We start from the raw sequence: 55593 nt of genomic DNA on the forward strand, positions 1-55593 counted from the left end.
GGCGTGCTCTTCCTCAGCTACTCGGGCGGCTCCTACCAGGGGGCCGGGTACCGGACCGCGTGGGCGTGGGCCCGCCATCCCACCGGCCCATGGCACCGGCCGACCGACGGCGAGGACATCCTGCTGGCGACCGACGAGGCCACAGGGCTCATCGGGCCCGGGCACAACTCGTTCACCACAGGTCCCGACGGGGAGGACGTGATCGCCTTCCACGCCTGGGACCCCGAGCACACGGGGCGGTACATGCACCTGCGGCGCCTCGAGGTCGATCCGCGGGCGCCGAGCCTGCGCGTCGTGGGCTGAGCGCCGCGCGGTCGGGCGGGCCGTCGGGCGTCGGCCCGCCCGCCGGGCGTCACCCGGCCCGACCGTGTCAGTCGGCGTCGCCGGTCGACGCGCCGTGCCGCGCCCGGAGCGCTCCGGCGAGACCCATCGCCACGCCGATCAGGAGCCAGATCCCGAGCACCGACAGGTCCTGGACCGGATTGACCCAGCCGCCGCCGATCACGCCCCGGAAGGCGTCGATCGCGTGGGTCATCGGCAGGTACGGGTGGAAGAACCGCAGGAACGCGGGGATCGTCTGCACGGGGTAGGTGCCCCCGCCGGCGGCGATCTGCAGAGCGATGAGGATGAGCCCCACGAACTTGCCGATCGGCCCGAACACAGCGCCGAAGCCGTGGTTCAGGGCGACGAACACCAGGGAGGTGAACGCCGCCAGCAGGTACATCCACCCCAGGTGCATGACCTCGATGCCGACGGCCAGGTGGAGGACCGCCACGGCCATCGCCGACTCGACGATGCCCAGGACGAACGCCGGCAGCAGACCGCCCACCAGCAGCTTGACGGCCCCGACGCCGCGGCGCGCGGCGCGCGCGGAGAACGGCGGCATCATGAGGAACATCGACATGCCGCCGACCCACAGGCCGATGCACAGGAACAGCGGCGTGAGGCCCTCGCCGAAGCGGCCCACGTCGTTCGAGCGCTCGAAGTTCATGCCCACCGGGTCGCTCGCGACGTCGTCGAGGTTCTCGCGCTCGGCGTCGCTGTAGTCCGGCACCTGGTCCTGGGCGTCGACGAGCCCGCTGTGGAGCTGGTCCGCGCCGTCGACGAGCTGCACGGCGCCGTCGTCGAGCCGGTGCGCGCCGTCGGCGAGCTGCGCGGAGCCGTCGGCCGCCTGCTGCGCGCCGTCGTCGAGCTGGACGGAGGAGGAGGCCAGCTGCTGCGCGCCGTCGTCGACGCGCGTCGCTCCGTCATGCAGGTCCGACGCGCCCTGCGCCGCGGAGCCGGACGCATCGGCGAGCTGCGAGGAGCCGCTGGTGAGCGCCGAGCTGCCCGCGGCGAGCCGGTCGGCGCCCGAGCGGGCGCTGGAGACGCCGTCGGTATAGCGGCCGAGCCCCGAGTCGAGCGACTGCGCGCCGCTGTTCAGGGTGCCCGTGGACCCGGCGAGCTGGTCGGCGCCGTCGGCGACCTGCTGGGCGCCGTCGTTCAGGCGGTGCACGTCGGCCGCGCCGGACTGCAGCTGGTCGTAGGCGCCGGGGAGAGCGTCGGCAGCCTGCCGGGCCTGGTCGGCGAGGGCGTCGATGCGCTTCTTCGCATCCTCTGCATCGGTGCCTTGGGCGGCCGTGCGTGCATCGTCGATCGCATCGGCGATGTCCGTGATGTCCTGAGCCTGCTCCTCGGCCGGTGTGCGCAGGGCGTCCATGGCGTCGCTGGCCGTCGCGGCCCGGGTCTGGATGCTGTCCAGGCGGGTCGCGAGGTCGTCGGCCGCCGAGGTGACGTCGCTCCCGAGGGAGTCGAGGTTCGCCGCGGCATCCTTCGCATCGGCCGTGGCCGTCGCGGTGGTCGCGGCGTCATCCGAGGCGGTGCTCGCGGAGTCCCGCAGGCCGTCCGAGTCCTCGGAGAGCTCCGCGAGCTGCGCGCAGACCTGCGAGTCGGCGGCGGGCGTCGCTTCGTCCCCGCCGCCGTCCGAGGCGTCGTCGGAGCCGCTGCCCGCGCCGCCGTCGGAGGTGCTGCACGTCGCCGCGATCTCGTCGAGCCGCTTCGTGTAGTCGTCCACCGTTGAGGCGACATCGCTCGAGGAGGTCTTCGAGGCCTGCGCGGCGGCGTCGGCATCGGCCGTGTCGCCCTTCAGGCCCGATGCGCCCTGCACGCCGTCGAGTGCGTCGCGCACCGTGGACAGGTCCTCGCTCGCGGCCGAGACGTCGTCGCCGAGATCGGTGACCGCTGTGTCCGCGGTCTTCGCCTTCTCCGCGAGGTCGGCGGCCTTCTTCTGCAGGGCGCCGACGTCGTGGGAGGGATCGTCGAGCGCGTCGACGAGGTCGTCGGCAGCGGTGGAGAGGTCGTCGACGGCCTTGTTCGCGTCCTTGGACGCCCTGTCGACGGAATCGGAGTCGATGCCCAGGTCATCGGCCTTCTTCTGCGCGTCGGTGACGGCCTTGTCGAGAGCGGCCGTGCCGTCGGCGACCTGCCGGGCCCCGTCGGCCAGATCCGAGGCGCCGCCGTCGAGCCGCGAGGTGCCGTCGGCGAGCTTCGAGGAGCCGTCGCGCAGGGTCGAGCTGCTGCCGTCGAGCGTGGTGAGGCCCTGATCCAGGGAGTTCGCACCGCTGCTGAGGCTGACGGTACCGTCGTGCAGCTCGACCGCGCCGCTGCGCAGCTGGGAGAGGCCGACCGCGAGGGTGCCGCTGCCGTCGACGAGCTGCCCGGTGCCGTCGGCCAGCTGCGAGGTGCCGTCCACGAGCCGGCCGGTGCCGTCCGCGAGCTGCGAGGTGCCGTCCTCGAGGTCGTCGGCCCCGTCGGAGAGGTCCGAGATGCCGTCCTCGAGGTCTCCCGCTCCGTCCTTCAGGTCGCCCGAGCCGTCGACCGCATCGCCCAGTCCGTCGTGGATCGAGGAGAAGCCCACGTAGATCTGGTCGAGGTACTCGCTGGACAGGGAACTGCGCAGGGAGTCGGTGAGGGCGGTGCCGATCGACTTCGTGAAGTTGCCGCTCACGTAGTTGATCGTGTCGTTCGTGCGCACGTCGATGAGGGTCTGCGCGGCGTTCCCGGGATCGTCCGAGAGCTTGGAGACGTTGGAGGAGAAGTCCTTCGGGATCACGACGGTCGCCCCGTAGGTGCCGTCGGCCAGTCCCTTCTCCGCCGTCTCGGCGTCGACCTCGACGAAGCGGTAGGCGGTGGGCTTGTCGAGATCGGTGAGGGTGTCGGCGAACTCGTCGCCCGCGTCGATGTGCTTCGAGTCGCCCGATGGAGTGGTCAGGTCGGAGCCTGTGTCCTCGTTCACCACGGCCGCGGTGATGCGGTCCAGGTGGTTGTTGGGGTCGGCGAAGGACCAGGTCAGGTTGCCGGCGTAGATGATCGGTACGAGCGAGAGCCCGGTGATGAACAGGGCGGCGATGGGCTTCGCCCACTCATCGGGCAGCACGCTGCGCAGGGAGTTGAGGAGACGCGCGGGAGCACTGTTGTGAGGCACGGGCACGACGATACGTCGGCCAACTCAATACGTCGATGTATCGAGTCGAGGTGTGGCGGAGCGAATAGCTGAGATGCAGTGCGCGGGAGAGGGCGAGCGGGAGCCGGCGGAGAACCGGTGGGAGATCCGTGGGGCGATGCGACGGAAGGCGGTGCGGAGTCAGGCTGCGGAGCCGGACCCGGCGCGGGCCTCGGCCTGCTCCTCGCCGATCTCCTCGGCGGGGGTCAGAGGGCGGCCATTGCGCGGGACGGGGCGCAGGCCCCCGCGTGCCGAGGCGACCAGCAGCACGATCACGCCGAGGGCGAAGAGGACGCCCATCGAGGCGAAGGCGAGCCGGAAGTCGTCCAGGCCCGGGTTCCCCGCGGGAGCGAGCAGGTCCAGGACCAGACCCACCAGGAACACGGAGACCAGCCCCGCGCCGAATCCGCCGATGTTCACGAAGCCCACGGCGGTGCCCACGGACATCGGCTGCACGCCCGTGCGAGCGACGTCGAACCCGAGACCGCTGAGCGCCGCCCCGAGCGCGAGCGCGCAGGCCAGCGGCAGCAGGGCGAGCATCGAGTGCTCACCGGGCACCGCGAGGGTCGCCGTCCACAGCAGGGCCATGAGCGTCACGCCCACGGCCAGCACGCGCCCGCGGCGCAGTGGGAAGCGCCCCGAGAGCGTCCCGATCGCGGGTCCCAGCGCCATGCCGATGAGGACCTGGATCGTCAGCAGCGTGGAGACCTGGTTCATCGGCAGCCGGTGCCCCGAGGACAGGAAGGGCACGCCCCACATGACCACGTACGTGTTCACGGCGAACAGGGTGATCCAGTGCGCGGCGAGTCCGGCCCACGCGCCGGGCGAGGCGAGAACATCCTTCAGCACCAGCCAGGGCGAGGAGGCGAGCACGGGGATCGCGCCGGTGGGCAGACCGTCCTGCGGCTCATCGCGCACCAGCAGCAGGCACCCCAGACCCGCCGCGAACACGAGGGCTGCCAGCAGCGAGAAGGCCGGCGACCAGCCCACGTGGACGAGGATCGCGAAGAACGGGATCGCCGAGATCACCTGGCCGGACTGGCCGAGGACGCCTGTGAGCTGGGTGATCAGCGGGACGCGGCGCGCGGGGAACCAGGCGGCGGCCAGGCGGATCACGGAGATGAAGACGGTGGCGTCGCCCGCGCCGATGAGGACGCGGGCGGCGACGGCGAGGCCGAAGACGGTGCAGAACGCCATCCCGATCTGCCCGACGAGCATGAGCACGCTGCCGGCGACCAGCATCCGTCGCGCCCCGAAGCGGTCCAGCAGCAGACCGGCGGGGAACTGCGCGGCCGCGTACGTGCCCAGCTGCACCATGCCGAACAGGGACAGAGCGGCCGAGCCGACGGAGAAGCGGTCGGCGGCCTGGACGCTCGCGACGCCGAAGCTCGTGCGGCCGGCGACGGTGACGATGTACGCGAACATCGCGATGCCCCACAGCAGCAGGGCGCGCCGGCCGCGGCGGGCGGCCTGGACGCGGGGGTCGATCGCGGCGCGGCGGACGCGGGCGGCACGGGCGCGCTCACGCGCCGTCCGCTCGGGAGCGCAGCACTCGAGCGAGGAGGCGGACTCGGGGGTGCGGGCGCCTGGGGACGTCCGCGCGCTCTGCGAGTCGGTGGCGGTGGACGGAGCCGGGCCGGACATGGAGGAGCACCTGTTCTGCATGTTCTGCATGGGGGTCTGCGTGGGGAGGCCGGCGTCCTTGCCGAGGGGACTCCTTCAGGCTACGCCGGGCCCGCCGGGGCGCATCGCGCGATGAGACGGGGCCGACGGCGGGCGGCCGCGGTGATTCGTCACAATCGCCCGGAGCTCGCCCATGACGCCGGGATTCTCACAACGGCCGCGGCCCGCGCCGACGGTACCCTGAGGGGATCAGACCCGGCCCGTGCCTCGTGCCGCCCGTCCTCCCACCCGAAGCCGCATCGGCATCGCACGGGGTGCCGGGCCACGGCGGAACCGCGCGAGACGCCTCGCGCCGTCGGCCCGGGTCGCTCCGTCCCCGCACCGCTTCCGAGAGGGTCCCCTCGCATGGGTGAGCTGTCCATGACCTTCGAGATCACCTCCCTGGTGGTCCTCATCGCCATCATCGTGGGCGACCTGATCCTCGTCTCGCGCCGTCCGCACGTGCCCTCCATGAAGGAGTGCCTGGCGTGGGTGGGCTTCTACGTGGCGCTCGCGCTGGTCTTCGCGCTGATCCTGTACTTCGTGGGCGACACGCACCACGTCTCGGTCGAGTTCCTCACCGGCTGGCTCACGGAGTACTCGCTGAGCGTGGACAACCTCTTCGTGTTCATCCTGATCATGGGCAAGTTCGCGGTGCCCAAGAAGTACCAGCAGGAAGTGCTGATGGTGGGCATCATCATCGCGCTGATCGCCCGCGCGATCTTCATCCTGGTGGGCTCGGTCGCGATCTCCCACCTGTCCTGGATCTTCTACATCTTCGGCATCTTCCTGCTCTACACCGCGATCAAGCAGGTCAAGGGCGATGACGACGAGGACGACGGCGAGGACAGCGCGGTCCAGAAGTTCGTGGGCCGCTTCATCCACGTCCACGACGAGTACGACGGCAACAGGATCCGCACCGTCCTGGACGGCAAGAAGGTCTTCACGCCGATGCTCATGGTGTTCGTGGTCATCGGGCTCACGGACGTCATGTTCGCGATCGACTCGATCCCCGCGATCTTCGGCATCACCCAGAACCCGTTCATCGTGTTCACCGCGAACCTGTTCGCGCTCATGGGTCTGCGCCAGCTGTACTTCCTGCTGGGCGGGCTGGTCGACCGCCTCGCGTACCTGCACTACGGGATCGCGGCGATCCTCGCGTTCATCGGCGTGAAGCTGCTGATCCACGCCATCCACGAGGCCCCGCTCGAGTTCATCCCCGGCTTCGAGGCCCTCGAGAAGCTGCCGGAGATCGGCACCGCGGCCTCGCTCATCGTGATCATCGGCGCCATGGCCATCGCGACCGTCGCCTCCCTGCTCTGGGGCCCCAAGAGCGAGCCCGAGGAGGTCGCCTCCGGCTCCGGGGACGACCAGCAGCAGGGCTGACCGCGGGTTGCTCCCGAACCGGGGGCGGCTGCTCGCCTGGGCGTGATGGCGCGTTGGCTCCTCGCCCGTCCGCGGTCGCCCGGGGGAGGTATCCGGTACCTCCGTGCGCTACGCGTAGTCATGCGTCGGGTGACGTGCCATATATGCGGTCACCCGACCTCTGACTACGCGTAGTGCACGGGGCTGCGTGAGACCCCGCCCGCGGGCTCTCGCGTGAGCGCCCTCCGCGTCGTCTCAGGCCGGCAGGTCCACGACCCACGGCTCGCTCGGCAGCGTCGCGGGATCCCAGCGTTCGAGCACGTCCGGTGCGCTGCGGCATCCTTCCAGCCCGAGCGAGGCGCCGATCCGGCCCACCACGTCACCGACGTCCTCGCCGCGCTCGAGCCGATCGCGCAGGGTCACCGCGCCGTCGCGCTTTGCCAGGCGCGCGCCGCTCGGGGAGACGGCGAGCGGGACGTGCGCGTACTCCATCGGAGCGGTCGGATCCGGCGCGGCCGCCCGGGTCCGGTCGGCGCTGGTCGCTGGACCGGCGCTGGTCGCCGGATCGGTGCCGCTCGCCAGGTCGGCGCCGCCCAGCAGATGAGCCAGATACGCCTGACGAGGGGCGGAGCTCAGCAGGTCGTCGGCCCGCACCACCTGGTCCACGCCCTGCGCGGCGTCGTCGACGACGACCGCGAGGTTGTAGGCGACCACGCCGTCGCCGCGGCGCAGCACCAGGTCGTCGACCGTGCCGGTGACCTCGCCCGCGAACATGTCGTGGACCGCCCACTCGGCGACTCCCGCGCGCAGCCGCAGGGCCGGCTCGCGCCGCAGCTCGCGCATCCTCGCGCGTCCGCGCTCGCGGGCGTTCCCGTCCAGATCCCGGCATGTGCCCGGGTAGGCGCCGGGCGGGGCATGCGGGGCCGATGGCGCCTCGAGGATCTCCCGCCGTGTGCAGTAGCACTCGTAGACCAGCCCCGCATCGGCGAGCCGGCCGATGGCGGCGTCGTAGGCCTCGGCGCGCCGAGACTGGTGCATGACCTCTCCGTCCCAGTCCAGGCCGATCGCCTCGAGGTCCTCGAGCTGGCGCTCCTCGGCGCCCTCGCGCACCCGATCCAGGTCCTCGACGCGCAGCCGGAACGCGCGGCCGCTGCGGCGCGCGAGCACCCAGGCCAGGATCGCCGTGCGCAGGTTCCCCAGGTGCAGGTCGCCGCTCGGGGAGGGGGCGTAGCGGCCTGCGGGGGAGTCGACGTCGGGCATGGCCCCAGTCTGGCATCGTGGGCCGTCGACCGACGCGAGAGTGCCGACGGAAGGGGAACCATGAGCGCCGCATCGAAGCCCGCCCGGCCTGCGGGCGGCGAGACCGTGCTGATCCTGCGGATCGCCCTGTGGGTGTGCGCGGTCGTCGCCCTGATCGGGATCGTCCTCGCGGGCCTCGGAGAGGTCTGGAGTCTGGCGACGGCCGATGACCCGGAGGGTGCGAACATCGGCGCCGGCCTCGTGATCATCGCCGGGGGTCTTCTGGCCGTGCTGGGTCTGGCGGGCTGCGCCGTCGCCCTGGTGGGCCGGTCGGTGGTGCGGCGCCGGGCCCGGGCCGACCGGGCGCGCTGAACCGGAGACCGCTGCAGCGGCCGTCGAGGACCGCGACGCCGGCGACGGCGGAGCAGCCGACGCCGACATCGCGGAGCACCGCGACAGCGCCGACCCTCACGCCGACGCCGACAGCGGGCTCAGGCCTGCGGCTCGAGCTGCGTGGGGATCGCCAGACGGTTCCACACGTTGATCGTGGCGATCGCGAAGAGGAGGTCCCCCAGCAGGGCCTCGTCGAACTGCGCGGCCGCCTCGTCCCAGACGTCGTCGGGGACGCCCTCGGAACCCAGCTTCGTCACCGTGTCGGTGACGCGCAGTGCGGCGCGCTCGCGGTCGTCGAAGTGCGGGGAGTCGTGCCACGCCGCCACTGCGAACAGCTTCGGGGTGGGGATGCCGGCCTTGATGCCGTCGCGCGAGTGCATGTCCGTGCAGAACGAGCAGCCGTTGAGGATCGAGGCGCGCAGCTTCACGATCTCGTACAGCTCGCGCGGGATCCGCCGGCTGCAGTAGGACTCGAGGCCCATCACGGCCTTGTAGGCCTCGGGGTGCGTCTCGAACAGCTTCATCCTAGTCATCGGTCGTTCTCCGTTCTGGACTCCGGGTGTCCTGGCGGAACGTGGGTCCCGGGCGTCTCGCCATGATGACCGACGAGGGCCCGGAGATGTGAGGCGGACCCCGGGATCCCGCCGGCCCTGCACTGTGAGCGCGCCTGCGCTGCACCGCGAGCGCGCCCGCGGCGAGCGGCAGCACCCGGACGCGACGCGGCCCCCGGTGCGAGTGCACCGGGGGCCGCGAGATCCGATGGTCATGGTCGCCGAGGCGACCCATCGGGTGGTGTCAGACGTCGATCAGGCGTCGCCGCGGTGGTTGCCGCGCTTCTCCGGATCCGCGGGGTTGTCCGCCGGGTCGATGGCGGGGTCGATCACGTGACCCTGCTCGACCTCGTCGTCGGCCGAGCCCTTGGCGGCTCCGCCCTTCGCGTCGGCGCTCTTCGCGCCGGCGGCCTTGGCATCGGAGCCCTTGGCCTCCGAGCCCTTGCCGTCGGTCTTCTTCGCCTCGGCCGAGTCGACCTTGACCTCCGACGGAGCGGTGTCCGAGGTGCGGTCGGCGGTGTTCGGGGTCGAGGCGGCGTGGGAGCCGCCCTTGAGCGAGGAGGCGACGTCCCCCGCCTCGGCGCCGGCGACGGCGTCCGAGACCTGGGTGGAGTCGGACTCGCTCGAGCCCGAGGCCGGGTAGTGGGCGCGGGCGAAGTCGGCCGGCGGGGCCCAGGGGTCCTCGACCGGACGGGTCTTCTTCCACACCAGGTAACCGGCGGCTGCGCCGACGGCCGCGAGGCCCAGGACCAGCAGCACCTTGCCGGCGCGGCCGCTCTTCTTCTTGGGCGCGGCCACGGCGGCCTTCTTGATGTCGCCCTGGCCCTTGTCAAACTCGCTGCGTGCGGCATCGACCGCGGCGGCGACGGCCGAGCTCACCACGGAGCCGGTCGCCTCGGCCGTGCGGCGGGCGCGCGGGAGGTAGTCGTCCTGCAGGTCGTTGCGGAGCTTCTCCGCCTGCGGGCCGATCTTCTCGCCGAAGGCGGAGATCTTCTCGCCCTGTGTGCGGAGGCCCTCCTCGACCTGCGGGCGGACCTGGTCGACGAACTGCGAGGCCTTGTCGCCCGCGTTCTCGGCGAGGGACTTCAGCTCCTCGACGGCCTTGCCGGCCTTGTCCTCCGCAGTGCTGCCGAGGTCCGCGGCGGTCTTCTGCGCCTGGTCCTGGACCTTGGACGCGGTCTTGGCCGCGTCCTTCCGGCCCTTCTTCGCTGCCTTCTTGGCACGCTTCGTGCTCAGCGCCATGCGAGTCCCCTTTCGGTCATGTCCGCCGGGCTGTCCCGACGGGGGAGTGCGTGCGGACGAGGGTCGCGTCGCTCAAACGCGACGACACGTCTCGAGTGGTTCCACCCTACCGTGACCCCCGGCACGCGGATCCAGAGTGCTGACAGGTGGGGATGGGGATCCGCGGCCCAGCGGTAGTGTGATCGGCACGACCCCCTCGCATCCCCGCGACGACGCGCCCCGAGCAGGTGATCCCCGATGCCCCGCAATCCCTCCCTCCCACCGCTGCGCGGAGCGACGCCCCTGCAGGCTCTCGGCCGCTTCTTCCGTCTGTACGGGATCTCCAGCGGGCGGGCGAGCCGGAGCGAGTACTGGTGGTGGGTGCTCGTGAACCTCCTGGTCACGGGCGCTCTGCAGATCGCCGGGAACATGCTGGTCACGGGGTGGAAGTGGGACTACACGTTCGTGATCGTCGGCAGCCGATGGCCGATGGGCTCGAGCGGCGCCTCGGTGATCGGGGTCATCGCGACGATCTGGGCGCTGGGCACCCTCATCCCGAGCTTCGCGGTGGTCTGGCGGCGCCTGCACGACGCGGGGCACGGCGGCGGCTGGTTCTTCCTGATCCTCATCCCGATCGTCGGCTGGCTGCTGCTGATCTGGCTGCTCGCCTCGAAGGAGAACCCCGACGGGGCGCGCTTCGACCGGCCGACGGCCACCACCGGCCCGGATGCGCCGCTCGGCCTGCGCAGCGACGCCTGGTCGAGGTCCTGACCCGCGCTTCCGGCCGGGTTCCTGACCCGCGCCTTCGGCCGGGTTCCCGGCCCGCGACCGATGGACCGGCCGGCCGCGCCCGCGACCCCGCCGGCCGTGTGCACGTCGCCGTCGGTCGCGCGCACGCCACGCTCGCGCGCCTGTGCGAGACTGGCGGCATGTTCGCAACACTGCACACGAACCAGGGCGATATCCGCCTCGAGCTGTTCGAGAACGACGCCCCCAAGACCGTCGCCAACTTCGTCGGCCTCGCCGAGGGGACCCGCGAGTTCACCGACCCCGACTCCGGCGAGAAGGTCACCCGTCCGTTCTACGACGGCGTCATCTTCCACCGCGTCATCGACGGCTTCATGGTCCAGGGCGGCGACCCGCTCGGCACCGGCACCGGCGGCCCGGGCTACATGTTCGACGACGAGATCTCCGAGAAGAACTTCGACGAGCCCTACAAGCTCGCGATGGCCAACGCCGGCAAGCGCATGAACGCGATCACCGGCAAGCCCGCGGGCACCAACGGCTCGCAGTTCTTCATCACCGTCGCCCCCACCCAGTACCTGCACGGCAAGCACACCGTGTTCGGCGAGGTGGCCGACGACGAGTCGAAGAAGGTCGTCGACGCGATCGCCACCACCCAGACCGACATGCGCGACCGTCCCGTCGAGGACGTCGTCATCGAGTCCGTCGACATCGAGAAGTGATCCGGCGGCGGGCGCCCACCAGGGCGTCCGCCTTTCGACGGCCCCGCACCGGGCCCGCCGCACCGGTGCCGCCCCGCGAGAAGGACGAAACGGTTGCCATGAGCGCTCATGGCAACCGTTTCGTGCTTCTCGTCGGCGTCGGGGCCGGTAGGCGGCCCGACCGGCCCGATCAGGGACGTGCGGTGACGGTCTCCTGGGTCGTGCGTCGGACGATCGCCCGACGGATCAGGACCATCAGCAGCACGAACCCGACGGTGAGCAGGATGTGCCCGATCCCGGCGATGCCGGAGACCATCGCGTCCATGCTCCCCAGGTCCGCGCCCTGCACGGTGAGCAGGCCGCGCACGAACATCATGGTGGCGCTGACCAGCACACCCGCGTGGTAGACGCCCTGGAACCACGCGAACAGACGCGGGGAGTCGGACAGTCGGAGCACGGCCTCGAGGGCGAGGACCGCGAGCAGGACGATCACGCCCAGGGTCAGCAGGTGCGTGTGCACGACGCCCAGCTGGGTGTGATCGGTGGCCGGCCAGTCGGAGTGCTTGGTGATCTCGCGGAACGCGAGTCCGGAGGCGAGACCGAGGCCGAGGTAGGCGCAGATCGCGGTGAACAGACGGTTCATGGCGCGCATGGGTGTTCCTTTCGAAGGTGGAGCCGAGGGACGGGGAGCTGGGGTCGGGGACCCCAGCGACGGGGGAGCCGAGGGACAGGCTGTGCTGACCTGGGGCCGACCGGGCCGACGGTCACAACTGCTCAGTCGGCGTGGCGATCGGAGCGAGCGCCCAGGCGGCCCGGCCACCACATGCGATCCCCGATCAGGGAGAACAGCGCGGGGACGAGCACCGTGCGCACGAGCACCGTGTCCACGAGGACGCCGAGCCCGACGATCAGGCCCAGCTGGCCGAGGACCACGAGCGGCAGCACGCCGAGCGCGGCGAACACCGCGGCGAGCACGATCCCGGCGCTCGTGATGACCACACCCGTCGAGCCCACGGCGCGGACGGTGCCGTGCACGGTGCCGAAGCGTTCGGCCTCGCGGCGGATCCGGTGGGTGAGGAAGATTGTGTAGTCCACGCCCAGGGCCGCGAGGAACAGGAACGCCAGCAGCGGCACGGTGACGTCGAGCGCGGGGATGTCGAAGAGGGTGCGGCCCACCCACAGGCCCAGCCCGATCGAGGCGAGCGTGCTGACGAGGTTCGCCGCGAGCAGCACGAGCGGGGCCACGAGCGCCCGCAGCAGCACCACGAGCACCACGAGGATCACTCCGAGGATGATCGGCGCGATCAGCAGAAGATCCCGCATCGAGTCGTCGTGGACGTCGAGAGCCTGCGCCGAGGTGCCTCCCACCAGGGCTTCCGGCGTGACGCCGTGGACCGCGTCGCGGAGGGCGAGGACCTCCTGGTCGGCTGCCGGGGACTCGGGCTGGGCGGTGCCCGTGGCCGAGAGGACGGTCTCGCCACCGGGCGTGGTGCCGCTCTCGGTGACGGACTCGACGCCGGGAACGTCCTTGGCTGCGGTCGTCACGGCCTTCGCGTCCGACGTGGGGGCCGTGATCAGGTGCGGGCCGGACTGGCCGGCGCCGTAGTGCTCGGCGATCGCGGTGAAACCGGTCTGGGACTCGTTCGCCGAGGCGAACTGCTCGCTCTGCGAGAGGCCGACGCGCGTGCCCAGCAGACCGGTCGCGCACACGGCCAGCACGGCGAGCGTGCCGATCACGGACAGCACGGGGCGCGCGGTGACGCGCCGGGCGACGGCCGCGAAGACGCCGCGCTCGGCATCATCGGTCCCGGTCCCGCTCGCGGAGGGCGCCTCTCCGGCATCCTCTCCGCTCTGCGCAGGACGCGGGACGAAGGGCCAGAACACCCGGCGCCCGGTGATCGCGAGCAGGGCGGTGAGCGGGAACAGGACCGCGAGCAGGGCGATCACGAGCCCCACGGCCGCGGCGATGCCGAGCCCGCGGGTCGCGGGCATGACGGCCAGCACGAGCGTGAGCAGGGCGAGCACCACCGTGACATTCGAGGCGACTACGGCCGGCGCGGTCTCGCTCCAGGCGCGGCGCAGCGCCGCCCGGTGATCGTCGCTGCGATGCAGCTCCTCGCGGTACCGCGAGATCAGCAGCAGCGCGTAGTTCGCGCCCGCGCCGAACACGAGCACGCTGATCACGCCCGCATCGAAGGCCAGCGAGAAGGTCTCGCCCATGCGCGAGGTGACGGCACTCGCGACGCCGTCGGCCGCGCCGACCACCGCGAGGGGCAGCAGCCACAGGACCGGGGAGCGGTAGGTGAGCAGCAGGAGCACGCCGACCACCGCGATCGTCACGATCAGCAGGCGGAAGTCGGCGCCGGCGAAGGCGCCGCGGATGTCGGAGCCGACGGCGGGGCCGCCGGTGAGCTGCACCTGGAGGTCGCCGGAGACGGCGGCATGGGCGAGCTCGCGCAGATCAGCGACCTTCGCGTCCACCGCATCGTCGCCCGCGCCCGTGTCGATCGGCGCGAGCACGAGATCGGCGCGCCCGTCCTCGGAGGGCATCGGAGGCAGCTCGTCGCCGTCGGTCGCGTCCGCGAGGGCGGAGCGGAGGTGGGCCACCTGCTGCTCGTCGTCCGCCGTCAGCTTCCCGCCGTCGGTGCGGGTGACCACGGCCATCACGGTCTGCTGGTCCGCGTCGGGCAGCTGGTCGGCGACCGCTGCGGCCCTCGAGGACTCGGCGCTCGCCGGGAGCGCGTCCATCCCCGCGGCGGGTCCGGATCCGCGCAGACCCATCAGCGCGAGCGCGAGGAGCGCGGCGACCACCAGCACGGCCCAGGCGGAGCGCCGTCCGGTCAGGAGCGCGGCGATCCGCGCGAGGGCGCGGGCGGGTCGGGACGGGGGCGACGTGGTGGCGGGCGTCGGCGACAGCGTCGGGGAGCTGGTCGAGGTTCTCATCGTTCTTCCTGGTCGCGCGGGGTTCTGGGGGCCGCGGCGACCTGCGCCGCGGTACGCGATCCACGCTAGGAACGGCCTCGTCGGACGGAATCAACCGTTCGATGTATTCGACCTGTGACCCGCAGCGCCGCCGCGCCTCGGCGTGCTCCCCGGCGCCTCATGTAGGAATGGGGGCATGGAGAACCGACCCACCTACGGCTACGGCGCCGACGACCCGGATCCCGCTGAGCGCCCGCGACCCAGCTACGGCTACTCGGCCGACGACGCCGAACGCGCCGGAGGGGCCGACGGCGCCGCGGCCGGAGTGGGCGGCTCCTCCGCGGGAGCCCCGGGTGATGCCTCCCTGCCCGCGCACCAGATCCCGGGAGGCGACCAGGCGGGAGCGCCCGTGTGCCCCCGCCACCCCGACCGCGTGAGCTACGTGCGCTGCAAGCGCTGCGGCCGGCCCGCGTGCGGCGAGTGCCAGCGCCCCGCGCCGGTGGGGATGCTCTGCGTGGACTGCGAGAAGGAGCTCGCCGCGCAGCAGCGCTCCGCGAGCCCGCGCAACATGGCCGGCGGACGCATGGGCAGCTCCACCCCGTTCCTCACCTACGGCGTGATCGGCCTGTGCGTGGTGCTGTTCCTCGGCCAGACCCTGATCCCCGGGGGCGCCGTCGAGCAGGCCCTCATCTACGCCCCCGTGCGCACCCTCGCGATGCCCTGGACCCTGATCACCACCGGGTTCCTCCACGGCGGCGTGTTCCATCTGCTGCTGAACATGTACGCGATGTACCTGGTGGGCACGCACCTCGAGCGCACGCTCGGGCACTGGCGATTCGGTGCGATCTTCATGCTCTCGCTGTTCGCGGGGCAGGTGGCCGTGCTCCTGTTCGCGGACCCGGCGAACCCCTCCTCGTGGGTCGGGGCGACGCTCGGCGCGAGTGGCGGCATCTTCGGCCTGTTCGGGACGCTGCTCATCGTGAACCGGCGGATGGGCGCAGAGACCACGCAGATCCTCGTGCTGATCGGGCTGAACCTTGTCATCACCTTCACGATCCCCAACATCTCCTGGCAGGGACACCTGGGCGGTCTGGTGATGGGCACGGCGCTGACCGCGGTGATGTTCGCGCTGCGTCCGAAGGCGAGCCCCGGTGCCGACCGCGCGGCGCTCGCGCGCCGTTCCGCGCTCATCCACGGCGGCGTGCTCGCCGCCGGGCTCGTGCTGTGCCTCGTGCTCATCGCGGTGAAGATCGCGACAGTCCCCGCGGGGTACCTGCCGCTGCTCTGAGGCGCGGGGCCGCGGGTCCGACGGCCGACGGGGGACCCCGCCTGTGGAATCACACGCCTGTGATTATCCCCAGTTGTGGATAACTTTGGGGACAACCGCCGATCGCGTGTGGAATCGCGGGGGACGGAGGCCCTGAACCTGTGGACCGGAGGTGTCCGACAGGCATCGGCACGGTGCGACAGCCCCCATGACCTGCGGTACGAAGCGCTCCACCGTGCGGAATCACAAACCTGTCATTCGTCCCCAGGTGTGGAGTTCTCTGTGGAAAACCCTCTCAGGACTCCACACCGCCGGTGATCCGGAGGTCCTGATCCGACCGCAGAGCGGCCTCGACCATCCCCACCAGGGCCCGCGCGGCGTCCTCGGCGCCCACCACGTCGGCCGACGGGAGGTGCACGAACCCGCCGCGGACGGCGACGCCGCGATCACCGGCTTCGCTCGCGTCCGCCTGCAGTGCGTGGCACAGCCGGTAGAACACGTCGTTGCACACGTACGTCCCGGCCGACTGCGAGACCGCGGCCGGCACGTCCAGCTCCCGCGCGGCCTCGACCATCGCCTTGATCGGCAGGGTCGAGAAATAGCCGACGGGTCCGCCGTCCACGCAGGGGGCGTCGATGGGGGAGCGGCCGTCGTTGTCGGCGATGCGCGCGTCCTGCACGTTGATCGCGACCCGCTCGGGGGTGATCGCGCGCCGTCCCGCGGCCAGGCCGGTCGCGATCACGAGTCGCGGCGACCGGGCCGCGACCTGCTCGAGCAGCAGGTCGGCCCCGCGGGAGAACACGACCGGGAGGCGCACCGTCCCCATGCTCACCCCACGGGCCTCCAGCAGCGGCGCGGCCCGCCGCACCGCCTCCCATGACTCGTTCGTCGCGGCCCCCGCGAAGGGCTCGAACCCGCTCAGCTGCACATCGATGCTCATGAGGGCAGGGTAGGCGCCTCTACTCTGGGCGCATGCCCGCCTCGCCGACGCCCGACCAGACCCTGCCCGACCAGACCCTGCCCGACCAGCCCCTGCCCGACCGGTCCTCGCCCGTCGGGCCGCCCCGGGATCTCGAGGCCCTGCACCCGCCCTTCGCCCTGCGGGTGCGCTCCGGCCCTCTCACCCTGCGGGTCCTCGCCGATCGCGACCTCCCGGAGTACGCCGAGCTGCTGCGTCGGCCGATCTTCGCCGACCCCGACGCCCCGCACGTCTTCCCCTGGTACGCGCGGCCGGAGCAGGAGCGGATCCGCGAGGCGGTGCGGTTCCAGTGGCGCCTGCGCAGCGAGCTCTCCCCGGAGAGCTGGTCGCTGACCCTGGGCATCTGGGCCGACGGCCGGCTGATCGGCTGCCAGGACGTCAACGGGAAGCAGTTCGCCGTGCGCCGCACCGTGACCTCGGGGTCCTGGCTCACGCGGGACATGCAGGGCCGCGGCTACGGCGGCCTCATGCGCCGGGCAGTGCTCGTCCTCGCCTTCGACCACCTGGGCGCGGTGCGGGCGGAGTCGGCGGCGGTCGTCGGCAACGAGCGCTCGTACGGCGTCTCCCGCTCCTGCGGCTACGTCGACAACGGCACCGAGATCGTCGAGCAGAACGGCCGAGCCGTCGAGCATCAGCGCTTCCTCGTCACCCCGCAGACCTTCCGGCGCGGTTCCCGGAGCGTCGAGGTCGAGGGGCTCACCCCGGAGCTGCGCGCACTGCTCGGCGCTCCGCCGGCAGGCGCCGCGAGCATCTGAGCGCGTCGTCCTCGGGGCCGCGGAGCGACGCTGCTCCGCGACCCGCCCCACCACCACAGAGGGGTTTTGGGCGCCGGAGCCGTGGTTCCGGCGTGCGTCAGGCCGTGCGCTCCGGCGGACGCTCGCGCGGGTGCCTCGCGCGCAGGACGAAGTAGTTGATCGCGCCCACCAGCGCGAACACGACCACGCCGAAGGCGATGCCGAGCAGGAGCGCGCTGCCCACCGACGCGCCGCCCAGAGCGCCGAATCCGATGATCGCGGCGGCCAGGGCGATCACTCCGGCGACGGCGCCGTTCAGGGCGGCGCGGGTATAGATCTGGTTCGAGCTCATGGGAACCTCCATGCGAGTTCCTGTGCTGCGGTGCCGACCCGTCCGGATGCCGCAGAAGCGCGACATCGTCGCAGACCAGACGTGTTCTCACGGTAGAGTCGGCGGCGAGCCAGGGCCACTTCTGCACGGAACGTGAGGGCAACGGTGACGGATCTGGAACGCTATCGGCGCACCGACCGCGCACAGGACGTCGGCTTCGTCTTCGGTGCGCTCACGGCCGCGAGCCTGCCCGGCCCGGGCCTGCTGCGCCTGCTCGGCCGCCTCCACATGACCGAGTCCGCGGCGCGCAGCACGCTCGCGAAGATGGTGCGGATGGGCCGACTCGACGTCGAGCGGCACGGGCGCGTGGGCCTCTACTCCCTGGGCGCTCCGCTCGCGCGCCGATACCGCCAGATCGAGGGCACCGCGACGCCGGCCACGTGGTCCGGAAGCTTCCACGGCCTCCTCCACCAGGTACCCGAGAGCGCCCGCTGGTTCCGCGACCGCCTCACCTACTACGCCGACTTCCACGGGTTCGGCTCCCTGCGCCCCGGCGTCCTGATCAGCGCCCGGGCCGAGGCGGACACTGTGCTCGGCCAGCTGGGCGAGGTGCCCGAGGGAGCCCTCGTCCATCGCGTGAAGATCACCCCCGAGAGCATCGAGGAGGCGCGGGGCATGGCGGAGGCGACGTGGGATCTCGCCGAGGTCGCCAGCCGCGCCGAGGACCTCACCGCGCGGATCCGCGCGCTACGGGGGAGCGTCGAGCTCGCACGCCGCCCCGCGGACGACGCACCGCTCTGGGACGTGTTCGGACAGTGGAACGCGCTCTACCAGCAGGTCCTGCGCGTCGTCCTCGCCGACCCCCATCTTCCCGCGGAGCTCCTGCCCCCGCGCTGGCCCGTCGGCGCGATGTTCGCCGAGCTGAACCGGCTGAACAGCCGATGGGGGCCGACGCTCCAGCCGTTCCTGCGCGCGCAGGTCGAGCAGGCCGCGCCGGGCCTCGCCCGGTACGAACCCGCCCCGTGGGAGCGCACCCGATAATCGCGCAGTTGCCGCGCAGAGCCCTGCAGAGCCCTGCAGAGCCACGCGGGAGTCACGCCGGGCCGCGCAGGAGCCGGACCCGGCGGGCCCGATCGCCCCCTCAGACCCCGTCGGCCGCGAGGAGCAGCGCCGCGCGGGCGGCGGCGTCGGCTCCGGGCGCCTCCTGGACGCAGCGCGCGAGGAGCCAGCGCGCCGTCCTCTCCGGATCGAGGCCGGTCAGGTGCGCCATGCGGGCGCTGAAGCCCGACGGGTCCTCGACCAGGCGGTCCTCGGCGTTGAACATGTGCTGCAGCAGGTCGTAGTGCGGATCGCCCACGTAGGGCTTCGGGTCGATGACCAGCCAGGAAACGCCGCGGTCCGGTCCCTCGCCGTCCGCAGCGAGCACGTTGTGGTGGTGCAGATCGGTCGCGAGCAGCACCTCCGGGACGCCGCGCTCGCGGGGGAGCGCGCGGAACAGGTCCAGGCCCCGTCGCACCAGCTCGTCCGGCAGACCGCGGGAGTCGCGCGCGAGGCGATCGGCGGCCTCGTCGGCCCACCAGGCGCACATGTGCGCGAGCGGGCGGAAGCCGTGCTGGGGTGCGCCGGGGAGGTCGTCGGCGGGGATCCACAGGCGACGCAGCAGCCCCGCGACCACCTGGTCCTCCTGCTGGGGCGGGAGCCCGCTGCGCGCGAGCGTCGCGCCGGGTCGCACGCGCTCCATGAGCAGCACGCTGAGCGCGCCCTCGCGGCGGGCCTCGAGCACGCGCGGCACGATCGGGCCAGGCGCATCCCGCCCGGAGTCCCTTCCTGCGGACCAGATGCTCATCACGAGCGCCTCGTCCCGGGCCTCCTCGTGCGCCCACGCGACCTTGAGCACCAGGTCCTCGCCGCCGGCGCCCGTCGCCGCGCCCACCCAGCCGGTCGACCCCTCGGGGAACGCCGCGCCCAGCGTCAGGCCCAGGCGCTCGGCCCAGGCGTCCCGGGCGGCCAGGATCTGCGCGTCCGACGGCCGCGGTTCCTGCGTCGGCCCGGTCTCGGGCCCGGTCTCGGGGGTGGGATCGGGCCGATGGTCGCCCTGCGGGCTCATGGCCGGCGCCCGAGGAGGATCAGCTCGGCGGTCGCGTCGGTGATGGGGCCGCCGGACCAGTCGCCGCACACCTGCTCCACGGCGAAGCCCGCGGACTCGAGGTCCGCGCGCAGCACGTCGAGCGGCCGGAAGATGAGCGTCTCCTCGGCGCCGCGTCGCGCGGAGCCCTCGCGCTCCGTGACGCCGCGATGGGTCTCGACGACCCCGTCGGCCCCGCTCTCGTCGACCTCGAGGAGCTCGACCCAGCTGGTGAACTCGCCGCCGTCGGGGTGGGGGAAGGTGCCGCGCGTGCTCTCCGGCGTCCAGCGCTCCCACGCCCGCCGTCGCGGGTCGCGGCTCTCGAAGGCGAGCATCCCGCCCGGCCGCAGCGCTCGATGCGCGTCCCTGAGCAGCGTGCGCCACGCGTCCGCTGGGACGATCTGCTGGGCGGCGTGCCCGGTCATGACCGCGAGGTCCGCCTCGCCCTCCGGCGCGGCGTCGGCGGAGCCGAGGATCCAGGTCACGCGCTCGCCGCCGGGGCGCGTGCGCGCGATCTGAAGCATCGCCTCGGCGGGGTCGACGCCGATCACGCGGTGGCCGTCGGCCGCGAGATCGACGCCGAGCACCACCGTGCCGCAGCCGATGTCCAGGACCGTGAAGGGCGCGCCGGCCCCGCCCGCCGCGGCGTCGCGCAGCTCGCGGGCCAGGCGCCGATAGAACTCGACGTCCTCGCGTCCGGAGTTCTCGGCGTCGTACAGCCGCGCGGACTCGGGATCCTCGTAGGGGTTCGTGGAGGGGAGCGTGCTCACCTCGGCGACGCTAGCGGGGCGCGCCCGAGGATGGCGAGCGAATAGACCGCACGCCGAGGGGCCGCACGCCGCGCCGCGCCGAGATGTGCCGTCTGTCCGTTCCGGGCGGTGCGCCTGAGTGACAATGACCGGGTGAAACCGTTCCTGCTCATCGCGACCCGTCCCGAGGACGAGGTCGCGCAGTCCGAGTACGAGGCCGTGCTGCGCCTGACGGGCCTCGCGCCCGAGCAGCTGCAGCACATCCAGCTCGACCGCACGCCGATGCCGCCCATCGACCTCGAGGCGATCTCGGGGATCATCGTCGGCGGCAGCCCGTACAACACCTCGGACGACGCCGACGAGAAATCCCCCGACCAGGTGCGCGCCGAGCGCGAGCTGGGGGAGCTGCTGGACCGCGTCGTCGAGGCCGACTTCCCCTTCTTCGGCGCCTGCTACGGCGTCGGGACCCTGGGCGTCCACCAGGGCGCGATCGTCGACCGCACCTACGGGGAGCCCGTGAGCGGCATCGACGTCGAGCTCACCGACGCCGGCCGTGAGGACCCGCTGGTCAGGGCCTCCGGCGTCCCCGACAGCTTCCTCGCCTTCGTGGGCCACAAGGAGGCCGTGCACGTGCTGCCCGAGCACGCCGTGCTGCTGGCCACCGGCCAGGGCTGCCCCGTGCAGATGTTCCGCGTGGGCACCTCGCAGTACGCCACCCAGTTCCATCCCGAGCTGGACAACGATGGGCTGGTCTTCCGCATCCGCGCCTACCGCGACAACGGCTACTTCGACCCCGCCGAGGAGGAGGAGCTGATCGAGCGCGTGCGCCCCGTCGACGTCCACCACGCCGCGAAGCTGCTGCGCGCCTTCGTCGAGCTGCACGCCCGCTGACCCCGTCGGCCGGAGCATCGGACCGCCCGTCCGCGCGGACCCCCGCGCCGGACCCCGGCCGCCCGGAGCACCCCGCCACCCGCCCCCACCGGAGGCCCCGAGACCGATGACGTCCTCCCCGCCCCCCGACCGCTCCCCACGACCCGGCGACGCCGTGCGCCCGCGCCCCCGGCCCCGCCGGAAGTTCACCCGTGAGCAGGTGCGACGCCGCCAGATCGTCGCCGGTGGATGCCTCGCGCTCGTGATCCTGCTGGTCGTGATCTCGTGCAGCGCGATTCTGGGCCGCCACGGCGGCGGGGGAGGGGCCGCGCTCGGCGGCGGGGCCGACGACTCCGCGATGAGCGTCCCCGCCACCCCGGCCGACGCCCCGGCGCTCTCCCAGCTGCCGAAGGACGCGAGCCTCGGCGGCGAGGAGGCCCTCGGCATCGACGTCTCCGCCCACCAGGGCGAGATCGACTGGACGAACGTCCGAGGCGACGGCATCTCCTTCGCGTACATCAAGGCCACCGAGGGCACCGGCTTCACCGACCCGCAGCTGAACGCGAACTGGCGCGGCGCGCGCGGGGCCGGCGTGACCCCCGGCGCCTACCACTACTTCACCCTGTGCTCGTCCGGCGCGGACCAGGCGAAGGCGTTCCTCGCGGCCGTGCCGCCGAGCGACGACGCCCTGCCGCCCGCCCTGGACCTCGAGTTCGACGGCGCCTGCGAGAAGCGCCCCGAGGCGAAGCAGGCGAAGGAGGAGGTCGCCGCGTTCATCGACGCCGTGGAGAAGGCCTGGGGTCGCCGCGTGGTGCTCTACTCCTCGCGCGAATGGCGCGACCACTACGGACTCGACGCCACCGAGGACCGGCCCGACTGGCTGTACAACGACGGCTCCCGGCCTGTCCAGGGCGACTGGGCGCTGTGGCAGACCCGCTTCGACGGCTCGGTCGCGGGGGTGAAGGGCGATGTGGACATCGACGTGCTGCGCACCGAGGTGCTCCGCGCGTCGTCCTCGATGAACGACGACGGCTGATCCGCAGGCCAGCGGATCCGCAGGTCGGCAGGTCGTCCCTGATCCGCGGTTGACCTGCTCGAAGAGCAATGCTCGCGTTCTGTACATACTAGTTGTTACACTCCTGGCATGGGAGCGCGAGAGAAGCTGACCGATGCCATGTCCGAGCTGCTGTGGGAGCGCGGCTACGCCGCCACCAGCCCGCGCGACGTGATGTCCAGGGCCGGCGTCGGCCAGGGGAGCATGTACCACCACTTCACCGGCAAGCACGATCTCGCCGTCGCCTCCCTCTCCGCCGTCTCCGGCACCATGGCCGACGAGGCCTCGGTGCTCGAGGACGTCGAGGCGGGCACACCGCTCGAGCGCATGAAGGCCTACCTCCGCCTTCCCCGACCCGGCACGCGCGGCTGCCGCATCGGTCGGATGACCCAGGACCCGCAGTCGGTCACCGATCCCGACCTCGCGCGCATCGTCCAGGGCGCCTTCGCGACCATGCTCGGGCGCTGGGAGGACGCGATCGCCGCCGCCGTCGCCGCCGGCGAGCTGCCCGGGACCGTCGTCCCCGCGGACCTCGCCCGCACGCTCTCGGCCATCATCCAGGGCGGCTACGTGCTCGCCCGCGCCGAGGGCGATCAGGCCCCCATGGACGCCGCGATCCGCGGCGCCGTGTCACTCCTGGACGCGACCAGCGCGTCCGTGGACCCCTCCGCCCGGGCATCCCGGGCGCCCCGGGAACGGGGAGATCAGGAAGAAGGCCGGTCATGACCGTGCGCATCGGGATCAACGGATTCGGCCGCATCGGCCGCACCTACCTGCGGGCGGCGCTCGCCTCCGCGGCGGACGTGGAGGTCGTCGCCGTCAACGACATCGCCGACGCGGCGACGCTCGCGACCCTCCTGGAGTGGGACTCGCTGAACGGCCGTCTCGACGGCGTCGCGGCCGAGGACGGAGCGATCGTGCTGGACGGACGGCGCATCCCCGTCAGCTCCGAGCGCGAGCCCGGGAGCATCCCCTGGGGCGAGCACGGCGTGGACGTCGTCATCGAGTCCACGGGCCGCTTCACCGATGCGGCCTCCGCCCGCGAGCACCTCGTGGCCGGTGCGCGGAAGGTGATCATCTCCGCCCCCGCCGACGGCGACGTGCCCGCGCTCGTGCTCGGCGTCAACGACGCGGACGTGGACTTCACGGGCGACGTGTTCTCGAACGGGTCCTGCACGACCAACTGCCTCGCGCCCCTGGTGAAGGTCCTCGACGACGCCTTCGGCGTCGAGTCCGGGCTCATGACCACCGTCCACGCGTACACGAGCGACCAGCGCCTGCAGGACGCGCCGCACTCCGACCTGCGGCGGGCGCGCGCCGCCGCCCTCTCCACGATCCCCACCTCCTCCGGCGCGGGGAAGACCATCGGCCGGATCATCCCGCGGCTCGACGGGCGCCTCACGGCGGCCTCGCTGCGCGTGCCCGTGCCCATCGGCTCCATCACCGACCTCACCGCGAAGCTCGAGCGGCCCGCGAGCGCCGACGAGGTGAACGAGGCGTTCCGCGCCGCCGCCGGGAGCTCCGGGCTCTCCCGGTACCTCGCCTACTCGGAGGCGCCGATCGTCTCGGCAGACATCGTCGGCGACCCCCGCTCCGCCGTCTTCGACGCTCCGCTCACGCAGGCCGTGGGCGACCAGGTCAAGGTCTTCGCCTGGTACGACAACGAGTGGGGGTTCTCGAACCGGCTCGTCGAGCTCTCCGAGAGGATCGGGGGAGAGCGGGGCTGACCCGCCTGCGCGCGCCTTGACCTGGTGTGACCCATCCCGCATCCGTGCTCGGCGGCATAGTGGCGGCCCTCGCCCACCCTCTAGGGTGAGGGTCGCCGAAGCCTCGGAGAAGTCGACCCTCACCTGCCGTCGGCGGTCACCGCAGACGGCGCCGTCGACCCTCCCGCATGCGGACGCCCCACCGGATGCGCGGCCCGGCTCCATCCCCAGTCACCAGGAACGGAGACCGCACCGCCATGACCCGCCGATCCCTCCCTCACAGCCCCCTCGCGCCCCGGCCCCTGTCCGCCGACGGGGCCCGTCGGCCCGATCCCGCCCGTCGCCCCAGCCGCCGCTCGCTCCTCGCCGGAGCCGCCGCGGCCCCCATCGGCCTCGCGCTCGCCGCCTGCGGCGGAGCCTCCTCCGCGGACGAGACCTCCTCCGACGCCGGCGGCGACTCCGAGGACGGCGCCTTCCCCGTCACCATCGAGCACGCGCTCGGCACCGCCGAGATCCCCGAGAAGCCCCAGCGCATCGTCACCCTGGGCCAGGGATCCACCGAGACCTGCATCGCGCTGGGCACCATCCCCGTGGGCGTCGAGGACTACGCCTGGGGCGCCGACGACTCCGGCCAGCTGCCGTGGGTGCACGAGGCCATCGACGAGAAGAAGGGCGAGCTGCCGGAGCTCATCACGGGCTCCACCGAGCTCGACACCGAGGCGATCCTCGCGCTCACCCCCGATCTGATCCTCGCCCCCTGGTCCGGGATCACCAAGGAGCAGTACGACGTCCTCAAGGACATCGCCCCCACCGTCGCCTACGAGAAGGAGGCGTGGGTGATCACCTGGGAGCAGCAGATCACCACGATCTCCACTGCCCTCGGCCTGCCCTCGAAGGCCGACGAGCTCATCGCGGGCATCAAGGACGAGTTCGCCTCCCGCCGGCAGAAGGAATGGGAGGACGTGACGTTCTCCTTCATCTACAACTCCGGCAAGGGCACGCTGGGCGTGTTCTACCCCGACGAGCAGCGCGTCGCCATGGTCAGCGCGCTGGGCCTCACCGTGGATCCCATCAAGGACGAGATCTCGAAGTACGAGGTCGAGGGCACGGACTCCGCCATGATCGGCCTCGAGAACGCCGACATGCTCGACGACTCCGACCTCATCTTCACGTTCTACTCCGACGAGAAGAACCGCAAGGAGGTCGAGGCGCAGCCGCTGTACGCGGACATCCCCGCGATCAAGGCGGGCGCGATCGTCGCCCCCACCGACCAGGCCTTCGTCACGGGCTCCTCGATGATCAACCCGCTCACCGTCCCCTGGGCGCTCGAGCGCTACGTCCCCCTGATCGAGAAGGCCGTCGCGAAGGTCTGAACGTGAGCACCGCGGTCTCGTCCGATCCGAGCACCCGCCCCGCCGCCGGCGCGGGGCGGGTGCTCCTCGGCGGCAGGCGCCGGATCCCGCCGCTCGCCGCCATCGGGCTCGCCGTGCTGCTCGTGCTCGCGGTGTGCCTGGCCAGCGTGTGCCTCGGCACCCGGGCCGACGACCCCGGTCAGCTGCGCGCCGCCCTGCTGGGGCGCGGCGAGGAGCGGATGGAGCTCATCGTGCACGGCCGCACCGTGCGCACCCTCGTCGGACTCGCCGTGGGCGCGGCGCTCGCGCTCTCCGGCCAGCTCATCCAGGCCCTCACCCGCAACCCCCTCGGCGAGCCGGGGCTGCTGGGCGTCACCTCCGGCGCCTCCTTCGCGATCGTGCTGATCACCGCCGTCCTCGGGACGGTCAGCACGCAGGTCGCGGCGCTCGCCGCGATCCCCGGGGCCCTGCTCGCCGTGCTCGTCGTCCACCTCGTCTCGCGCCCCGCGGGCACCACTTCCGTCGTCCCGCTCGTGCTCGCCGGTGCCGTGGTCAGCGCCGTGCTGGGCGCCATCGTGCAGGGGATCATCCTGCGCATGCCCGCCGTCTTCGACTCCTACCGCTACTGGGTCGTCGGCTCCCTCTCCGGCGCCGATCTCACCACCCTGGCGACCGTCGCGCCCGTCCTGCTGGGCGGGCTGCTCGTGGCGATCCTCGTCGCCCCGGCCCTGAACACCCTCGCACTCGGCGACGACGTCGCGATCTCGCTCGGCTCCCCGGTACGCCTCGTGCGCGGCGCCGGAATCGTCGCCGCCGCTCTGCTGGCCGCGGGCGCGACCGCCGCCGCGGGTCCCATCGCCTTCGTCGGCCTCGCCGTGCCGCACCTCGTGCGCGGGATCGTCGGCGGCGACCATCGCTGGCAGCTCCCGCTCAACCTGCTGCTCGGGGCCGCGCTGCTGGTCGCCTCCGACGTCCTCGCGCGCGTCCTCATCCGACCCGAGGAGCTCATGGTCGGCGTCGTCACCGCCTTCGTGGGCGCCCCGTTCCTGCTGCTGGCCGTGCGCCGCGGGGCGGTGACGGACCGATGAGCACCGTCTCCGCGCCGCCCGCCGAACGCGCCGCCCGCCGCTCGGGCACCCGTCCGTCCAGGGCTCCGCTCCCGCCGGCGCTGCGCACCGCGCTGCTCGCTCTCGTCCTGGCCGCGATCGCCGTCGCGGCCGGCGCCGTCACCCTCGCCCGCGGCGACCTCGGGGTGGGCCCGTCGGACGTCCTGAAGGTGCTCGAGGGCGGGGGCGACCGCCGCGCCGAGATCATCCTGACCCGCATGCGCGGGCCGCGCGTGCTCGTCGGCGCGGGCGCCGGAGCCGCGCTCGGCCTGGCAGGGGCCCTCTTCCAGACCGTCACCCGCAACCCGCTGGGGAGCCCCGACGTGATCGGGCTGGGGGCGGGCGCCGGCGCCGGCATCGCCCTGGTCTCCCTCGTCTCCGACGGGCCCGCCCCCACCTGGATGGGCGCTCTCGCCGGCTCCGCGATCGCGATCGGCCTCGTGCACGCGGCGACCGGACGCGGCTTCGCCTCGCCCTCGCGGCTGATCATCGCCGGGATCGGCGTGGCCGCGATGGCGCTCGCGCTCACCCAGTACGTGGTGGCCGTGGTCCTGCGCGACGCCGGCTCCCAGCTCGCCGGGCAGCTCGTGGGCTCCTTGAACTCCCGCAGCATGCAGCACGCGGCGATGATCGGCATCGTCCTGCTGGTGTGCGCGCCGCTCGCCGGCCTGCTGCGCCACGACCTCACCGTCATGGACATGGGCGACGAGATGGCCGACGCCCTCGGCGCCGGCGCCGTGCGCACCCGCACGAGCGCGATCATCCTGTCGGTGCTGCTGTGCGCGGGGGCCGTCGCGGTCGCCGGGCCCATCGCCTTCGTCGCGCTCGCCGCGCCGCACATCGCCCGCAGCACCCTGCGCCTGCCCGGCCCCCACCTGCTGGTCTCCGCACTCGTGGGTGCAGTGATCCTGCTGGTGTCCGACCTCGCCGTGCAGGCCGTGCCCCTGCTCGACGGGCTTCCCGTGGGCGTGATCACCGCCGCGTTCGGCGGCGTCTACCTGGGCATCCTGCTGATCGGCACCTGGAGGAGGAACAGCGCATGAGCATCGGATCCGAGTCCGTCGGGGCCGAGGGGCGCGCCGCGCCGACGGCGCCCGCCCCGACCCCCGCCTCTGTGCCCGTCCCGGCGCCCGCCCCGACCCCCGCCCCGGCTGTCTCCCTCAAGGGCGTGAGCGTCGGCTACGGGGAGAAGGTGGTCCTCTCCGACCTCGACCTCGAGGTGCCCGCGGGCCGCTTCACCGCGGTGATCGGCCCGAACGGCTGCGGCAAGTCCACGATGCTGAAGGCCATGGCGCGGACGCTGCCCGTGCGCTCCGGACGGATCCTCCTGGACGAGGAGCCGCTGGACGCCCAGCGCTCCCGGGCGGTCGCGAGGCGCCTGGCGATGCTCCCGCAGGAGCCCGTCGTGCCCGACGGCATCACCGTCCGCGGCCTCGTGGACCGCGGGCGCCATCCCTACCGCTCCGCGCTGCGCCGTCGGCTCCCGGGCGACGCCGAGGCCGTGGACGCCGCGATGGCCGCCACCGGCGTGGCCGAGCTCTCGGACGTGCAGGTCACCGACCTCTCCGGCGGGCAGCGCCAGCGCGTGTGGATCGCGCTCGTGCTCGCTCAGCAGACGGCCCACGTGCTGCTCGACGAGCCCACGAGCTTCCTCGACGTGGCGCATCAGATCGAGGTCCTCCACCTGTGCCAGGACATGCGCGCGAGCGGCCGCACCGTCCTCGCCGTCCTCCACGACCTGAACCAGGCCGCCCGCTACGCCGACGAGCTCGTCGTCCTCCACGAGGGCCGGCTCGTGGTCCAGGGGGCCCCGGCCGACGTGCTCGACGAGCAGCTGCTCGCCGACGTCTTCGGCCTCGACGCCCAGGTGGCGGCGGACCCGCAGAGCGGCACGCCGATGGTGGTGCCGCGCCGCAGGGCAGACCGCGCGCGAAGTTCCTGACGTCCGGGACCGCGACTCCTCGTCCCCCGGGGGCCCGTTGCCGGGGCGATGAGACTTGACCCACAGACCGATCAAGTGATCTAGTCACTTCATGACCCCTCGTCTCTCGCTCTCGGAGCAGCTCGCCCAGGAGATCGTCGATCGCATCCGCAGCGAGCGGCTCGGCCCCGGCGACGTCATGCCGGCGACGCGTCGGCTCGCCGAGAGCCTCGAGGTCACCGTTCCCACCCTGCGCGAGGCGCTCCGCCGTCTCGAGGCGTCGAAGGTTGTCGAGCTGCGCCACGGCTCGGGCGTCTACGTGGGCACCGGCATCGAGCGCGCGCTCATCGTGAACCCCCATCGGCCCCCGATCACGCGGGAGTCCGTGCGCGAGCTCGCCGCTGCGCGCCTGGCGATCGAGCCGGGGATCGCGGCCGAGGCCGCCCGTGCCCGCTCGCCGCAGACCCTCGACGCCCTGGAGCGCGCGGCGCGGAACGCGCTGCACGATCCGGATCCCGCCGGACGGCCCGAGCAGCACTTCCACGTGGCGCTCGCGGGGTGCACGGGCAACGCCCTGCTCGTGCAGACCATCGACGCCCTGCTCGAGCGCCGTTCCCAGGAGCAGGTCGAGATCCGCTTCAGCTATGACGACCGCGCCTGGGACCACGCCGAGCACCTCGAGATCCTGCGGGCGGTCCGCGAGGGCGATGCGAATGCCGCCGAGAGCCTCACCAGAGACCACCTGGAGCACATCCGCGACGCGATCGACGCCACCGCCCACCTGGAGGAGCAGTCATGAACCAGCCCCGGAGCGCCGCACCGACCCGGGCCCGCCGGCTCGCCGAGATGACCTCGCAGGAGGCGCGGCGGAGCGCCGGGGCCGGGGACATCGTCCTCGTGCCCGCCGGCGCGCTCGAGCAGCACGGACCCGCGATGCCGCTGGGCACCGACACGATCCGCGCCGAAGCCGTCTGCGAGGACCTGGCGCGCCGACGCCCCGGCGACGTCGTGATCGGCCCCGTCATCCCCGTGGGCGTCTCCCCGCACCACCTCGCTATGGCGGGGACCCTCACCCTGACCACGAGCACCTTCACGGCCCTGGTGCGCGAGATCGCCCTCGGCCTGCGCCGGCAGGGGTGGCGGAAGATCCTCGTGATCACCGGCCACGGGGGGAACAACGCGGCGCTCACCACGGTCGCCCAGGATCTGCTCGCCGTGGATCGCGACCTCGAGTTCGCCTGGTCGCCCCTGACGTCCCTCGCGGGTGACGTGGTCCGCGAGGCCGGCGTGAGCGAGATCCACGGGCACTGCGGCGAGGCGGAGACCTCCCAGATGCTGCACGTCGCCCCCGATCTCGTGCGCGAAGACCTCCTCGAGGCCGGCGTCACCACGATGGCCGACCTCGACCCCACGAGCGCGCTCGCGCGCTCGTTCTCCCAGCCCACCCTCACCCGCCCCTACGACCAGCTCAGCCCCAACGGCGTGCTCGGCGATCCGCGGCGCGCGACCGCAGAGCTCGGCGAGCGGATCCTCGCACGGATCATCGAGCGCCTGGACGCGTTCGTGGAGCACTGGTCCCGCCTCTGAGCAGTCGGCGCGAGGATGCGCGCCGTGCAGCACCACCCATCACGAGCTGACCCCCCGACGAAGCGAGGTCGATCCCATGATCTCACCGTCCGCCCCTCCCGCACCCACGAGCACCACCGATGCCGACACCCGGCTCCCGCGCACGCTGCGGGTGCTCGGCGTCGTCGAGCGCGTCGGCAACGCGCTGCCGCACCCGTTCTGGCTGTTCTGGATCCTCGCCGGGATCCTCGGGATCGCGAGCGCCGTCATGTCGGCCCTCGGCGTCTCCGTGATCAGCCCGGCCGACGACAAGAAGGTGGTCGTCGAGAACCTGCTCAGCGGCGACGGCCTCGCGATGGCGATGTCCACCGCGATCGACAACTTCACGTCCTTCGGCCCGATGGGCACGATCGTCGTGGTGATCATGGGCGTCGCGGTCGCCGAGCACACGGGCTTCCTCTCCGGGCTCATGCGCGTGAGCGTCTCGCGCGTGCCGTCGTGGCTTGTCGTCTTCGCGGTCGCCTTCGCCGGCACCATGTCCCACGTCGCGAGCGCCGCCGCCTACGCGATCCTCGTGCCCCTGGGAGGCGTCGCCTTCCGCGCCGTCGGCCGTTCCCCGATCCTCGGGATCGTGGTCGCGTACACCTCGATCGCCTCGGGCTACGACGCGAGCCCGATCCCCACCCCGAACGACACGATCTTCGCGGGCATCACGACCGCTGCGGCGCGGATCATCGACCCCGACGCGTACGTCTCCCCGCTCAGCAACTGGTTCTTCAACATCGCCTCGTCGCTGCTGCTGGCCGTCGTGATCACCCTGGTGACCAACACGCTGCTGGCCAAGCGCCCCGACCTCGAGGCCGATGAGGACGCCGAGGTCGACGAGGCGTCCCTCGAGATCTCCGCCCGCGAGCGCCGCGCGATGCTGTGGGCGATCATCGCCCTCGTGGTCGTCGCGGTCCTCGTGGCGATCGCGGTGGTGCCCGCGTCGTCCCCGCTCCGCGGCGAGGACGGCACCCTGGACGACTCCCCGTTCCTCAACGGCGTCGCGGTCCTCGTCGGCTTCGCCTTCGCCCTCGCGGGCATCGTCTTCGGCGTCCTCGCGGGGACCGTCACCTCGGCGGCCGACGTCCCCGCGCTGATGGCGCGCGGCGTCAAGCAGATCGCGCCCGTGCTCGTGCTGTTCTTCTCCATCGCGCAGTTCCTGGCCTACTTCGACTGGACCCACATCGGCGACGTCATCGCCGTCGAGTCCGCGCAGGTCCTCAAGACCACGGGCGTGCCGCTGCCGCTCGTGTTCCTCATGGTCCTGGCCCTGCTGTCGGTGGTGAACGTCCTGGTCACCTCGGGTTCGGCCATGTGGTCGATCGCAGCTCCGGTGCTCGTGCCGATGCTGATGCTCGTGGACGTCCCGGCCGAGACCACGCAGGCGCTGTTCCGCATCGCCGACTCCGGCTCCACGGCGATCACGCCGATGAGCCCCTACTTCGTCCTCGCCCTCGGGTTCCTCCAGCAGTACCGGAAGAAGGCGGGCATCGGCACGCTCGCGGCCTTCACGCTGCCCCTCGCCGTGTGCATGACGCTCGCGTGGACCGTCCTGTTCTTCGCCTGGTGGCTGCTGGGGATCCCGCTCGGTCCGGGCGCCCCCGTGCGCTGACGACCGCGCGATCCGGACCCGAGTCCGTCCCCGCCCGTGCTCAGGCCGAGAGCAGCAGGTGGGGGCGACCGGCCGCCCGGTGACGGCCGGCGGCGCGCCGGCGGTCGGAGCGGTGCTGCGCGCGGGCGGCGAGCTCGTGGCGCAGGGCGGCCGCGGCCAGGCGCTGACGCCGCCGATCCTCCGCGCTGCGCTCGGCGCGGATCCGGCGCAGCTCGTCGAGGGCGCCGGGCTCCCCGAGGGCGGCGTCGAGCGGACGGTAGGTGATCAGGTGCGTGCTCATGCCCCGACCCTCCCGCGCCCGGCCCGCGTCCTCCCCGTGATCGGGCTGTGCCGTCCCTGTGGACGACACGCGGTGCCGTGCGGCGGGCCGGCCGGTGCGACTGGTGGGACCGGGGCGATCGGGGCGACCGGTGCGGGAGGTCCCGCTGGTCGCGGGGCGGGGAGCGTGGCCGTCGGGGGAGGGGTCGGAGTGGTGGCGGAGGCGGCGGAGCAGGTCGTCGAAGAACATGCCTCAAGGCTCGCGCCGTGCGGACGCGCGCCGCATCGCTCCGCGGTCGTCTGCGGCTCGGACTGCGGGCGGATCCCGGGGAGGAGCGCGCCATACCGGAGCGTGAGCGCCGGGGCCCGGAGTCCCGGGGCCCCGGGGCCCCGTCGAACCGGTCCCGCGGGACGCCCCCAGGCGGTCAGGGCTGCAGGCGCACCCGCTCCCAAGCCCCATCGGTCGGACCGTCGGTCGCTCCGGCCCCGTCGGCCCGCCGGTAGACGATGCGATCGTGCATGCGGCCGCCGCGGCCCTGCCAGAACTCGATGCGGTCGGGGACGAGGCGGTACCCGCCCCAGTGCGGAGGGCGGGGGACCTGTTCCTCGTCGGAGAAGCGGGCCTCGACCTCGGCGTACTGCGCGTCGAGTTCCTCCCGCGTGCCGATCTCCCGGGACTGGTGGGAGGCCCAGGCGCCCAGCTGGGAGGCACGCGGTCGACGCGCCCAGTAGGCGTCGGACTCGGCGTCGGCCGCGTCCTCGATGCGCCCGTCGACCCGCACCTGCCGCTGCAGCGGGTACCAGGGGAACAGCATGGTCGCCCACGGGTCGGCGGCGATCTGCTCGCCCTTCGCGGAGTCCTTGTTCGTGTAGACCACGAATCCCGCGGCGTCGTGCGCCTTCAGCAGCACGGTGCGCGAGCGCGGGCGGGGGTCCCCGTCCTCGGTGCGGTCGACGGTGGAGAGCACGAGCGCCGTGGGATCCGGCAGGTCGCCGCGCTCCTCGCGGCGCGTGAACGCCTCCTGCATCCAGGCGTCGAACAGCCCCATCGGGTCCGCGGGGGCGGCGTCGGCCAGGGATCCGCCGAGGTAGTCGTTGCGATCGTCCGCGAGATCCGGGACGGGGTGCGAGTCGCTCATGCCCCATGAGTACGCCTGCGGGTCGCCGCGCGCAACACGGTCCGCCGCGCGCGGCGACGCCCGTGCCGCATCATGACGGCGCCGCTGTCCCACGTCACGATTCGGCCACGGGATCGACCCTTCGTCCACAGGACGCGACCCTCGCGCGCACCGGGTGCTAGGTTTCCGTCCACCATGCGCCGTGGGGCACAGGTCACATTCGCGCCCAGCGCCCGCCCCGCCCCCGTCACCCCCCATCGGAGGATCCCCATGTTCGACGCAGCTCTCACTCCTCGCCGCCGCACCGTGCTGCTCGGTCTCGCCGGCGTCCCGGTGCTGCTGACCGCCTGCGCCCAGACCAGCGACGACGGCGGCGACGGCGGTGGCGGGGGTTCGTCGGACTCTCTCACCGTGGGCACCACCGACAAGGTGACCGCGCTCGACCCGGCCGCGGCGTACGACAACGGCTCCTCGACGGTGTGGACCCAGGTCTACGGGTACCTGCTGAACACCAAGATCGGCTCGAAGGACGGCAAGCCCGAGCCTGACCTCGCCGAGTCCGCCGAGTTCTCCTCGGACACCGTGTTCACCGTGAAGCTCCAGGAGGGCCTCACCTTCGCCAACGGCAACGAGCTGACCAGCGAGGACGTGAAGCACACCTTCGACCGGCAGCTCGCGATCGCGGACCCCAACGGCCCCTCGAGCCTGCTCGCGAACCTCGAATCGGTCGAGGCGAAGGACGATCTCACCGTCGAGTTCCACCTCAAGGAGCCCAACGACCAGACCTTCCCGTACGTGCTCACGAGCCCCGCTGGCCCGATCGTCGACAAGGACGTCTTCCCGGCCGATAAGGTCCTCGCGGACGACGAGATCGTCAAGGGCAAGGCCTTCAGCGGCGCCTACCAGATCGCCAGCTGGAAGCTCAACGAGCTGGTCGCCTTCCAGGCGTTCGACGACTACAAGGGGATCTACGGGAAGCCGAAGACCTCGGACGTGTCCCTGAAGTACTACGCCGACCAGAACAACATGAAGCTCGACATCCAGCAGGGCAACGTCGACTGCGTGTTCCGCTCGCTCTCGGCGACCGACATCGAGGACCTCAAGAAGGACTCGAAGGTCGCCGTGCACGACGGCCCCGGCGGCGAGATCCGCTACATCGTCTTCAACTTCGACACCATGCCCTACGGCGCGAAGACGAAGGACGCGGACGCGAAGAAGGCCCAGGCCGTGCGCCAGGCCGCCGCGGACCTCATCGATCGCCAGGCGATCGCGACCTCGGTCTACAAGGACACCTACACCCCGCTGTACTCATACATCCCCGAGGGTCTGCCGGGCGCGGGCGACCAGTTCAAGACCATGTACGGCGACGGCTCGGGCAAGCCCGACGCGGCCAAGGCGAAGAAGCGCCTGTCCGACGCCGGCGTCGAGACCCCCGTGAAGCTCAGCCTGCAGTACAACCCCGACCACTACGGCAGCTCCTCGGGCGACGAGTACGCGGCGGTGAAGTCCCAGCTCGAGGCCGACGGCCTGTTCGCCGTGGACCTGCAGTCCACCGAGTGGGTCCAGTACTCCAAGGACCGCGTGGCCGACGTCTACCCGGCGTACCAGCTGGGCTGGTTCCCCGACTACTCGGACGCCGACAACTACCTCTCGCCGTTCTTCATCAAGGACAACTTCCTGGCCAACCACTACGACAACGCCGAGGTGCAGAAGCTCATCGAGCAGCAGCGCGGCACCCAGGACGCCGCCGAGCGCGAGAAGCTCTTCGTCGAGATCCAGGACAAGGTGGCCACGGACGTCTCGACCCTGCCGCTGCTGCAGGGCGCCCAGATCGCCGTGTCCACGAAGGACCTGCAGGGCGTCACCCTCGACTCGTCCTTCAAGCTCCGCCTCGCGCCGCTCGCCCCGTGACCGCGGACCTCACGCGCAGCGCCACGGACGAACCGGCCGCCGCGGGGGGAGCCGGCCCGTCGGCCCCCTCCGCGACCGCCGGCCGCGGCCGGCGCGGCGGCGGGGGACTGGGCCGCTACATCCTCACGCGCTTCCTGCTGATCATCCCCACCGTGCTGATCCTGATGACGGTCGTCTTCTTCCTCATGCGGATCACCGGCGACCCGATCACCGCGGCCCTCGGCGGGCGCCTGACCCCTGATCAGCTCGCCCAGCGCCGCGCCGAGGCCGGCTACGACCGGCCGCTGATCATCCAGTACCTCGACTACCTGTGGGGCGTGGTCCGCGGCGACTTCGGCACCACCTACACCGACCGCACGCCCGTGGCGAAGATCCTCACGGAGTACGGCGGGGCGACCGCGGAGCTCGTCATCTACGCGGTGGTCGTGGCGCTCGTTATCGGGGTGCCGCTCGGCATGCTCGCGGCCCGCGCCCGGGACCGCTGGGGCGACCTCGCCCTGCGCGTCCTCGCGATCCTCGGGTACGCGACCCCGGTGTTCTTCGTGGGGCTGCTGCTCAAGCTCGTGTTCTCCGTGGGCCTGGGCTGGCTCCCGGTCGCCGGGCACATCTCCAGCCGGGGCGAGCTGACGATGGGGAAGATCCTGAACCCCACCCCGTTCTACCTGCTGGACGCGATCCGCCTGGGGGACGTCTCGCTGCTCTGGGACGTCATCAGCCACGCGATCCTCCCCGCGATCGCGCTGGGCCTGCTCACCGGCGGGATCTTCCTGCGCCTGGTGCGCACGAACATGATCGGCACCCTCGAGATGCCCTACGTCGACTCGGCGCGCTCCCGCGGCGTGCGGGAGTCGCGCCTGACCACGCGCCATGCCCTGCGCCCCGCGCTGATCCCGATCATCACCGTGATGGGCATGCAGATCGCGATGATGCTGGGCGGCGCCGTGCTCACCGAGACCACCTTCGAGTGGAAGGGCCTGGGCTACATGCTCGCCGAGTACATGACCGCCCGCGACTACGTCGCCGTGCAGGGCATCGTCATGATGCTCGCGGTCATCGTCGCGATCTCGAACTTCCTGGTCGACGTGATCGCCGCCCTCATCGACCCCCGAGTGAGGTACTGAGATGACGATCCCCCCGCCCCAGCCTCCCGGCGAGTCCCCCTCCGCCCAGGAGGGCACCGAGCTCGCCGCCGAGGCCGCCGTCGTCGCCGCCACGGCCCGCGAGCGCTGGTACCTGCGCCTGCCGATCATCAGCCATCTGCGCCGAAGCGTCGGCCTGCAGAGGGGCATGCTCGTCGCGGGCCTCGTGCTCGTGCTCGGCCTGCTCCTCACGGCGCTGTTCGCACCGCTGCTCGCGCCCTACGGCTTCGCCGAGACCTCGGCCGACGGCGCCTCCTTCGGCACCCAGCAGCCGCCGTCGGGCGCGCATCCGCTGGGCACCACCGTCGCCGGCTACGACGTGCTCTCGCGCGTCATCTGGGGCACGCGGACGGCCGTGGCCGTGATGGCCTGCGCGGTCGTGCTGTCCCTGTTCATCGGGGTCGCGCTCGGACTGATCTCCGGATACGTGGGCGGCTGGCTCGACCGGATCCTGGTGATGCTGGCCGACGCGATCTACGCCTTCCCCTCCCTGCTGCTCGCGATCGTCATGTCGATCGTGATCTCCGGCGGCCAGTCGAGCGCGGGCGGCGGCATCCTCGCCGCGGCCATCTCGATCACCGTGGTGTTCGTGCCCCAGTACTTCCGGGTCATCCGCGCCGAGGTGGTGCGGCTGAAGGCCGAGCCCTTCGTCGAGGCCGCGAAGGTCATCGGCACCGGGCACCGGCGCATCATGGGCACCCACCTGCTGCGCAACTCCACCCGCACCCTGCCGCTGATCTTCACCCTCAACAGCTCCGAGGCGATCCTGACCCTCGCCGCGCTGGGCTTCCTGGGCTTCGGCATCGAGCCGACGAGCGCCTCCGAGTGGGGCTACGACCTCAACCGGGCCATGGCCGACGCGACCTCCGGCATCTGGTGGACGGGCCTGTTCCCCGGCCTCGCGATCGTCGCCGCCGTGCTCGGCGTGACCCTGGTGGGCGAGTCCATCAACGACCTCAACGACCCGCGCCTGCGCGTGCGGCGGAGGCGGCGGGGCGGCCCCGCAGGAACCACCTCGACGGAGGCCACGGCATGAGCGAGATCCTCGACGAGCGCACGAGCGGGTCCGCGAGCGCTCCGGCGCGTCTGGCGATCCGCGACCTCGACGTCACCTTCGCGACCGACGCCGGGGAGGTCCACGCGGTCGACGGCGTCAGTCTCGAGGTTGCGCCGGGCGAGATCCTCGCCGTCGTCGGCGAATCGGGCTCGGGCAAGTCCGTGACCGCGCGCAGCATCCTGGGCCTGCTGCCGGAGACGGCCGAGGAGTCCGGCGCCGTGCTGGTGTCCGGCACCGACGTCGTCGGCCTCGGCGGCGCGCGCCTGCGCGCGCTGCGCGGCGAGGACGTGTCGATGGTCTTCCAGGAGCCCTCGAGCGCACTGAACCCGGTGTTCCCGATCTGGTGGCAGATGGGGGAGGGGCTGCGCGCCCACCAGCCGAAGCTCACGCGCAAGCAGATCCGCGCGAAGGCGATCGAGGCGCTCACGGCCGTCGGCATCCCCGACCCGGCCGAGCGCATCGACCGCTACCCGCACGAGTTCTCCGGCGGGCAGAAGCAGCGCATCATGATCGCGATGGCCTTGGCCCTCGAGGCGGAGCTCATCGTGGCCGACGAGCCCACCACCGCCCTCGACGTCACCGTGCAGGCCGAGATCCTGGACCTGCTGCGCGACGTGCGCGACCGTTTCGGCACCTCGATCATCGTCATCACCCACAACATGGGGGTCGTCGCCGACCTCGCCGACCGCGTGGCCGTCATGCACCACGGCCGCGTCATCGAGCAGGCGGGCGTGCGCGAGCTGTTCGCCGAGCCCCGCGAGGAGTACACGCGGAACCTGCTCGAGGCCGTCCCGCACCTGGGGCGCCGCAGCGCCTGGAGCGCCCTGTCCCGCGAGCAGCAGGAGACGATCGAGTCCGCCGAGCCGCTGGTGACCGCGAAGAACCTGGTCATCGAGTATCCCGGCCGACTGGGACGACCCGCCTTCCGCGCGGTCGACGGCGTGGACCTCGCCATCCGCCGCGGCGAGGTCTTCGGCCTGGTGGGGGAGTCCGGCTCGGGCAAGACCACCATCGGCCGCACCATCGCGGGCCTGGAGAAGGCGACGGGCGGCAGTCTCACGGTGCTGGGCCACGAGATGCTGGGCCTGCGCGAGCGGGCCTTCAAGCCCGTGCGGCGCCGCATCGGCTTCGTCTTCCAGGACCCCGCGACCTCCTTCAACCCGCACCTGACCATCGAGGAGTGCATCGCCGAGCCGCTCGCCGTGCACGAGCGCGGCCTGTCCGCCCAGGCGCGCTCGCAGAAGGTGGGGGAGCTGCTCGAGGCCGTCGAGCTGCCCGCCGGGCACCGCCGCCGCTACCCGCACGAGCTCTCGGGCGGGCAACGACAGCGCGTCTCGCTCGCGCGCGCCCTCGTGCTGGATCCCGAGCTGCTCATCGCCGACGAGCCGACGAGTGCGCTCGACGTGTCCGTGCAGGCCACGGTGCTCGAGCTCTTCCGCGAGCTGCAGGAGCGGCTGGGATTCGCCGCCCTGTTCATCAGCCACGACCTCGCCGTCGTCGACTCCCTCGCCCACCGCATCGGCGTCCTCTACCGCGGCCGTCTCGTGGAGCAGGGGCACGGCCCGGACGTGCTGCAGGATCCGCAGGACCCGTACACGAGGCGCCTCATCGCCTCGCTGCCGGTGCCCGATCCGGTGGAGCAGGAGCGCCGCCGGATCGCGTTCGCCCAGGAGTTCGGCCCGGCAACCGAGCGCTGACCCGCGCGACGGCGGCGCTCGGCCGCTGATGCTGCCGAGGTCGAGCCCGGCGTCCCCGGGGGCGTCCGCGGCCCCGGTCCGGCGGGTCTCGGCCATGACCAGCGTCGATGGGGACTTCTCCCCATGGTCGGATGTCGGTGGTCGGACCTAGTGTTCGAGGTGCCCCCACGGGGGATCGGGCTGATGCCCGGTGGGGAGCGGACGATCGGCTCCGCGCGACGGAGGGGGTCCGTCGGCGCGGGGCCGAGTTCGTCGACCGGATGAGCGGCCCGCGCGTCGTCCCGCTCCGCCCGGCCCCGCCTCGATCGCGCTGATTGGCACAGGTACCTGAAACCGTTAGTATCAGGAACGGTCGGTATCGGTATCCGTTCTGCGGTGCGCCTGCGCGCGGCACCTCCGTCGGACCCGGGGCCGGCGCCCCCACACCCGTCGAAGGAGACACCGTGCCCGAGGCCGTCATCGTCGCCGCTGCCCGCTCGCCCATCGGCCGCGCCCGCAAGGGCTCTCTCATCTCGATCCGCCCCGACGACCTCGCCGGGCAGATGATCGGGGCGGCCCTCGAACAGGCCCCCGGCCTCGACCCCGCCACCATCGACGATCTGCAGCTGGGCTGCGCGATCCCCGAGGGCTACCAGGGCGGCAACCTCGCCCGCACCGTCGCCATCCGCCTGGGCCTGGACACCGTGCCCGGCGCCACCGTCACCCGCTTCTGCGCCTCGAGCATCCAGACCACCCGCACCGCCTTCCACGCGATCCGCGCGGGCGAGGCGCACGCCGTGATCTCCGCCGGCGTCGAGTCCATCTCCATGAGCAGCGGGAAGCTCATGGAGGAGGACGACCGCGACCCGCTGTTCCGCGACGCCTGGGAGCGCACCGACAAGCGCGCGAGCCGCGAGATCCCCGCCCCGTGGCACGACCCGCGGGAGGACGGCGACCTGCCCGACCCGTACATCCTCATGGGCCAGACCGCCGAGAACGTCGCCGAGCTGCGCGGCATCACCCGCGAGGCGCAGGACGAGTTCGCCGTGCGCTCGCAGAACCGCGCCGAGGCGGCCATCGCCTCCGGATTCTTCGACCGCGACATCACGCCGGTCACCCTGCCCGACGGCACCGTCGTCTCCGCCGACGACTCCCCGCGCGCGGGCGTCACCTACGAGTCCGTCTCCCAGCTCGACCCCGTCTTCCGTCCCGGCGGGACGATCACGGCGGGCAACTGCTGCCCGCTGAACGACGGCGCCGCGGCGCTCGTCGTCATGTCCGACGAGCGCGCCCGCGAGCTCGGCCTCACCCCGCTCGCGCGGGTCGTCTCCACCGGCGTCTCCGGTCTCAGTCCGGAGATCATGGGCCTCGGCCCCGTCGAGTCCACCCGCCGCGCCCTCGACCTCGCCGGCATGAGCATCGGCGACATCGACCTCGTCGAGCTCAACGAGGCCTTCGCCGCCCAGGTCATCCCCTCCGCCGACGACCTCGGCATCGACCACGACAAGCTCAACGTCCACGGCGGCGCGATCGCGCTCGGCCACCCCTGGGGCCAGACCGGCGCCCGCATGACCACCACCCTCATCCACGGCCTGCAGGAGCGCGACGGCGCGCTGGGCCTGGCCACGCTGTGCGTCGGCGGTGGCCAGGGCATGGCCCTGATCCTCGAGAGGATGTCCTGATGACCACGACCGACCACCCCGGCCAGCCCCAGACCCCTCCGGCCCCGAGCACCGACGCGGGCGCCGCCCGCTCCGAGCGCGCCGGCGACGCCGCGACCGGCATCGGCCCCGGCCCCGTCGTCTCGGCCCCCGACCCGACCGCCGCGACTCCGGCCGAGCTGCTGCCGATCGAGGCCGACCACTTCGCCCTCTTCCAGGACGTCGCCGGAGAGGATCTGCGGGCTTGGGCCGACGCACGCCGCCTCGCGGAGGACCTCGAGCGCCTGAACGAGGCATGGGATCGCGCCGAGTACCCGACCGAGCTGATCGCGAAGCTCGGCGACCTCGACCTGCTCACCGACGGGCTCGACGTCCCCGGGCACCGCGCGCTCAGCCCGCTCGCGGCGGGCCTGGTGAACATGGAGCTCTCCCGGATCGACGGGTCGCTCGGCACCATGGTGGGCGTCCAGGGCGGTCTCGCCCTGCGCTCGATCGTGCTGCTGGGCTCCGATGCGCAGAAGGAGCGCTGGGTCGAGCCCCTGGTCGCCGGCCGCGAGTTCGGCGCCTTCGCCCTCACCGAGCCCGACCACGGCTCCGACTCCGTCTCGCTCGAGACCACCGCCCGTCGCGACGGCGATCAGTGGGTGCTCAGCGGCCAGAAGCGCTGGATCGGCAACGGCGTGAACGGCCACGTCTCCGTGGTCTGGGCGCGCGTCGACGACCCGAGCGACGAGACGCTGCACGGCCAGGTCTCCGGGTTCCTCGTCGCCCAGGACCTCCCCGGCTACGAGGCCGAGGTCATCACCGGCAAGGTCGCCCTGCGCGCCATCCACCAGGCGCACATCCGCCTGGACGACGTGCGCGTGGGGCTGGATGCGCGCCTGCCCGGCGCGCGCTCCTTCAAGGACACCTCGAAGGTCCTCTTCGCGACCCGCGCGGGCGTCGCCTGGGGCGCCCTCGGGCACGCCACCGCCTGCTACGAGGCCGCCCTCGAGCACGCGCGCACCCGCATCCAGTTCGGCCGGCCCCTCGCCAAGGCGCAGAACGTGCAGGTGCGCCTGGCGGACATGCTGCAGACCCTCACCTCCATGCAGCTGTACTGCACCCGCCTCGCCGAGCTCGAGACCGCGGGAGCGATCAGCCCCGAGCAGGCGTCGCTCGCCAAGGTGCACAACACCCGCGCCGCGCGAGAGATCGCCTCGAACGCCCGCGACCTGCTGGGCGGCTCCGGGATCCTGCTCGAGAACCGCGTGGTGCGCCACCGCAGCGACATCGAGGCCCTCCACACCTACGAGGGCACCGACACCATGCAGTCGCTCATCGTGGGCCGGAAGGTGACCGGGGTCAGCGCCTTCGTGTGACGCGATGACCGGCCCGCGCGAGGGGGCGGGCCGGTCCGAGGGTCGACGCGCGAGGGCGTGGGCCGACGCGCGGGGGCGGGTGCGGGCCCGTCGGACCGCGGGATACTGCCGCCATGGACTTCGATGTCGACGACGCCGCCACCCTGATGGCGCTGCTGGACGAGAAGCGTCCGAGGCTCGTCACCCAGTCCCTGCTCTCGGGGTGGGACATGCTGCAGACCGACCTCCCCTCCCGCGAGCGGATCGAGAGCGCAGCCGCCGTCCTCGTGGGCACCGGCCTCGCCACGGTCGACGCGGACTGGGGGATGCAGCTCACCGCCGAGGGCGCACGGATCCGTCGAGCGGTCCCCGGTCGCGGCCTCGGCATGCGCCAGATCCCGGGGATCCTGGGTGCGCAGCTGCGGGAGAGGGACGTGGCGCGCGCCGACCTCGTCCTGCCTGCCTCCCTCTACGACGCGGCGTTCACCGCGTACATGGACGCCGCCGCGCACCGCGAAGAGCGCGCCTACCGCCGGCACTGGTGGGAGACCTGGAAGCCCCGTCGGCAGGACTGAGGCGATTACAGCGCCCGGACACCGCGCCGCCCGGTCACCGCATCGCGGCGATCTCCTCGTCCGAGTGCAGGATGCAGAACTCGTTCCCCTCGGGATCGGCCAGGACCACCCAGCCGCTGCCGGGACCGTGGATGCCGCGCAGATCGGCCACCTGCGTCGCGCCCAGCTCGAGCAGGTGCGCCAGCTCCTGGTCCTGCGTGTCACGACGCGGACGCAGGTCCAGGTGTAGGCGGTTCTTGATGGACTTCGCCTCGGGCACCTCGAGGAACAGCAGGGTGTGGCCGGTCTCGGGATCGTGGATCGCGCACTCCTCGTGGCCCGGGAAGTTCGGGTCCTCGGGATCGTCGACGTACCCGAGCACCTTCTTCCAGAACTCCGAGAGCGCGAACGCGTTCGCGCAGTCGATGGACGTATGGGAGACGTAGCTCGTCATGACCCCATCGAACGCCGGGGATGCGTGGGCGGCAAGGGGATTGCCGTCGACGGGCCCCGACTTAGAGTCACCTGACCGGTGACGGCGGTCACAGCTCCTCGTCACAGCGCCCGTGTTCGGGTCATCGCGACCATAAGGTCTCCGCAACCGTAAAGGTCCGCGTGACTTTAACTGGAGGTGACCGCTGTGGCCGATCCCGTCTCCCTCGCCGTCTCGACGGTGATCTTCGCGCTGCGCCCCCATCCCAACACCCGTCTGCCGGTGCTCTGGGTCCCGCTCGTGCGCCGCATCCGCGACCCCCACCAGGGGAAATGGGCACTTCCCGGAGGTCCGCTCGGCGCCAGCGAGGGGCTCGCGGCATCGGCGGGCCGGACGCTGCGGGAGACCACGAGGCTCACCCCGCGCTACCTCGAGCAGCTCTACGCCTTCGGGAGCCTGGACCGTGCACCGTCGGCCGCGGAGCGCACCGTCTCGGTCGTCTACTGGGCGCTGGTGCGCTCCGAGGAGGCCGACGCGAGCCTCGAGTCGGTCAACGTGCGCTGGTTCGTCGCGGACGAGCTGCCCGAGCTCGCCTTCGACCACTCGCTCATCGTCGAGTACGCGCTGTGGCGACTGCGCAACAAGGTCGAGTACTCCCGCATCGCCGCGGCCTTCCTGGGGGAGACCTTCACCCTCGCCGAGCTGCGCGCCGTCCACGAGGCCGTGCTTCGCCGGCGCCTGGACCCCGCGAACTTCCGTCGTCAGACGGAGGCGAGCGGACGACTCGTCCCCACGGGCGAGTACCGCGCCGGCGGCCGTCACCGCCCCGCGCAGCTCTTCCGCCATGACGAGTCCATCCACCTCGCCGACAACGGCCCGCTCACCGGCCTCTGACCGGCACCCATCGCCCCAGCACTCATCGCCCCACCGCCCCCCTCACACCCTGGAGAACCCGATGACCACCACCGCCTCGGTCGACCTCACCATCCGCGACATCTCGACGGGCGCCGCCCGCGGCAGCACCTGCTCGACCGCGCTGCTGGACGCGCCGTGGGACGTGGACGCCGGGCCCTCCACGTACGGCCCCGGCGCCTCCCAGGCCGACCCGATCCCGCGTGCCGCGCCTCGCCAGGGCGGCATCCCCGAGCGCTACCGGCAGGCGAGCCGCGAGGAGCTCGACCGGCGCATCCGCGCCGCGAAGGCCGAGCTGGGGGACAGGGTCGTGGTCCTCGGCCACTTCTACCAGCGCGACGAGGTCGTGCAGTACGCCGACTACGTGGGCGACTCCTTCCAGCTGGCGAACGCCGCGAAGGCCCGCCGCGAGGCGGAGGCGATCATCTTCTGCGGCGTGCACTTCATGGCCGAGACCGCAGACCTCCTCTCCGGCCCCGAGCAGGCGGTCATCCTGCCGAACCTCGCCGCCGGCTGCTCGATGGCCGACATGGCCGACATCGACCAGGTCGAGGAGTGCTGGGAGCAGCTCATGGAGGTCTACGCCGACGAGCTCGGCGGGACGGAAGGGCCCGGCGCCGCCGACGGAGCGGGCGCGGTCGACGGGGACGACGTACCCGCCCCCGTCATCCCCGTGACCTACATGAACTCCTCCGCGGCGATCAAGGGCTTCGTGGGCCGCCACGGCGGGATCGTGTGCACGTCCTCGAACGCGGCGACCGTGCTCGAGTGGGCCTTCGCGCGCGGCCGACGCGTGCTGTTCTTCCCCGATCAGCACCTGGGCCGCAACACCGCGAAGGCGATGGGGATCCCGCTCGAGCAGATGCCGATGTGGAACCCGCGCAGCCCGCTCGGCGGCAACGACGAGCAGACCCTGCGCGACGCCCGGGTCGTGCTCTGGCACGGCTTCTGCTCGGTCCACAAGCGCTTCACCACCGCCCAGATCGACAAGGCCCGCGCGGAGCATCCCGGCGTGCGCGTGATCGTCCACCCCGAGTGCCCCATGCCCGTGGTCGATGCGGCCGACGAGGCCGGCTCCACGGACTACATCCGCAAGGCCATCGAGGCGGCCGAGGAGCCCACGACCTTCGCGATCGGCACCGAGATCAACCTCGTCCAGCGTCTGGCCGCGCAGCATCCGCAGCACACGATCTTCTGCCTCGACCCCGTGGTGTGCCCGTGCTCGACGATGTACCGCATCCACCCCGGCTACCTCGCCTGGGCCCTCGAGTCCCTGCTCGAGGGCGAGGTCATCAACCGCATCACCGTCGGCCCCGACGTCGCCGATCCCGCCCGCCTCGCCCTCGAGCGCATGCTCGCGGCGAAGCCGGGAGCCGTCAGCGACGGAGCGAGAGGGGCGACCGGCGCGGCCGCAGAGAACGGCGCGACCAGCGCGGCCGACGCTCCGTCCGACGCCGCGCGCGCATGACCCGCGACCTGCGGGCCGACGTGCTCGTCGTCGGCTCCGGCATCGCAGGGCTGACGGCCGCCCTGCGCGCCGCCCGCACCTCCCGCGTGCTGCTCGTGACCAAGGGGGCGATCGACGACTCGGCGACCGCGAAGGCCCAGGGAGGGATCGCCGGAGCCCTGGATCCGGAGGACTCGCCCGCCCAGCACGCCGCCGACACGCACATTGCGGGGGCGGGCCTGTGCCTCGAGGACGCCGTGCGGGTGCTCTGCCAGGAGGGACCGGCGCGGATCCGCGAGCTCATCGACCTCGGCGTCGCCTTCGACCGGGTCGAGGGGGACGCCGAGGACCCCGACCTGCCGTACGCGATGGGCCTGGAGGGCGCGCACTCGCGGCCCCGCATCCTGCATGCCGGAGGGGATGCGACCGGTCGGGCGATCGAGGATGCCCTGGTCAGGGCAGTTCGACGCGCACCGATCGAGGTGCTCGAGCAGACGGCGCTCGTCGATCTGCTGGTCATTGTGCCGAGCAGTGCCCTGTCCGGTCCCGGCGCCGCACGGGTTTCTGACACTCCGGACGTTCCCGCGGGAACGCCTTGCCCCGCTGCGCGGGACGAGGAGTATCAGTCCGCGAACCGTGGCGAGCGCGGGCACGGGCACGGGCGCGGGCCCGAGCGCGCGCCCCGCGTCGTCGGCGCCACGTTCCTCGGTGCCGACGGGGCCCCGCTCGAGGTCCGCGCGAACGCGGTGGTCCTCGCGACCGGCGGCGCCGGGCAGCTGTACTCCCACACCACGAATCCCGAGGTCGCCACGGGGGACGGCGTCGCCGCCGCCTGGCGCGCGGGCGCGCGCGTCGCCGACCTCGAGTTCGTGCAGTTCCACCCCACGGCCCTCACCGGCAGTGCCTTCCTCGTCTCCGAGGCCGTGCGCGGAGAGGGCGCCGTCCTGCGCGATGTCGAGGGCCGGCGGTTCATGCTCGACATCGACCCGCGCGCCGAACTCTCTCCCCGCGATGTCGTCGCCCGGGCCATCGCCCGCGTCATGGCCTCCCAGCACGGGCACCCCGTGCTGCTGGACGCGACGGACATCGGCCGTGCCGAGCTCGCCCGACGCTTCCCGACCATCGATGCCGCCGTGCACGCAGCGGGGCTCGACTGGGCGTCCCGGCCGATCCCGGTGACCCCGGCCGCCCACTACGCGATGGGCGGGATCCGCACCGACCTCGACGGGCGCGCGAGCCTCCCGGGCCTGTTCGCCGCGGGGGAGTGCGCCTGCACCGGTGTGCACGGCGCGAACCGCCTGGCCTCGAACTCGCTGCTCGAAGGCGCCGTCTTCGGCGCGCGCGCCGGAGAGACCGCGGCTGTCGAGGCAGCTGGATCGGCTGCTGGGTCGGACGCTGAGTCGGACGCAGCACCTGCCGCAGCCTTCGCGGCGCTCGCCGCGGTGCCTGCAGCGGGGCCCGCATGGACGCGCCGCGATCTGCAGGGGCTCATGTGGGAGCGCGTGGGGCTGCTGCGCACAGGCGATCGGCTCGCGCACGCCGCCCGGGTCCTGGACGGCTGGTCCGCCCCGGCGCCCAGCACCGTGGCCGCGGTCGAGGATCGCAACCTCCTGCATCTCGCGCGCCTCACGGTCGCGGCGGCCCGCGCCCGCACGGCTTCCGCCGGTGCCCACCACCGGCTCGACGATCCGTCGGCCGCGGAGGGAATGGCCCAGCACTCGCCGGTCCCCGCCCCGTCGGCCGCTCCTGCTCGCGAAACCCGTCCCGCCCCTGCTGCCCGCACTCTCCAGGAGGTCCCCGCATGCTGACCAGCGCCCACATCGACCGCGTCGTCTCCGCGGCGCTCGCCGAGGACGCGCCCTGGGGCGACGCCACCTGCGAGACCTTCCTCCCCGCGGACGCCCGCGCCGCGGCGCGGCTCACCGCCCGTGAGGCCGGGGTGCTCGCCGGCATCGACGTGGTCCGCGCCGCCTTCCGGCTCACGGACACGTCGGTCCAGGTCGCCGCCCATGCGGCCGACGGGGAATCCTTCGCCGCCGGCCAGGTGCTCGCCGAGATCGAGGGTCCCGCGCGCGCCGTCCTCCAGGCCGAGCGGATCGCCCTGAACTTCGCCCAGCGCATGTCCGGCATCGCGACCCTCACCCGCGCCTTCGTCGACGCGGTCGAGGGGACCGATGCGCGCATCACCGACACCCGCAAGACCACTCCCGGCCTGCGCGCCCTCGAGCGCCATGCGGTGCGCTGCGGCGGCGGCGTGAACCACCGCTTCTCCCTCTCCGACGGCGTGATGGCCAAGGACAACCACCTCGCGGTGCTGCGCAGCCGGGGCCTCGACCTCACCGAGGCGATCCGCGCCGCCCGCGAGCGCCTCGGGCACATGACGCGGCTGGAGGTCGAGGTGGACCGCATCGATCAGATCGAGCCCGTCCTCGCCGGCGGCGTCGACGTCATCATGCTCGACAACTTCTCGCTCGCCGACCTCGAGCGCGGCGTGGAGATCGTCGGCGGCCGGGCCATCGTCGAGGCCAGCGGCAACGTCACCCTCGAGACCGTCGGGGACATCGCCCGCACGGGCGTCGACGTGATCTCCTCCGGCGCCCTCACCCATTCGGTGCGCAGCCTCGACCTGGGGCTCGACGCGACGGTGAGCGCCGCCCGGTGATGCTGTATCTCGACGCCGCCGCGACCGACGCGGTGCGGCGCGAGGCCCTCGAGGCCGCGTGGCCCTACCTGACCGGAGTGTTCGGCAATCCCTCGAGCCATCACAGCGCAGGGGAGGCCGCCGCCGCGGGGCTCGCCGACGCCCGCTCCCGTGTCGCGTCCGTGCTGGGTGCTCGCCGCAGCGACGTCGCCTTCACCAGCGGGGGCAGCGAGGCCGCGAACCTCGCGATCAAGGGACTGGCGCTCGCGAACCCACGCGGGAAGCACCTGGTCACCTCGCCCATCGAGCATGAGGCCGTGCTCGGCAGCATCGATCATCTGCGGCGCGTGCACGGCTTCGAGGTCTCGTTTGTGACCTCGTCGGCCGACGGGACGATCACCCCCGAGGCCCTGCGCGAGGAGCTGCGCGAGGACACGACCCTGGTCTCCCTCGCGTACGCGAACAACGAGGTGGGGGTCGTCTCGGACGTGCCCGCGCTCGCCGAGGAGGCGCACCGGGTCGGCGCCCTCCTGCACACCGACGCCGTCCAGGCGGCAGGCTGGCTCGACCTGCGCGGGCTCGGCGCGGACGCGCTGACGATCTCTGGCCACAAGCTCGGCGCGCCCAAGGGGATCGGCGCCGCGATCATCCGCGGCCGTCTCCCCCTCGAACCCCTCGTGCACGGCGGCGGGCAGGAGGGCGGCCGACGTTCGGGCACTGAGAACGTCGCCTTCGCGGTCGCGCTCGCGACGGCGCTCGAGCTCGCCGAGTCCGAGCGCGAGGAGACGGCGACCCGGCTCGCGCCGCTGCGCGACGCCTTCATCGCACGCGTCCTCCGCGCCCGCGAGGGAGCGCTGGTCACGGGGCCGACGGTCGGTGCTGCGGGGGAGGGGCAGTCGTCGGACGCGCCCGCGACTCCGCCGGCCCGCCGCCTGCCCGGCCACGCGTCGTTCTGCTTCCCCGGGACCAGCGGCGAGTCCGTGCTGCTCGATCTCGAGGAGCACGGCGTCATCGCCTCGAGCGGCTCCGCGTGCGCGGCCGGAAGCGACGAGCCCTCGCACGTGCTCACGGCCCTGGGCGTCCCGCGCGAGGTGGCGCAGACGGCCGTGCGCTTCAGCTTCCCCCGCAGTGCGGACGCGCAGACCCTGGAGGCCGCGATCGCGGCGGTGGAGTCCGTGCTGCGGGAGCGGTGAGGACGCGGCCCCGGGGTGGTCCGTCCCGCCCGCGTGCCTCTGTCCCCGCTCGCCTCATCCCTGGGTCCGCGACCTCGCGTCGAGGTGGAAGGCCAGGAACAGCAGCGCCGCCACGACGACCAGCAGCGGGATCCACAGGGGCGCGTGGATGCTCTCGATGATCAGCGAGGACAGCAGCGTCAGACCGATGACCCCCAGGAAGATCATCCGCGAGGCGATGGGCGTGGGAGCCGTGCCGGTCCGCGGCAGGTCGGAGCGCCGGATCGCGATCCCGTAGATCAGCACGCCCGCCGCGAGCAGCGCGAACATCACCAGCAGCCGCGCCAGGCCGTTCGTGATCAGCCACGGGGCGTAGGGCATGAGCACGCCCCCGGCCATCAGCAGTGAGGAGAGCATCTGTCCGGGCCAGAGCGGCCTGCCGGTCGCCCCGCTCCGCGGCGCCGTCGTGCTCGCCGCGGGCTTCCGCGGGCTCGTGTCCTTCCTGCCCGCGCTCATGCCGCTCCTCCTGCAGCGTCGGCGTCGTCCACAGGTTCGCCATCGCCCACGGGTTCGCCGCCGCCCAGGAGCTCGGCGAACCGGGCGAGGTCCACGTTCCCGCCGGACAGGATGACGCCCACGCGGGGCCGTCTGCCGAGGTCGCCGGCCAGATCCCGTGCCTGCGCGACGGCGGCGGCGAGCCCCAGACAGCCCGTCGGCTCCACCACGGTCTTCATCCGCGCCGCGAGGAATCGCATCTGGGCGACGAGCTCGGCGTCGCTCGCGGTGAGGATGCCGCTCACGCGCTCCCGGATGATCGCGAAGGTCGTGTCGCCGACGCGGGTGGTCTGCGCGCCGTCGGCGATGGTCCGCGGCACGTCGATGGCCACCGGCTCGCCGGCGTCGAAGGAGCGGCGCACGTCGTCCCCGGCCTCCGGCTCCACGCCGAACACGCGGCAGGCGGGGGAGAGGTCGGCCGCGGCCAGCAGGCTGCCCGAGAGCAGACCCCCGCCTCCGCAGGGCACGAACAGCAGGTCGAGATCGCCGGCGTCCTCGAGGAGCTCGAGGGCCGCGGTGCCCTGGCCGGCGATGATCGACGGATGGTCGAAGGGCGGGATGACCTCCGCGCCCTGCTCACGGGCGATCCTCTGCGCGATCGCGGTGCGGTCCTCGCGGTAGCGGTCGTAGAGGACCACCTCGGCGCCGTAGCCGCGGGTCGCCGCGAGCTTCGCCGCCGGGGAGTCCTCGGGCATGACGATGATGGCGCGGCGCCCCTGCTCGCGCGCCGCGAGCGCGACCGCCTGCGCATGGTTGCCGGAGGAGAACGCGACCACGGGCGTCCCGGGGTCCAGGGCGCTCAGCGCCGTGAAGGCGCCGCGGAACTTGAATGCGCCGACGCGCTGCAGGTTCTCCGCCTTCAGAAGCATCTCGCAGCCGGTCAGCGCGTCGAGCGTGCGGGAGGTGAGCACGGGCGTGCGATGGGCGACGCCGTCCAGGAGGCGCGCTGCCTCGCGCACGTCGGCGATCGTGGGTGCGCTCACGCGGGTTCCTTCTTCCTGCTGCGGCCGGGTCCCGTCCGACTCTATGCGGCCGACGGGACCGGCCGTCGGACCCCTGCGTACGGTGGGGCCATGGCGACACCGACCACCGGCCCCTTCGGGGACCTCCCCACCGCGCCCTACGACCCGCCCGTGCCGCCGCACGCCCCCGGGACGGACGTCGTCCAGCGCAGCGTCCGCGACTTCCCCGAGACGGGCCCGGCCGTGGGCTTCGCCGTCGCCGGCACGGTCCTGCACGACTCCGAGGACCTCATCGTGATGATGACCGTCCCCGGCTCGGAGATGGCGGGACGCGGCGGCCCCCGCTCGGGCCCGAACGGCCGGCTCGTCGCGCCGGGGGACTGGGACGGCTCCTACGAGCTGTCCGCGTGGCGCGGCAGCACGGTGGTGCGCGCGCACCGACCGGGCGAGCCCTGGTCGATCTGGCGCTGGCACGACGGCACGGACTGGACGCCCCGCTGGTACGGGAACCTCGAGGCGCCCTGGCGGCGCACCCCTCTCGGCTACGACATGCAGGACTGGGCGCTCGACGTGGTCGCCGAGGGCGATCCCGCGACCGACGACTGGCGCGTCGCGATGAAGGACGAGGACGAGCTGGCATGGTTCGTGGACAACGGCACCGCGACCCGCGAGATCGCCGAGCGCATCACCGAGGTGGGGGCGACGGTGCGCGGCATCTTCGAGCGCCGCGAGGGTCTGGTCGGCGCCGACTGGGGCGCCTTCGTCCCTCCGGCCGACGCGGGCCTCGTGACGTTTCCCGAGGGCTGGCAGGAGCTGCGACCGTGAGGCCGCTGCGACTGCGACTGCGACTGCCGACGCAGGTGCGACGACGAGAGAGGAGAGCGCCATGGACCAGCGCACGCGACTGAGCATCCTCCTGGGGTTCCTCGCGGTGCTCGTCCTCGCGATCGTGATCGGGGTCGAGAGCCTCACCGCGGGCACTCTCGTCGGCGTCCTGGGCTGCCTCGTGGTGCTCACGATCGGCTGGTGGTCGGGCCGGCGCGGACGCCACACCGCCTGGGCCGAGGCGTCGGCGCAGATCGCCCCGGGCCGCGCCCTGGTGCTGTGGAAGCCCGGCTGCGTCTACTGCGAGCGTCTGCTGCTGAGCCTCGGACGCGACCCGCGCGTGACCTGGGTGAACGTGTGGCAGGACGAAGAGGCGAACGCACGGGTGCGCGAACTGAACGGCGGCGACGAGCTCACGCCCACGGTGATCATCGGCGACCAGGTGCTGCGCAATCCCTCGGCCGACGAGATCCGCGCGCTGCTCTGATCGCTGTGCGTCCCGGCCCTCGGGCGGCGGGCAGAGCAGGGACGCGGAACTGCGGTCGTGCCTAGTGCCCCGATGTCGCGGGTGTCGGTCCGTCCACGTCATGCGGTCCCGTTGCGGTGGGCTGCGCGAAATGCCCCTCACGGGCACGGCGGAACGACGTCACGTCGTCATAGCGCAGGATCGCGGTGATGCCGACGATCATGCCGAGCATGGCGAGGACGCCCCACGTGGTGAACCCTTGGCTCTCCGCGACCAGGACCAGTGCCAGGAGCGGGACCACGGCGATGAAGGACGTGACCGTCTGCCTCCCGCTGCGGGCGACGCGCCCTCCGAGGAAGCGACGCCGGACGAGGGATCCGAGCAGCATTGCGCCGTACATCAGCAGGAAGTACGCCGCCCACGGCCAGGTATTGGAGGTGAGCGTGGTGATCGCCATCATCACCGCCAACGCGCCGCTGAACATCACGGCCTGGAGCAGCGTGAGCACGAGCGGGATGGGGCGCGGCGCGCCCGGTCGGACCGATGCGCCCGCGGAATACTGCGTCGTCCGCGCTGTCCGGGCGTCCTCGGTCGTCGGTGGCGTCGGCGTCGCCGGCATCGTGCTCCCCCTCGATCGCCGCGCCCTGCTCCCTGCCGTACGGGCCCTGCGCGGCGGACCGGGCCCGCCCCTCGACCGTACGGAACCGTGGAGGACGCGGCAACCGTTCGGGTGCTCAGGGCGTGTGCACGGCCCCGAAGATCAGGGTGCCGCGAAGCCCGAGAGCACACCGAGCACGCGCAGACCCGTGTTCGCGACCAGCAGGATGAGGCCGCAACCATCCGCGGTGACCTGGGAGAGGACCTCTGCCACCAGCGTGGCCCCGGCTCCCGGGCATCAAGGACGAGTGCGCGTGATCTTCATGGAGCTGACAATGAAGCAACGGCGAAGCGACAAGGAGAAGAACGACCTCGCCTGTGAAGACACCGACTATGCCGACAAGTCCAGCATCCTCGACGAGCTCGTCGACCGCACCGGTCGACTCGAGCCACGATCGATCGCGAAGACGCCGGCCATTCACCGGACCCGCGCCCCAGCGGTTCTCGAAGCACCCGTGAGCGCCGCGGAGATTCTTGCTCCTAGGCACCGATGCTTCTTTCCCGGAGGCTGTGCAAGGAGGCTCGGGGAGCGGGTCGATGACGGAGCTGTTCCGCGGACAAGCCCGGGTGCACGGTGACGAGGCCTGGCCGTGAGCCAGCGGGATCAGGGCCGCTGGCGCCGAGGTCGGCGTCGGCGGGGAGGCCGACCGGGCGTTGTCGTGCCCGATGTTGGCCGGTGGCCCATGCGGCCAGCGTCACCGAGGCCCAGCCGATGCCCATGCCCGAGATGTCGTCGAGGATGTAGTGCCAGCCGAAGTAGATGGTGGCGACCGTCGTCACGCCGAAGAAGGTCCAGGCGGTCACTCGGAGGGCTGCCCTCTGATTCGTGCGCCTCATGAACAGCGCTGCGGCGAAGGTGACGGAGACGTGGAGCGACGCGAACGCGGCGACACCCTGGATGGAGTCGCTGCCGACCGGGTTGCTGAGAAAGTCGAGGCGCGTGGCGATGAGCGAGTCCTGGAGCTGGCTGACTCCGGTGTCGGGCAGTGTCCGGTAGGCCTCGGGATCGCTGAACGCCGGGCCGACCGACGGCAGGATGTAATAGCTGACGGTGCCGAGAACCCAATTGAGACACAGGGTCGTGGCGTACCAGGCGCCGATGGAAGGCGTACGACTGAGCACGAGGAACGCACCGAGGCTGATCGGGACGAGCGGAAGATAGGCCAGGTAGGCGAGGGAGAGGAAGCTCGCAGCGATGTCGGTCCCGAGCAGATGGTGCAGCATCACTGCCGGGTTGTGGCCCTCGGTGAGCGAGGAGTCGATGTGGAGCAGCTGCCGGTCGAAGAGAGTGCCGCGACGGTACACCGGAAGCATGCTCTTGAGGTTGCGGTAGGCGACATAGCAGACATAGAAGCTCAGCAGTCCCGTGCCGATGCACAGCAGACGGTGGACGTTCCAATCCTTCTTGGCGACGTCGACGATTGCGGCGGGGAGGTGCCGCACCCCGCTTCGTCTCACCGCGTCCACGATGAGCCCGCCGCCGATGAACGCGAGAGCCAGCAGAGGCAGGCGGACATAAGAGGGTCCGAGAAAGCCGTCGGGGTCCCGCAGAGGGAGACCGAGGTAGAGGGACGAGACCACGGCGGCTGCTCCGATGAGCAGAGAGAGCGCCACGGCGAACGTGTAGGGCCAACGTCGCATTCGGGTCATCGGGATATTCTCGTGACTGTTTTTAACGCTGCCTCGGATTTCTCTTGGCGCCCGCTGACCGGGTGAACGGGCTTCGGTGAGGTGCTGGTCAGAAGTCCGACGACCTCAGGGGGTTCCGGCCCGGCGAGTCGCGTCAGCCGAGTGGACATGGGTCGTCCGTGATCGAGCTCCCGATCCCCACTGCGGTTCGGTCCGTGGTCGAGGCCCTCTCGATCTCTGAGAAGCCGGGCCCCTGCCCGGTGCGCACCCCACAGGGCCGACTCAGGGCGTGCGCACGGCTCCGAAGATCAGGGTGCGGCGCAGGGCGAAGCCGAGCTTCTCGTAGGCGGCGATCGCACCGGTGTTCTCGGCGCCCGTGTGCAGCAGGGCGCGGTCGCCGCGCTGCTGGATGGCGTGGGCGACGTCGAGCACGAGGCGCGAGGCCAGGCCCTGCCGGCGCTGGTCGGCGTCCACGGCCACGGCGCTGATCTCGGTCCAGCCGTCGGGGTGCAGGCGCTCCCCGGCCATGGCCACCAGGCGCCCCTCGCGCCGGATCCCCACGTAGCGCCCCAGCTCATGGGTGCGAGGCAGGAACGGGCCGGGCTGATTGCGCTCGACGAGGGCGAGCATCTCCGGTGCGTCGTCGGCGCCGAGCACCACCGCCTCCTCATCTGGGCGGGTCTGCAGTGCGGGCGTCTGGGTGAGCTGCACGCCGTCGATGCGGTGCGCCCAGCTCCACCCCTCGGGCAGCGTCGGATCCGCGTGGGAGACGCTGACGACCGCGTCGTGCCCGAACACGTCGAGGATCGCGTCCCACACGCCCGGGTCCTCCCAGTCCTTCACGCCGACGAACGGCGAGACGTCGTGCGGGTAGCGCAGCACCAGATCGTTCCCGATCGCGAAGTGCGAGTGCGCGCCCGTGAGCGCGGACCAGGCGGGGGAGTCCAGCACGGAGTCGTCCGTGGCGGGGGAGGCGGTGTCGGCGAGCGTGACCATCGGCGGGGCGTTCTCCTGGAGCAGGTGGGGGACGGTTCTTCACGGTAGATCCGCGAGGCGGGGAGGGGACAGGCCCGGAGCGCGGGTGTGACGAAGGGAGAACGCATGCGGCGGGCGCGGATCGTGCGGCGGGCGCGGATCGGCTGATCGAGCGGAGGGCGCGGACGGGGCCGGCCGGACGTCCGCGCCCGCCCGCCTCCGCATCTGCGCCGCTAGGCTCGTGGCACGCCCGGATCACCGCCGACCGGGATCGCGGATCGGACCCTCAGGAGGGACGTCATGGACTTCAGCGACACCATCATCGTCGGGTACGACGGCTCCGATCAGTCGGCCATGGCCCTGCGCTGGGCGGCGCGGCTGGCGAAGTCGGGGAGGAAGCCGCTCGCCATCATCCACGCCTGGATCTTCCCGCTGGTCACCAAGGATCTGGGGCCCGTCAAGGGCGTCTCCGGATCCGGCCACCGCAACGTCGCCGAGCAGCTGCTGAA

General features: G+C 72.5%; 53 protein-coding genes (2 of these 53 cut by a window edge). 34 read left to right on the forward strand and 19 right to left on the reverse strand.

Annotated elements, in window-relative coordinates:
• Nucleotides 1-303: the 3' portion of a glycoside hydrolase family 43 protein gene (locus Bra3105_RS12460; protein WP_228357037.1), read on the forward strand. The gene continues 606 nt to the left of window position 1, outside the view; the window shows 303 of its 909 coding nt (coding positions 607-909); the start codon falls outside the window, past its left edge; the stop codon is at nt 301-303.
• A gap of 67 nt (nt 304-370) precedes the next feature.
• On the opposite strand, the gene Bra3105_RS12465 is transcribed toward Bra3105_RS12460, so the two are convergent.
• Together Bra3105_RS12465 and Bra3105_RS12470 are read right to left on the reverse strand one after the other, a co-directional pair.
• Nucleotides 371-3463: a YhgE/Pip domain-containing protein gene (locus tag Bra3105_RS12465; RefSeq protein ID WP_228357038.1), complete on the reverse strand. Its 3093-nt coding sequence runs from the start codon at nt 3461-3463 to the stop codon at nt 371-373.
• Between the two features lie 159 nt (nt 3464-3622).
• Nucleotides 3623-5125, reverse strand: coding sequence for an MFS transporter (locus tag Bra3105_RS12470; RefSeq protein WP_228357039.1), 1503 nt, complete (start codon nt 5123-5125; stop codon nt 3623-3625).
• A gap of 384 nt (nt 5126-5509) precedes the next feature.
• Between Bra3105_RS12470 and Bra3105_RS12475 the strand changes: the two genes are divergently transcribed.
• The gene (locus Bra3105_RS12475; protein WP_228357040.1) at nt 5510-6529 is read left to right on the forward strand and encodes a TerC/Alx family metal homeostasis membrane protein; all 1020 of its coding nucleotides are present in this window, start codon (nt 5510-5512) and stop codon (nt 6527-6529) included.
• 234 nt (nt 6530-6763) lie between these two features.
• Here Bra3105_RS12475 and gluQRS read toward each other — a convergent pair whose 3' ends face one another.
• Entirely contained in the window at nt 6764-7768 is a 1005-nt protein-coding gene (gene gluQRS / locus Bra3105_RS12480) for a tRNA glutamyl-Q(34) synthetase GluQRS (RefSeq protein WP_228357041.1), read from the reverse strand.
• 60 nt (nt 7769-7828) lie between these two features.
• Between gluQRS and Bra3105_RS12485 the strand changes: the two genes are divergently transcribed.
• Nucleotides 7829-8119, forward strand: coding sequence for a hypothetical protein (locus Bra3105_RS12485; protein ID WP_228357042.1), 291 nt, complete (start codon nt 7829-7831; stop codon nt 8117-8119).
• Nucleotides 8120-8238: 119 nt separating this feature from the next.
• On the opposite strand, the gene Bra3105_RS12490 is transcribed toward Bra3105_RS12485, so the two are convergent.
• Together Bra3105_RS12490 and Bra3105_RS12495 are read right to left on the reverse strand one after the other, a co-directional pair.
• The gene (locus Bra3105_RS12490; RefSeq protein ID WP_228357043.1) at nt 8239-8673 is read right to left on the reverse strand and encodes a carboxymuconolactone decarboxylase family protein; all 435 of its coding nucleotides are present in this window, start codon (nt 8671-8673) and stop codon (nt 8239-8241) included.
• Between the two features lie 273 nt (nt 8674-8946).
• A complete protein-coding gene (locus Bra3105_RS12495) occupies nt 8947-9933 on the reverse strand; it encodes a hypothetical protein (protein ID WP_228357044.1) in 987 nt (328 codons plus the stop codon).
• Between the two features lie 237 nt (nt 9934-10170).
• Between Bra3105_RS12495 and Bra3105_RS12500 the strand changes: the two genes are divergently transcribed.
• Nucleotides 10171-10683, forward strand: coding sequence for a DUF805 domain-containing protein (locus tag Bra3105_RS12500; protein ID WP_228357045.1), 513 nt, complete (start codon nt 10171-10173; stop codon nt 10681-10683).
• A 158-nt stretch (nt 10684-10841) separates the two neighbouring features.
• Nucleotides 10842-11378 (forward strand): peptidylprolyl isomerase, encoded by a 537-nt coding sequence (locus tag Bra3105_RS12505; RefSeq protein WP_228357046.1) that lies wholly within the window; start codon nt 10842-10844, stop codon nt 11376-11378.
• Between the two features lie 169 nt (nt 11379-11547).
• Here Bra3105_RS12505 and Bra3105_RS12510 read toward each other — a convergent pair whose 3' ends face one another.
• Both Bra3105_RS12510 and Bra3105_RS12515 read right to left on the reverse strand, forming a co-directional pair.
• On the reverse strand, nt 11548-12009 hold the full coding sequence (locus Bra3105_RS12510) for a DUF2871 domain-containing protein (protein ID WP_323188821.1): 462 nt from the start codon (nt 12007-12009) through the stop codon (nt 11548-11550).
• Between the two features lie 122 nt (nt 12010-12131).
• Complete coding sequence (locus Bra3105_RS12515; protein ID WP_228357047.1) at nt 12132-14300, reverse strand: MMPL family transporter; 2169 nt, start codon at nt 14298-14300, stop codon at nt 12132-12134.
• Between the two features lie 175 nt (nt 14301-14475).
• Between Bra3105_RS12515 and Bra3105_RS12520 the strand changes: the two genes are divergently transcribed.
• Complete coding sequence (locus Bra3105_RS12520) at nt 14476-15567, forward strand: rhomboid family intramembrane serine protease (RefSeq protein WP_228357048.1); 1092 nt, start codon at nt 14476-14478, stop codon at nt 15565-15567.
• A 274-nt stretch (nt 15568-15841) separates the two neighbouring features.
• On the opposite strand, the gene Bra3105_RS12525 is transcribed toward Bra3105_RS12520, so the two are convergent.
• Nucleotides 15842-16486 (reverse strand): pyroglutamyl-peptidase I family protein, encoded by a 645-nt coding sequence (locus tag Bra3105_RS12525; RefSeq protein ID WP_228357049.1) that lies wholly within the window; start codon nt 16484-16486, stop codon nt 15842-15844.
• Nucleotides 16487-16518: 32 nt separating this feature from the next.
• Here Bra3105_RS12525 and Bra3105_RS12530 point away from each other — a divergent pair, with 32 nt between their 5' ends.
• Nucleotides 16519-17280 (forward strand): GNAT family N-acetyltransferase, encoded by a 762-nt coding sequence (locus Bra3105_RS12530; RefSeq protein ID WP_228357050.1) that lies wholly within the window; start codon nt 16519-16521, stop codon nt 17278-17280.
• A 97-nt stretch (nt 17281-17377) separates the two neighbouring features.
• Here the strand turns inward: Bra3105_RS12530 and Bra3105_RS12535 are convergent, their stop codons facing one another.
• The gene (locus tag Bra3105_RS12535) at nt 17378-17611 is read right to left on the reverse strand and encodes a hypothetical protein (protein ID WP_228357051.1); all 234 of its coding nucleotides are present in this window, start codon (nt 17609-17611) and stop codon (nt 17378-17380) included.
• Between the two features lie 144 nt (nt 17612-17755).
• On the opposite strand from Bra3105_RS12535, the gene Bra3105_RS12540 reads away from it, so the two are divergent.
• The gene (locus tag Bra3105_RS12540; RefSeq protein WP_228357052.1) at nt 17756-18631 is read left to right on the forward strand and encodes a PaaX family transcriptional regulator C-terminal domain-containing protein; all 876 of its coding nucleotides are present in this window, start codon (nt 17756-17758) and stop codon (nt 18629-18631) included.
• 100 nt (nt 18632-18731) lie between these two features.
• On the opposite strand, the gene Bra3105_RS12545 is transcribed toward Bra3105_RS12540, so the two are convergent.
• Together Bra3105_RS12545 and Bra3105_RS12550 are read right to left on the reverse strand one after the other, a co-directional pair.
• Entirely contained in the window at nt 18732-19697 is a 966-nt protein-coding gene (locus tag Bra3105_RS12545; RefSeq protein ID WP_228357053.1) for an aminoglycoside phosphotransferase family protein, read from the reverse strand.
• Nucleotides 19694-20485 carry a class I SAM-dependent methyltransferase gene (locus Bra3105_RS12550; protein WP_228357054.1) on the reverse strand — a complete coding sequence of 264 codons (792 nt, stop codon included), beginning with the start codon at nt 20483-20485 and terminating at the stop codon, nt 19694-19696. Before Bra3105_RS12550 ends, Bra3105_RS12545 begins: the two co-directional genes overlap by 4 nt.
• A 132-nt stretch (nt 20486-20617) precedes the next feature.
• Here Bra3105_RS12550 and Bra3105_RS12555 point away from each other — a divergent pair, with 132 nt between their 5' ends.
• From Bra3105_RS12555 to Bra3105_RS12605, 11 genes are all read left to right on the forward strand, one after another.
• A complete protein-coding gene (locus Bra3105_RS12555) occupies nt 20618-21355 on the forward strand; it encodes a glutamine amidotransferase (protein WP_228357055.1) in 738 nt (245 codons plus the stop codon).
• Between the two features lie 154 nt (nt 21356-21509).
• Entirely contained in the window at nt 21510-22370 is an 861-nt protein-coding gene (locus tag Bra3105_RS12560) for a GH25 family lysozyme (RefSeq protein WP_228357056.1), read from the forward strand.
• A 108-nt stretch (nt 22371-22478) separates the two neighbouring features.
• Complete coding sequence (locus Bra3105_RS12565; RefSeq protein ID WP_228357057.1) at nt 22479-23114, forward strand: TetR/AcrR family transcriptional regulator; 636 nt, start codon at nt 22479-22481, stop codon at nt 23112-23114.
• Nucleotides 23111-24115 carry a type I glyceraldehyde-3-phosphate dehydrogenase gene (gene gap, locus Bra3105_RS12570; protein ID WP_228357058.1) on the forward strand — a complete coding sequence of 335 codons (1005 nt, stop codon included), beginning with the start codon at nt 23111-23113 and terminating at the stop codon, nt 24113-24115. Before Bra3105_RS12565 ends, gap begins: the two co-directional genes overlap by 4 nt.
• A 236-nt stretch (nt 24116-24351) precedes the next feature.
• Nucleotides 24352-25467 (forward strand): iron-siderophore ABC transporter substrate-binding protein, encoded by a 1116-nt coding sequence (locus Bra3105_RS12575; protein WP_228357059.1) that lies wholly within the window; start codon nt 24352-24354, stop codon nt 25465-25467.
• 2 nt (nt 25468-25469) lie between these two features.
• Nucleotides 25470-26534, forward strand: a complete 1065-nt coding sequence (locus tag Bra3105_RS12580; RefSeq protein WP_228357060.1) for a FecCD family ABC transporter permease — start codon at nt 25470-25472, stop codon at nt 26532-26534.
• Nucleotides 26531-27595: a FecCD family ABC transporter permease gene (locus Bra3105_RS12585; protein ID WP_228357061.1), complete on the forward strand. Its 1065-nt coding sequence runs from the start codon at nt 26531-26533 to the stop codon at nt 27593-27595. Before Bra3105_RS12580 ends, Bra3105_RS12585 begins: the two co-directional genes overlap by 4 nt.
• Nucleotides 27592-28494, forward strand: a complete 903-nt coding sequence (locus Bra3105_RS12590) for an ABC transporter ATP-binding protein (RefSeq protein ID WP_228357062.1) — start codon at nt 27592-27594, stop codon at nt 28492-28494. The genes Bra3105_RS12585 and Bra3105_RS12590 overlap by 4 nt, the downstream gene beginning before the upstream one ends.
• Nucleotides 28495-28585: 91 nt before the next feature.
• Nucleotides 28586-29272 (forward strand): FadR/GntR family transcriptional regulator, encoded by a 687-nt coding sequence (locus Bra3105_RS12595; RefSeq protein WP_228357063.1) that lies wholly within the window; start codon nt 28586-28588, stop codon nt 29270-29272.
• Complete coding sequence (locus Bra3105_RS12600) at nt 29269-30060, forward strand: creatininase family protein (RefSeq protein ID WP_228357064.1); 792 nt, start codon at nt 29269-29271, stop codon at nt 30058-30060. The genes Bra3105_RS12595 and Bra3105_RS12600 overlap by 4 nt, the downstream gene beginning before the upstream one ends.
• A 76-nt stretch (nt 30061-30136) precedes the next feature.
• Nucleotides 30137-31696, forward strand: coding sequence for an AbgT family transporter (locus Bra3105_RS12605; RefSeq protein WP_228357065.1), 1560 nt, complete (start codon nt 30137-30139; stop codon nt 31694-31696).
• 40 nt (nt 31697-31736) lie between these two features.
• Here Bra3105_RS12605 and Bra3105_RS12610 read toward each other — a convergent pair whose 3' ends face one another.
• On the reverse strand, nt 31737-31976 hold the full coding sequence (locus Bra3105_RS12610) for a hypothetical protein (RefSeq protein ID WP_228357066.1): 240 nt from the start codon (nt 31974-31976) through the stop codon (nt 31737-31739).
• 403 nt (nt 31977-32379) lie between these two features.
• The gene (pdxH, locus tag Bra3105_RS12615; protein WP_228357067.1) at nt 32380-33093 is read right to left on the reverse strand and encodes a pyridoxamine 5'-phosphate oxidase; all 714 of its coding nucleotides are present in this window, start codon (nt 33091-33093) and stop codon (nt 32380-32382) included.
• Between the two features lie 249 nt (nt 33094-33342).
• Between pdxH and Bra3105_RS12620 the strand changes: the two genes are divergently transcribed.
• From Bra3105_RS12620 to Bra3105_RS12650, 7 genes are all read left to right on the forward strand, one after another.
• Complete coding sequence (locus Bra3105_RS12620; RefSeq protein WP_228357068.1) at nt 33343-34983, forward strand: ABC transporter substrate-binding protein; 1641 nt, start codon at nt 33343-33345, stop codon at nt 34981-34983.
• Nucleotides 34980-36104, forward strand: a complete 1125-nt coding sequence (locus Bra3105_RS12625) for an ABC transporter permease (RefSeq protein ID WP_407650880.1) — start codon at nt 34980-34982, stop codon at nt 36102-36104. The genes Bra3105_RS12620 and Bra3105_RS12625 overlap by 4 nt, the downstream gene beginning before the upstream one ends.
• A gap of 1 nt (nt 36105) precedes the next feature.
• A complete protein-coding gene (locus tag Bra3105_RS12630) occupies nt 36106-37158 on the forward strand; it encodes an ABC transporter permease (protein WP_228357069.1) in 1053 nt (350 codons plus the stop codon).
• Nucleotides 37155-38876: an ABC transporter ATP-binding protein gene (locus tag Bra3105_RS12635; protein ID WP_228357070.1), complete on the forward strand. Its 1722-nt coding sequence runs from the start codon at nt 37155-37157 to the stop codon at nt 38874-38876. The genes Bra3105_RS12630 and Bra3105_RS12635 overlap by 4 nt, the downstream gene beginning before the upstream one ends.
• A gap of 443 nt (nt 38877-39319) precedes the next feature.
• Nucleotides 39320-40537: an acetyl-CoA C-acetyltransferase gene (locus Bra3105_RS12640; RefSeq protein ID WP_228357071.1), complete on the forward strand. Its 1218-nt coding sequence runs from the start codon at nt 39320-39322 to the stop codon at nt 40535-40537.
• A complete protein-coding gene (locus tag Bra3105_RS12645; protein WP_228357072.1) occupies nt 40537-41877 on the forward strand; it encodes an acyl-CoA dehydrogenase family protein in 1341 nt (446 codons plus the stop codon). Before Bra3105_RS12640 ends, Bra3105_RS12645 begins: the two co-directional genes overlap by 1 nt.
• A gap of 113 nt (nt 41878-41990) precedes the next feature.
• Nucleotides 41991-42431, forward strand: coding sequence for a hypothetical protein (locus Bra3105_RS12650; RefSeq protein WP_228357073.1), 441 nt, complete (start codon nt 41991-41993; stop codon nt 42429-42431).
• 34 nt (nt 42432-42465) lie between these two features.
• Here the strand turns inward: Bra3105_RS12650 and Bra3105_RS12655 are convergent, their stop codons facing one another.
• A complete protein-coding gene (locus Bra3105_RS12655) occupies nt 42466-42864 on the reverse strand; it encodes a VOC family protein (protein WP_228357074.1) in 399 nt (132 codons plus the stop codon).
• Between the two features lie 177 nt (nt 42865-43041).
• Between Bra3105_RS12655 and Bra3105_RS12660 the strand changes: the two genes are divergently transcribed.
• The 5 genes from Bra3105_RS12660 to Bra3105_RS12680 all read left to right on the forward strand — a co-directional run bounded on the left by Bra3105_RS12660 (nt 43042) and on the right by Bra3105_RS12680 (nt 49036).
• Nucleotides 43042-43737 (forward strand): NUDIX hydrolase, encoded by a 696-nt coding sequence (locus Bra3105_RS12660; RefSeq protein WP_407650881.1) that lies wholly within the window; start codon nt 43042-43044, stop codon nt 43735-43737.
• Nucleotides 43738-43798: 61 nt separating this feature from the next.
• Nucleotides 43799-45223 carry a quinolinate synthase NadA gene (gene nadA / locus Bra3105_RS12665; protein WP_228357076.1) on the forward strand — a complete coding sequence of 475 codons (1425 nt, stop codon included), beginning with the start codon at nt 43799-43801 and terminating at the stop codon, nt 45221-45223.
• Complete coding sequence (locus Bra3105_RS12670; protein WP_228357077.1) at nt 45220-47010, forward strand: L-aspartate oxidase; 1791 nt, start codon at nt 45220-45222, stop codon at nt 47008-47010. Before nadA ends, Bra3105_RS12670 begins: the two co-directional genes overlap by 4 nt.
• On the forward strand, nt 47004-47864 hold the full coding sequence (gene nadC, locus Bra3105_RS12675; RefSeq protein ID WP_228357078.1) for a carboxylating nicotinate-nucleotide diphosphorylase: 861 nt from the start codon (nt 47004-47006) through the stop codon (nt 47862-47864). Before Bra3105_RS12670 ends, nadC begins: the two co-directional genes overlap by 7 nt.
• Nucleotides 47864-49036 (forward strand): cysteine desulfurase family protein, encoded by a 1173-nt coding sequence (locus Bra3105_RS12680; RefSeq protein WP_228357079.1) that lies wholly within the window; start codon nt 47864-47866, stop codon nt 49034-49036. The genes nadC and Bra3105_RS12680 overlap by 1 nt, the downstream gene beginning before the upstream one ends.
• 54 nt (nt 49037-49090) lie before the next feature.
• On the opposite strand, the gene Bra3105_RS12685 is transcribed toward Bra3105_RS12680, so the two are convergent.
• Both Bra3105_RS12685 and Bra3105_RS12690 read right to left on the reverse strand, forming a co-directional pair.
• Nucleotides 49091-49531 carry a hypothetical protein gene (locus Bra3105_RS12685; RefSeq protein ID WP_228357080.1) on the reverse strand — a complete coding sequence of 147 codons (441 nt, stop codon included), beginning with the start codon at nt 49529-49531 and terminating at the stop codon, nt 49091-49093.
• Nucleotides 49528-50553 carry a threo-3-hydroxy-L-aspartate ammonia-lyase gene (locus Bra3105_RS12690; RefSeq protein WP_228357081.1) on the reverse strand — a complete coding sequence of 342 codons (1026 nt, stop codon included), beginning with the start codon at nt 50551-50553 and terminating at the stop codon, nt 49528-49530. The genes Bra3105_RS12685 and Bra3105_RS12690 overlap by 4 nt, the downstream gene beginning before the upstream one ends.
• Nucleotides 50554-50643: 90 nt before the next feature.
• Between Bra3105_RS12690 and Bra3105_RS12695 the strand changes: the two genes are divergently transcribed.
• Together Bra3105_RS12695 and Bra3105_RS12700 are read left to right on the forward strand one after the other, a co-directional pair.
• Nucleotides 50644-51357 carry a ribonuclease FAU-1 family protein gene (locus Bra3105_RS12695; RefSeq protein WP_228357082.1) on the forward strand — a complete coding sequence of 238 codons (714 nt, stop codon included), beginning with the start codon at nt 50644-50646 and terminating at the stop codon, nt 51355-51357.
• 61 nt (nt 51358-51418) lie between these two features.
• Nucleotides 51419-51844: a glutaredoxin family protein gene (locus Bra3105_RS12700; protein WP_228357083.1), complete on the forward strand. Its 426-nt coding sequence runs from the start codon at nt 51419-51421 to the stop codon at nt 51842-51844.
• 61 nt (nt 51845-51905) lie between these two features.
• Here Bra3105_RS12700 and Bra3105_RS12705 read toward each other — a convergent pair whose 3' ends face one another.
• The 3 genes from Bra3105_RS12705 to Bra3105_RS12715 form a co-directional block, all read right to left on the reverse strand.
• Nucleotides 51906-52442: a hypothetical protein gene (locus Bra3105_RS12705; RefSeq protein WP_228357084.1), complete on the reverse strand. Its 537-nt coding sequence runs from the start codon at nt 52440-52442 to the stop codon at nt 51906-51908.
• Nucleotides 52443-52960: 518 nt separating this feature from the next.
• Nucleotides 52961-54130 carry a phosphatase PAP2 family protein gene (locus Bra3105_RS12710; protein ID WP_228357085.1) on the reverse strand — a complete coding sequence of 390 codons (1170 nt, stop codon included), beginning with the start codon at nt 54128-54130 and terminating at the stop codon, nt 52961-52963.
• A 261-nt stretch (nt 54131-54391) separates the two neighbouring features.
• On the reverse strand, nt 54392-55105 hold the full coding sequence (locus Bra3105_RS12715; protein ID WP_228357086.1) for a GNAT family N-acetyltransferase: 714 nt from the start codon (nt 55103-55105) through the stop codon (nt 54392-54394).
• Between the two features lie 279 nt (nt 55106-55384).
• On the opposite strand from Bra3105_RS12715, the gene Bra3105_RS12720 reads away from it, so the two are divergent.
• A protein-coding gene (locus Bra3105_RS12720) for a universal stress protein (protein ID WP_228357087.1) crosses the window boundary here: on the forward strand, nt 55385-55593 show its beginning. The gene runs 658 nt beyond the window's last position; only the first 209 of its 867 coding nucleotides appear in the window; it begins with the start codon at nt 55385-55387; its stop codon lies beyond the right edge, outside the window.

Origin of the sequence: Brachybacterium halotolerans subsp. kimchii, from assembly GCF_020792675.1 — a bacterium.
GTDB lineage: Bacteria > Actinomycetota > Actinomycetes > Actinomycetales > Dermabacteraceae > Brachybacterium > Brachybacterium halotolerans.

Excerpts from the sequence above, each read along its gene's own strand:
- Bra3105_RS12680 (WP_228357079.1), top strand. The coding sequence starts at position 47,864 with ATGCTGTATCTCGACGCCGCCGCGACCGACGCGGTGCGGCGCGAGGCC.
- Bra3105_RS12630 (WP_228357069.1), top strand. The coding sequence starts at position 36,106 with ATGACGATCCCCCCGCCCCAGCCTCCCGGCGAGTCCCCCTCCGCCCAG.
- Bra3105_RS12645 (WP_228357072.1), top strand. The coding sequence starts at position 40,537 with ATGACCACGACCGACCACCCCGGCCAGCCCCAGACCCCTCCGGCCCCG.
- Bra3105_RS12515 (WP_228357047.1), bottom strand. The coding sequence starts at position 14,300 with ATGAGAACCTCGACCAGCTCCCCGACGCTGTCGCCGACGCCCGCCACC.
- Bra3105_RS12535 (WP_228357051.1), bottom strand. The coding sequence starts at position 17,611 with ATGAGCTCGAACCAGATCTATACCCGCGCCGCCCTGAACGGCGCCGTC.
- Bra3105_RS12710 (WP_228357085.1), bottom strand. The coding sequence starts at position 54,130 with ATGACCCGAATGCGACGTTGGCCCTACACGTTCGCCGTGGCGCTCTCT.
- pdxH (WP_228357067.1), bottom strand. The coding sequence starts at position 33,093 with ATGAGCGACTCGCACCCCGTCCCGGATCTCGCGGACGATCGCAACGAC.
- Bra3105_RS12635 (WP_228357070.1), top strand. The coding sequence starts at position 37,155 with ATGAGCGAGATCCTCGACGAGCGCACGAGCGGGTCCGCGAGCGCTCCG.
- Bra3105_RS12490 (WP_228357043.1), bottom strand. The coding sequence starts at position 8,673 with ATGACTAGGATGAAGCTGTTCGAGACGCACCCCGAGGCCTACAAGGCC.
- Bra3105_RS12620 (WP_228357068.1), top strand. The coding sequence starts at position 33,343 with ATGTTCGACGCAGCTCTCACTCCTCGCCGCCGCACCGTGCTGCTCGGT.
- Bra3105_RS12705 (WP_228357084.1), bottom strand. The coding sequence starts at position 52,442 with ATGCCGGCGACGCCGACGCCACCGACGACCGAGGACGCCCGGACAGCG.
- Bra3105_RS12470 (WP_228357039.1), bottom strand. The coding sequence starts at position 5,125 with ATGTCCGGCCCGGCTCCGTCCACCGCCACCGACTCGCAGAGCGCGCGG.
- Bra3105_RS12575 (WP_228357059.1), top strand. The coding sequence starts at position 24,352 with ATGACCCGCCGATCCCTCCCTCACAGCCCCCTCGCGCCCCGGCCCCTG.
- Bra3105_RS12500 (WP_228357045.1), top strand. The coding sequence starts at position 10,171 with ATGCCCCGCAATCCCTCCCTCCCACCGCTGCGCGGAGCGACGCCCCTG.
- Bra3105_RS12495 (WP_228357044.1), bottom strand. The coding sequence starts at position 9,933 with ATGGCGCTGAGCACGAAGCGTGCCAAGAAGGCAGCGAAGAAGGGCCGG.
- Bra3105_RS12545 (WP_228357053.1), bottom strand. The coding sequence starts at position 19,697 with ATGAGCCCGCAGGGCGACCATCGGCCCGATCCCACCCCCGAGACCGGG.
- Bra3105_RS12520 (WP_228357048.1), top strand. The coding sequence starts at position 14,476 with ATGGAGAACCGACCCACCTACGGCTACGGCGCCGACGACCCGGATCCC.
- Bra3105_RS12475 (WP_228357040.1), top strand. The coding sequence starts at position 5,510 with ATGGGTGAGCTGTCCATGACCTTCGAGATCACCTCCCTGGTGGTCCTC.
- Bra3105_RS12600 (WP_228357064.1), top strand. The coding sequence starts at position 29,269 with ATGAACCAGCCCCGGAGCGCCGCACCGACCCGGGCCCGCCGGCTCGCC.
- Bra3105_RS12605 (WP_228357065.1), top strand. The coding sequence starts at position 30,137 with ATGATCTCACCGTCCGCCCCTCCCGCACCCACGAGCACCACCGATGCC.
- Bra3105_RS12530 (WP_228357050.1), top strand. The coding sequence starts at position 16,519 with ATGCCCGCCTCGCCGACGCCCGACCAGACCCTGCCCGACCAGACCCTG.
- Bra3105_RS12610 (WP_228357066.1), bottom strand. The coding sequence starts at position 31,976 with ATGAGCACGCACCTGATCACCTACCGTCCGCTCGACGCCGCCCTCGGG.
- Bra3105_RS12510 (WP_323188821.1), bottom strand. The coding sequence starts at position 12,009 with ATGCGCGCCATGAACCGTCTGTTCACCGCGATCTGCGCCTACCTCGGC.
- Bra3105_RS12715 (WP_228357086.1), bottom strand. The coding sequence starts at position 55,105 with ATGGTCACGCTCGCCGACACCGCCTCCCCCGCCACGGACGACTCCGTG.
- nadA (WP_228357076.1), top strand. The coding sequence starts at position 43,799 with ATGACCACCACCGCCTCGGTCGACCTCACCATCCGCGACATCTCGACG.
- Bra3105_RS12595 (WP_228357063.1), top strand. The coding sequence starts at position 28,586 with ATGACCCCTCGTCTCTCGCTCTCGGAGCAGCTCGCCCAGGAGATCGTC.
- Bra3105_RS12505 (WP_228357046.1), top strand. The coding sequence starts at position 10,842 with ATGTTCGCAACACTGCACACGAACCAGGGCGATATCCGCCTCGAGCTG.
- Bra3105_RS12585 (WP_228357061.1), top strand. The coding sequence starts at position 26,531 with ATGAGCACCGTCTCCGCGCCGCCCGCCGAACGCGCCGCCCGCCGCTCG.
- Bra3105_RS12700 (WP_228357083.1), top strand. The coding sequence starts at position 51,419 with ATGGACCAGCGCACGCGACTGAGCATCCTCCTGGGGTTCCTCGCGGTG.
- Bra3105_RS12650 (WP_228357073.1), top strand. The coding sequence starts at position 41,991 with ATGGACTTCGATGTCGACGACGCCGCCACCCTGATGGCGCTGCTGGAC.
- Bra3105_RS12590 (WP_228357062.1), top strand. The coding sequence starts at position 27,592 with ATGAGCATCGGATCCGAGTCCGTCGGGGCCGAGGGGCGCGCCGCGCCG.
- Bra3105_RS12525 (WP_228357049.1), bottom strand. The coding sequence starts at position 16,486 with ATGAGCATCGATGTGCAGCTGAGCGGGTTCGAGCCCTTCGCGGGGGCC.
- Bra3105_RS12655 (WP_228357074.1), bottom strand. The coding sequence starts at position 42,864 with ATGACGAGCTACGTCTCCCATACGTCCATCGACTGCGCGAACGCGTTC.
- gap (WP_228357058.1), top strand. The coding sequence starts at position 23,111 with ATGACCGTGCGCATCGGGATCAACGGATTCGGCCGCATCGGCCGCACC.
- nadC (WP_228357078.1), top strand. The coding sequence starts at position 47,004 with ATGCTGACCAGCGCCCACATCGACCGCGTCGTCTCCGCGGCGCTCGCC.
- Bra3105_RS12670 (WP_228357077.1), top strand. The coding sequence starts at position 45,220 with ATGACCCGCGACCTGCGGGCCGACGTGCTCGTCGTCGGCTCCGGCATC.
- gluQRS (WP_228357041.1), bottom strand. The coding sequence starts at position 7,768 with ATGCCCGACGTCGACTCCCCCGCAGGCCGCTACGCCCCCTCCCCGAGC.
- Bra3105_RS12695 (WP_228357082.1), top strand. The coding sequence starts at position 50,644 with ATGGCGACACCGACCACCGGCCCCTTCGGGGACCTCCCCACCGCGCCC.
- Bra3105_RS12485 (WP_228357042.1), top strand. The coding sequence starts at position 7,829 with ATGAGCGCCGCATCGAAGCCCGCCCGGCCTGCGGGCGGCGAGACCGTG.
- Bra3105_RS12565 (WP_228357057.1), top strand. The coding sequence starts at position 22,479 with ATGGGAGCGCGAGAGAAGCTGACCGATGCCATGTCCGAGCTGCTGTGG.
- Bra3105_RS12685 (WP_228357080.1), bottom strand. The coding sequence starts at position 49,531 with ATGAGCGCGGGCAGGAAGGACACGAGCCCGCGGAAGCCCGCGGCGAGC.